Consider the following 57,671-nt stretch of genomic DNA (forward strand, 5'->3'; position numbering starts at 1 on the left):
GGCCGGCAACCACGGAACGCAGAACAGCCGGCCAGCGGCCGGCGCTACCCGTTCAACCGTTGGTCGCCCACTGGATGAACGCCCAGCGTCGTGTCGGCGCCATGCCGAAACGATGCTGCGGCGAGCGTGCATGCCACGCGCGCACGCGGGCTTCCTCATCCGCATCCAGCGCACCGAACAGCTCCACGGCCTGGCGCACCAGGCCGTCGGCGTCCTGTGCGACGTCGCGCACCGATTCGGGCAGGTAATCCACCTGCGGCTCCCGGCCCATGTCCAGCAGCATGTTGATCGGGTAGCGGTGGTCGGGCATGGGCACCCACTCGCGGCCGAGCAGCTCGGCCAGCTCGGGCACGCCGGCACGCGGGCCGGTGGCGAAGGTGATGCAGGCGCGCTGGCGGGCGTGCGCGTCCAGCCTGCGCAGCGCTGCCTCGAGGTCCGGCACCATCAGTGAACGCGAGGCAATGGCAAGGTCGCAACGCAGCACGGCGTGCCAGTCATCGGTCCACGACAGCTGCCACGGCGTAATGTTGCTGGCATCTTCGCGTGCGATCGCGGCGCGCAGACCGTCGAGCATGCCGCTGCTGTAGTCCAGGGCATGCACGTGCTGCACCTGTGCAGCGATGGGCAGGCTCAACAGGCCGGGCCCGCAGCCGACATCCAGCACCGTGGCCACACGCCCCAGATCAAGGCGGGACAGGAAGGCATCGCTGTAGTCGTCGTGGCGGCGCTTCCAGCTGGCCTGCGCGGCGCGCGTATCCCAGGCACTGGCCGGCTTGGCCTGGAAACCACAGGCCAGCAGGTGCTGGCGATAGCGCGCGGCATGGTCGATCGGGGTGGGGAGCGGTGTACTCATATGGAAGATCCAGAAGCGGGCAGGGCGGCAGCGACGCGTGCCGCATCGACGCCATACAGGGTGGCGAGGCGTTCGGGGGTGGCGATCTCGTGCGCAGCGCCCAGCGCCTGCACGCTGCCCGCCGCCATCAGTGCGATGCGGTCGGCAACCTGCAGCGCGTGCTGCGGTTGATGGGTGGACAGCAGCACGCCGATGCCACGGTCGGCCAGGCGACGCACGGTATCGAGGATGCGCAGCTGGTTGCCGAAGTCGAGGCTGGCGGTGGGCTCGTCCATCACCAGCAGGTGTGCCTGCTGGGCCAGCGCACGCGCGATCAGCACCAGCTGACGCTCGCCGCCACTGAGCGTGGTCACCGTGCGTTCGGCGAGCGCATGCAGCCCCAGTTCGCGTAGGCACTGCCCGGCGATGGCCTCGTCGGCGCGACCGGGAGCAGCCAGCAGGCCCAGGTGCGCGGCACGCCCCATCGCCACCACCTCGCGCACGCGCCAGGCAAAGGGCATGGGTGAGGCCTGCGGGACATAGCCGATGCGGCGAGCGATGGCGGCGCGGTCATGCGCGCGCAGCGGCGTTCCCTGCAGATCCACCTCGCCGCGCACGGCGGGCAGCAGGCCAAGCAGGGTGCGGAACAGGGTGGTCTTGCCACAGCCGTTCGGGCCAAGCAGGCACAGCACCTCACCGGGGTATACCGACAACGCGAACGGCGCACCCAATGCCACGCCGGCATGGCCGATGACCAGTTCGCGCGCTTCCAGCAACGGTGCCGTCCCGCTCATGGCCGACGCTCGCTGCGTGCCAGCACCAGCAGGAAGCAGGGCACGCCGACAAACGCGGTGAGGATGCCGAGCGGCAGCTCGATCGGCGCCAGGGTACGCGCCAGCGTATCGGCCGCGAGCAGGAAGCTGGCGCCGAGCAGCAGGCTGGCCGGCAACAGGCGGCGGAAGTCGGCGCCGACCAGCAACCGCGCGATGTGCGGAACCACCAGCCCCACCCAGCCGATGATGCCGGCCAGCGACACCGCGGCCGCCGTGCACAGCGTGGCCGCGGCGATCAGTGTCCAGCGCAGCGGCGTGACCGCTACGCCCAGCGCGCGGGCCTCCTCGTCGCCGAGGCCGAGCAGGTTCACCCGCCAGCGCAGCAGCACCAGCGGCAACAGCCCGATCAGCAGCAATGGCGCGGTGACCTTGAGGTCGTCGATGACCACCGCGTTCAATCCGCCCAGCAGCCAGAAGGTGATCGACGGCAACTGCGTGTACGGATCAGCCAGCAGTTTCAACAGCGAGATGCCGGCACCGAGCAGCGCCGACACCGCGACACCGGCCAGCACCAGCACCAATACCGGATCGTGCCGCCGCACCAGCGCCGCCACCAGGCAGACCAGGCCGACCGCGCCCAGGCCGCCGGCAAAGGCGATGCCCTGCACCAGCAGCATCGGCAGGCCGAGGAACAGGCCCAGCGACGCGCCAAGACCCGCGCCCGCGGAAACGCCGAGGATGTCCGGCGACACCAGCGGATTGCGGAACATGGCCTGGTAGGCCGCGCCAGCGGCGGACAGCACCGCGCCGATCAGGACGGCGGCCAGCACGCGCGGCAGGCGGATGTGCCAGAGTGCCGCCTGCACCGCAGGCGCGGGGGAATCACCGATGCCGAACAGTTGCCAGCCGATAGCGTGCAGCAGTGCCGCCGGTTGCACCGGAAACTGGCCGACCGAGAACGCCAGAAGCAGCATCGCCAGCAGCAGGCTCCAGCCACCGGCATGCCAGGCCCAACGTGGAAGCGTGCGCATGCTCAGGCGTTCGCCTGCAGGCTGCGCGCAAGCGCGGCGGGAAATGGCTGGCCCCACAGCAGCTGATGCAGCGCGCTGATGCGGCCGCGCAGGGCGGCAGGTGCCAGCGCGGGCGTCGCGCCGGGATGCAGCCTGGACAACAGCCATGGCAGGCCGGGCAGGCGGTTGATACCGGGCGGACCATCCAGCCAACCGAACGGCAGCACCGGTGCGCAGTGCAGGCGCCCCTCGCGCACCGCGCGCAGTGCGCGCCAGCGTGGGTCCTGTGCAGCATGTGCAGCGAAGCCGGCATCCTGGGTCAGGATCACGTCCGGGTCCCAGGCCAGCAGTTGTTCGAACGAGACGCGGGCCAGGCCACCGGCGCCGGCAGTGGCCGCCACATTGCGCCCGCCACAGAACTCGATCACCTCGGTATTGATCGAGCCGGACAGGCCGCTTTCCAGGCCATCGCTGCCGCGCCCGTAGTACACGCTGGGCCGCGCCACCTCCGTACGCGCCGCCAGCACATCGCGGACCAGCGCCAACTGCGCTTCGGCTGCCTGCGCCAAGGCTTCGCCGCGTGCGGCCACGCCAAGCAACCTGCCGACGTGGCGCAGCTGCGCTGGATGATCAGGCAAGCGCCCGGCAATCAGCTCGAAGGGAATGGCGGTCTGCTTCCACACCCGTTCGGCCGAGTCGCGATAGCTGGCGTCGAAATCTCCTGCATCCAGCACCAGGTCCGGCTGCATCGCGAGCAGGCGCTCGAGGCTGACCGTACTGCCGCGCCCGGCCACGCGGCCGACCACCGGCAATGTGCGCACGACCGCCGGCAGCTGCGCCAGCGCGTCGGGCGAGACCTTCATCGGCCACCCCAGCAGGCGCTCGGGCGCCACCGCAGCCAGCAGCACCGCGGCGGGCGGACCGGCCGCGAACACGCGCCTGGGCGTGGCCTTCGGTGCGCCCAGCCGCAGCACGCGCTGCGCCGGCATCGCGAGCACTTCGACACTGGCGGCCAGCAGGGGCGCCAGCGCGAACGCCTGCAGCAGGGCGCGCCGCCTCATGCGGCCGCGTCCGGTGCGGTGCGGCAGGCATCCCACCAGGCTTGCAGTGCCGCGTCATCGGCGGGCAGTTCAGTGGCCATGCCGCCGGTGAACTGCCGCCATGCGTCGAGGTAGGGCAGCTTCACTGCGGTCAGCAGGGGGATGCCCGCCAGCATCAGCGCCAGCAGCTCATCGGCCATGCCGCCTCCTTCAGATTCCAGCGTGCCGAAGCGGTTGGCGATGGCCAGCTCGGCGTGGTCCTGCAGCGCCCGGCGCAGCACCACGCTGGCATCGGCGATGCCGCCCGGGTCGAGGTTGCAGCCACACGAGGCCGGGCCCAGCGCCTGGCTGATCGGGTAGCGTGACGCGGGATCGGTCACATCCATCAGCGCCATGCGCTTGCCGCCGTTGGCCGCAGGCTCGTGCGGCAGGTGCACCAGCCCGCGCACGCGATGTCCGGCGGCCAGCTGGCGCGCGGCGAAGGCGGCCAGCAGTCCATCGGGCTCGCCGCTGTGGTCATGCACGATCGCTGCGATGCGCGGTGTCGAGGACGCGGTCATGCTCAGAACCTCCAGTTGGCATTGGCGAACCAGGTACGCCCCGGCATCGGGTAGCCGTCGGCCAGTTCGTACCATCTGTCACCGATATTGCGCACGCCGAGATCGAAATCCCAAGCCTCGCGCGGGCTCCAGCTGGCCTTCAGGCCGGTGATGCCGTAGCCGGGCAGCGCACGTACCGGTCGCGCCGCGTCGGCGTAGCTGACCTTGCGGCCCTGTTCGGCTTCCAGCGTGGCCTGCAGCTTCCACTGCGGCAGCAGCTGCCAGCCCACCGCCATGAACAGCCGCTGGCGCGGGCTGTCGAGCAGGGCCACGTTGCGGTCCTGCAGGTTGGTGCGGCGCAGCCAGGTGTAGCTGGCCTGCAGGTCCCAGTCGTCGCCGATGCGCTGGCGCAGGCCCAGTTCCACACCCTGGTGGCGGGCCTTGCCGATGTTCTGCGCCTGGTTGCAGGTGCTGCCGCCGCACTCGCGCGATGCCACGACCGCGTTCTGGATCAGGTCATCGATGCGGCTCTGGAACAGGGACGCCTGCAGCTGGCCGCCTTCCCACCAGCGGCCACGCAGGCCCACTTCGAAGTGGGTGGCGTGCTCGGGCTTCAGGTCCGGGTTGGGCAGGGCCGCGCCCATGCGCGCCGAGTAGCGGTCCTTGATGGTCGGGAAGCGCGTGCGCCGCGCCACGCTGGCGTACCACTGCTGGTCCGGCGCCAGCTGCTGCACGTACTCCAGTACCGCGTTGGTGGCATCGGTGCTGCCGGTCGGCCAGAAGTACACGCGCTTGGCGTCGCGCCGGTCATGGCCGATACCCACGCGCAGGTGCGAGGTATCGGTCAGTGCGATGCGGTCCTCGATCGCCACGGACGTAGTGACATCACGGAAGTCCTTGGTCGGCGAGTGCGGGTTGCGTTCGCTGTGCTGGTCTTCCTTGTAGTGGATCGCGAACTGCAGTTCCTGGCGCGGCAGCGCCCTCGTGGCCAGGGTCACCGAGCCGCCCACGGTGCGGTCATCGTAGATGCTGGGGAAGCTGCTGTTGTCCATCGCCACCTGGTAGGTGCCGTCGGTGTAGGCGTCCAGGCCGTTGCCATAGGTATCGCGGTAGACGCGGGTGCGCAGCGTGGTGTGCTCGCCCAGGCGGGTGTTGCCGATGAAGTACAGGCTGTCCTTGTCCCACCACGGCCAGCGCCAGTAGCGGATGCCGCTGCGCGCGGTGCCGGTGTAGACCGGGTTGTCCTTTTCGCCATCCTGGCGCGCGTAGCCGATCGCATACTCGTCGCCCTCGCGTGGGGTATAGCCCAGCTTGAACGACAGGCGGCGATCGTCGCGCGACGCGTTGCGGCGATCCTTGCCGGTGTCGGTGGGCACCCGCTTGTAATCGACGAAGCCCTTCGGCAGCGGGAAGTCATCGGCCTTCAGGATCGATGCGCCCAGCTGGAAGTACCAGTCGCCGCGGCGGCCACCAAGATTGACCGCCGCCTTGCGCTCGCCACCGTCGGCGATGCCCAGGCGCACATCACCTTCCAGCGGGCGCTCGGGACGGCGGCTGACCAGGTTGATCGCACCGCCCAGGATGTTCGGCCCGTACAGCAGCGAGGCCGCGCCGCTGGCAACCTGGATCTCGGCCAGGTCGAAGGTGGTGAAGCGGCCGAAATCCACGTAGCCGTCATAGGGCACGTAGAGCGGGATGCCGTCGAGGAACACTGGCACCTGGCGGGCATCGAAGCCGCGCAGGTAGACCATGTCCTCGTTGCGCGAGTTGCGCGCCAGGCTCACGCCCGGCAGCACGCTGACCGCATCACCGACCGTGTTGCGGTCCAGCTGCTGGATGCGCTCGGCGTCGAGGCTGCGTTCGGCCACGGTGGGCGAGGTGCCGCGTTGGGCATGCACGTCGATGGTGCCCAGGGTGAATATCGGCGGCGGCGAGGCGGTGTCGGCCGCGGTGGCGGCCAGCGGCAGCAGCAGGGCAGACAGGGGTAGAACGAAACGACAGGTACGCATCCTCGCGAGTCCTCGGGTTCGTTATATCCAAGATGATATAACGGTTGGCAGGGGTCAACTTGATGACCGACCCGGGGATTCTCGGCGCCGGCCGGCGCGGCCACCTTGATCGATATCAAGCCCGGTGCAGGGGAGCGACGCCGTACACTGGCCGCTCGCGCGCAACGCAGGAAAACGAGCACGATGAGCGAGGCCGGGCCACCGTTGGAACTGCAGGGCAACCTGTGGCTGAGCATTGCCGGGCAGAGCGTGGGGGGGCGCGGGCGCTTCGCGCTGCTGGGCCTGATCGATGCCTGTGGCTCGATCAGCCAGGCGGCCAAGCGCATGGGCATGACCTACAAGAACGCCTGGGATGCGGTGGATGCGATGAACACCGCCGCCGGCGAGCCGCTGGTCGTGCGCAGTGTAGGCGGCCGTGGCGGAGGCGGTGCGCAGCTGACCGAGCGTGGCCACCAGCTGATCACCCGCTTCGAAGAGGTCGAGCGCGCGCACCGCACCTTCCTGCAGTCGCTGCAGGCCACCCCCGGGCTGGACGAGGATCTGGCCCTGATCCGGAGAATCGGCATGATCACCAGTGCACGCAACCAGTTCCATGGCCGGGTCAGCGCGCTGGCCACCGGTGCGGTCAACGACGAAGTGCAGATCGAGGTGGCGCCGGGCCTGGCGCTGGTGGCCACGATCACCCATGGCAGCGTGGAAGCATTGGGGCTGGCGGTGGGCGTGCCGGCCTATGCGCTGGTGAAGGCCTCGTCGGTGATCGTCGCGCAGGGGGAGGGGCGCTATTCGGCACGCAACCAGTTCAGCGGCACGGTGGAACGGCTCACCGAGGGCGCGGTGAACGATGAGGTGGTGGTGGACATCGGCCATGGCTGCAGCGTGGTGGCGGTGATCACCCGTACCAGCACCGCAGCGCTGGAGCTGCGCGAAGGCAGTACGGCAACGGTGCTGTTCAAGGCCTCAAGCGTGATCGTCGGGGTGCCGATGTAGCGCGGTTTGGGTAGTGCCGGCCGCTGGCCGGCAGCTTCATGATGCGAAGCGCAGCCGGCCAACGGCCGGCGCTACCCATCCAGCGTTCGTGCAGTCCAGCGGAATGGATCAATACAGCTCGCAGTGCGTGCGGCCTTCGCCTCGCAGCGCGTCCCAGTGCCCTTCGCCACCGATGGCATCGATGGCCTCGCGCACCGCGCCTTCCAGGTGGCGCTTGTTGCCGCACAGGTACAGATGCCCGCCACGGGCCAGCACATCGCGCACTTCGCTGGCACGCTGCTGCAGCACATGCTGCACATAGACCTTGTCGGCGCCATCGCGCGAGAACGCCGTATGCAGGCCAGCCAGTGCGCCGCGCGCGTGCCAGTCCTGCAGCTGCTCGCGATAGAGGTAGTCGTGCTCACGGTGCTTCTCGCCGAACACCAGGTGCACTTCACGTTCGCAGGCGGTCGCCTGCAGTTCCTGCATCAGGCCCATCAGCGGCGCAATGCCGGTGCCGGTACCGACCAGCAGCAGCGGCGCTTCGCCGGTATCGGGCAGATGGAAGCCCGGATTGGAGCGGCAGTACACGCGCGCGTGGCCGCCACCATGCAGCAGGCTGCCGGTGGCAGTGCCGAGGCGCTCGCGGCCGCGCAGGGTGTAGCGCACTTCGCGCACGCACAGGCTGAGCTGTTCATCGCAGGGGTGCGAGGCAATCGAATAGGCACGCGGCAGGCGCGGTGACAGCAGCTCGCGCAGTCGGGCCAGCGGCACGCTGTCCGGGGTGGCGTGATCCTGCAGCACGTCCAGCAGGTCCAGGCCGTGCAGGTACGCCTCCAGTTCACGCTTCTGGCTGACCTTCAGCAGGCCCTTCAAGGTTTCGCTGCCGCCCAGCCGGGCCAGTTCGCGCAGCACGTTCTTGCCCATCAGGCGCAGCTCGCGGTCCTGCAGGGTGGCCACGGCGCCGGCGTCGCCGTACCAGTTGGCCAGCCCCTGCAACAGTGCGGGATCGTTCTCTGGTACCACGTACAGGGTATCGCCCGCGCGGTAGGCCATGCCGCTGCCGGCGATATCCAGCTGCAGATGCCAGGCGGCAGGATCGCTGCTGCTCAGGCGGCGGCGTTCAAGGATGCGCGCGGCAAAGGCGTTGTCTTCGCCGTAGGCGGTCACCTGCAGGCGCAGGTCCTGGCCGGCGGCGGGGTTTCCGTCGAGTACCTGGCCAAGTACCGGCCGCCATTGCTGGAAGAACTGCTCGTAGCCGAGATCGGCATCGACGCGGTGCAGCAGCGGTTGCGCCTGGCGTTCGCTCAGCGCGGCATCCAGGGCCTTGGTGAAGCCACAGAAGCGGGGGTAGCCGGTATCGCCAAGCCCGAACACCGCATAGCGCAGGCCGCTCAGCGTGGGGACCTGGCGCAGGGTATCGAAGAACTGCTCGCCGTTGGCCGGCGGCTCGCCGTCACCGAACGAGCTGGAAATCGCCAGCAGCACATCGCCGTGGCCGAGGCTGGCGACGTCGATGTCGTTGAAGGGAAGCACCTGCGGCGCGTGCGGCTGCAGGTCCGCGCCCAGGCGCTGGGCCAGGGCGCGGGCGTTGCCCGACTCGGACGCAAAGCCCACCAGCAGGCGGCTGATCGGCGTACTGGTCGGGACGGCGTTCACGCGGCCTCGTAGAAGTCGTCGAACTTTTCCTTGCTGAACTCGACCAGGTCGTAGTTCTGCATCAGATCGTTCACCACGCGGCGGATGCTGATGTACGAGGTGATGTTGCCTTCGGCGTCGAACAGCGGCTGCACGGTGGTGTCGACCACGTAGAGCACGCCGCCCTTGCCCAGGTTCGGCACGATGCCGGTCCAGGTCTTGCCGGCCTTGATGGTGTCCCACATGTCCTTGTAGACCGCCTTGGGCACGTCGGGGTGGCGCACGATGCTGTGCGGCTGTCCGATCAGTTCTTCGCGGGCGAAGCCGGTAAGCGTGCAGAACAGGTCGTTGGCGTAGGTGATGTTGCCCTGCAGGTCGGTGGTGGAGATCACCATGACGTTCTGCATGGCGTTGAGAAGCTGGGCGTTGTCGGGGGTGTAGCTCATCGCAGGGTCCTTTTGGATGCCGGAAACGCCGGCGTGTTCGGGTCCTGCATAGAAATACGCCCGCATGGCGGCGGGCGGTTTGACATTGATCAAGTGGATGACGTGATGGGCTGCGACCGGGTGTCGCAGGGATGATCTCTGTGGAGCCGAGCGTGGGCTCGGCTCTACAAAAAGGGCGAGCGCGTCAGCCCATCAGGTAACGCAGCACACCCGCCGAGACGACGCCGATCAGCACGGTCGGCAGCATCGACAGGCGCGTGGCGGCCAGCAGGGTGATCGCCAGTGCCGCCAGATCGGCCGGCTTGTCGGCGACGAAGTCCGGTGCGATCACCGAGATCAGCACGCAGCCAGGTGCAGCCTCCATCACCGTCACCGCGCGCTTGCTCAGCGTGCGGTTGCGCAGCGCGAGGAAGCCGATGATGCGGGTGAGGTAGGTGGCGGCGGCCATCAGCACGATGGTCAGCACCGAGGTCCAGTGGATCAGTCCGTTGAAGATCATGCCGCATCCTCCGCCAGCAGCCAGGCGGCGGCGAGGCCGGCCAGTGCGCCGCTGGCCACGTACCACGCGCCGGGCACCAGCAGATAGGTGGCGGCGGCCACCCCCAGGCTGACCAGCCACGGCCGCGCGGCCTTCATGCCCTGCCACATGCGGCGCAGCAGCACCAGGAACACGGCGGGGAAGGCCATGTCGAAGCCGTAGGCGTGGATGTCACCCAGCATCGGGCCGACGATCGCGCCCAGCGCGGTGCAGGCCACCCAGACCGTGTACAGGCCGGCCGAGACGCCCAGGTAGTAGGCCAGGCTGAAGCCGAGGGCACGGCGACGCGCATCGGCCACGCCCATCGCCCAGCTCTCGTCGCACATGAAGAACAGTGCCGGCAGCACCCGGCGGCGCGGCAAGTGCTGCAACAGCGGTGCCAGGCTGGCACCCATCAACAGGTGGCGGCTGTTGACCAGCGCGGTGATTGCCACGATCAGCGCGATATGCGGCGGCGAGGTCCACAGTTCGACCGCGGCGAATTCCGAGCCGCCAGCGAAGTTGAGGCCGGTCATCAGCGGCACTTCAAGGGCGGTCAGGCCCTTCTGCGCGGCCTGGGCACCGAGCACCAGGGCGAAGGGAATGAAGCCGATCATCACCGGCACGGCGGCGCGCAGGCCGCGCAGGAATTCGGCACGGGGTGCGGTATCGCAGGTGGCATCGGGCAGGGGGAGGGTGGTACGGGCGTCCATGGAACGACACAATTGAGTGGGGTGGCTCATCCTAGCGGTCCGATCGCGAAATCGGGTTGCGTTGATGCCACTGGATTAGCGAGGATTGGAATTTCATGCGGCTAGTGTCGCCCAGGGTGGAATTGCATGCAGTACCAGCTCGACAATCTCGATCGGCGCATTCTCGATGCCCTGCAGCGCGACGGTCGCCTGCAGAACCTGGAACTGGCCCGTCAGGTCGGTCTATCGCCGTCGGCCTGCCTGCGCCGGGTTAGGCTGCTGGAGGAAGGCGGTTACATTGATCGCTACGTGGCGTTGCTGAACGAGGCCAAGGTGGGCCGGGGGTTCACGGTATTCGTGCGGGTGTGGCTGCGCGGGCAGGACGAAGACACCACCAATCACTTCATCAACAGCATCAAGTCATTCCCGGAAGTGCTTGAATGCCATCTGATGGCGGGCGACTGCGACTTCCTGCTGCGGGTGGCGGTGGCCGACCTTGATGCCTACCGGCAGTTCCAGATGCAGCACCTGAACCGCATTGCCGGGGTGCAGAACACCAAGACCGAGATCCCGATGCAGCGGATCAAGCAGACCACCCAGCTGCCGCTTTGAGGGGGGGCTGGCCGGGTTGTGCCCGGCACCCGCGCTCGTGCCGGCCGCCACCCCGCCACCTGACAGATTCCCGCGATCTGTCGGACCGGCATGAGCTGCTCTTCGCGGGTGTCGACCTTAGCTGCTCTTGGTGGGTGTCGACCTTGGTCGACACGTTTTGGTCGGCACGGGGTCGGATCCCGTTGCTTCGCAGCGGGCTCCGCGCAGCCGCGCCCGCCGTCGGCCGTGGGCGTCGGTCATCGCAATGACATGTGGTCCCGGTACGGTTTGATCCGCTTGCAGCCGCCGTCGCTGCCGAGGGTCATGTGTTCTACGTCAGGGGGCTGAATGGACACCATGCAGTCAGTACTTGGAAGCTGGCCATCGCCGCATGGCTGCTGCTGTCCTTCGCCGTTGCCGCTGCCGCGCGCGACGAGGTTCACGCCTACGACATCCCCGCACAGCCGTTGGAGCAGGCCGTCGAGCGCTTCAGCGTCATCACCGGGTGGTCGGTGATGTACCCGGGCGAGCTGGCTGCGGGCCGCAGCAGCCATCCACTGCACGCGCGCCTGCCGCCGCTGCTGGCGTTGCAGGGGTTGCTGCAGGACACCGGCATCGAGGCCGAGCTGATTGGCGAGCAGCGCGTGGTACTGCGCAGAGGGGCGCTGCCCATCGTCGAGCAGGCCGCCGACGGGGACCTGGCCGATGCCGAGCGCCGGCGCCGCTATGGCGACCTGCAGCAACGACTGCGCGCGGCGTTCTGTGACGACCCCGACCTTGCACCCGGCCGTTATGCCGCAACCCTGCGCTTCCGCGTTGACAGCGAGGGCCAGGTGCGCGATCCCGAACTGCTGTCCGGCAGTGGCAGCGTGCGCCGTGATGCACGCCTGCTGCGTGCGCTGCAGGCGCTGGTGCTGGCGGCCGAGGCCGCCGCACTGCCGCAGCCGGTGACGCTGCAGATCCGTCCTTCCAGCACCGACCACGATTGTGGCCGGCGCTCGCCCCTTCCATGACTTCAAGGATTCGAACATGAGCAACGGTACGGCTGGGGCAATTGATCTGATGGACCATCTGTTGGGCGCCTACGACGAGCTGAAGCGCCGCCTGGTGCGCAAGCTGGGCTCGGAGGAGCTGGCCGGCGATGCGCTGCAGGACACCTGGATGCGGCTGAGCGCGCGGCGCGACCGCCTGGATGCCGTGCAGAACCCCGCGGCGTACCTGATGCGCATGGCGATGAACACCGTGATCGACCGCCAGCGTGCCGACCATCGCCTGCTGAGCCTGGAAGAGGTGGACGCGCTGATGGACATGGCCGATCCGGCGCCCGGCCCGGCGCAGGCGGCCGAGCTGGACTTCGCGCTGGAAGACATGGTCGGGCTGCTGCAGCGCATGCCGGAGCGCCGCCGCCGCATCCTGCTGGCGATCCGCGTCGATGGCCTGCAGCAACGCGACGTAGCCGATCACCTGGGCGTGTCGCTGCGGCTGGTGCAGCGCGAGCTGAAGGCCGCCCAGGATTATCTGGCCGAGCGCAGTGGGCAGGGGCGCCAGGTGCGGTTCTGAGCGGCGCCATCCGTCTACACTTTGACGCCGAGCAGAACCCCGCAGCGTGCGGGTCCGGCATGAGCCCCCATGGATCCTGACGATCACCCGCAACGCCCGCTGGATGCCGTCGAGCGTCAGGCGCACGCGTGGGTGGTGCGGCTGACCTCGGGCGAGGCGACCGCTGCCGACGCCGGTGCATTCCGCGCATGGTGCGAGGCCGATGCCCGCCATCGCGAGGCCTTCGCGCGTGCGCGCCGGCAATGGGATCAGGTGCGACTGGCGGGTGCACAGGTGCCGGCCGCCGAGCGCCAGCCGCTCGCGCCTACCCCGGTACAACGCTGGAGCCGGCGAGCGTTCCTCGGTGCGGCGGTTGCCGCACCGGCCTGCCTGGTCGTCGCCGCGGCAGTCCGGCCGCCGCTCGGGCTGTGGCCATCGGTCACGGCGATGGCGGCCGATTTCCATACCGGCACCGGTGAACGGCTGCAGATCGCGCCGCTGCCGCAGCTGAAGATCGACCTGGATACGCAGAGCAGCCTGCGCCGCCGCGCCGACGCACAGGGCGCAGGCTTCGAACTGGTACAGGGCCAGGCCGCGATTGAAACCCAGGCCGGCCTGCGCCTGGCGGTGTTCGCCGGGCCGGGCTGCGTGATCGCCGACGAGGGCGCGGTGCGGCTGGACGTACGCAATACCAACGGCCAGGTACGGGTGACCTGCCTGCACGGCAGTGCCCGCATCGAGCACCCGCAGGGGCGGTTGCAGCTGCAGGCCGGGCAGCAGACCCGTTATGACGAGCGCCTCAGTGGCGTGGTCGCCGAGGCCGTGGCGTCCGAAGTGAGTGCCTGGACCGAGGGCATGCTGGTGTTTCGTCGTGCACCGCTGCGCGAGGTGGTGGACGAGATCAACCGCTACCGCCGCGGCAAGGTACTGCTGGGCGAGTCGGCACTGGCGCGCGCGCCGGTCAGCGGCCGCTTCGGCATCGATGACCCGGACGCTGCGTTGGAGCAGCTGCGGTTGACGATGTCGCTGGACCTGCGTCGCTTTCCGGGCGGCATTGCCGTCCTTGGATAGATGAAGGCGCTGGCCGTGCGCGACGTGCGCTGCGGCTGACAGCAAGGGGAGGCCAAGGATGCGCAACGAGACCATCGGCGTGCTGGATCTGCGCCGCAATCTGTCGGCGTTGCTGGAAACCACCCAGCAACGGCCGTTGATGGTGCACCGTTATGGGTCGCCGTGGGTGTGCGTGGTATCCGACGCACAGTGGCAACGGCAGGCGGTGCTGCTGGAGTTCGATCCGCACTCGCACCCGCTGGCGATGCTGCTGCGCCTGCAGCGGCAGGCACTGCCACTACCCGAGGCGGGCGCGCTGCCCGACGCGGCGCTGGCACGGGCGCTGCTGCTGGTGGCCATGTTCGGGGTTGCCGACCTGCAGCAGCTGCACGAACAGGTGCGGGACCATCGCCTATGGCACTGGTTCGTGGCCGGCGAGCAAGGGCTGATGGAGGGCTGGCAGCTGCCTGCGTTGCGCGTTGCGATGGCGTCATGGCTGGATGACGTGGGCATGACCGATGCGCTGGTGGCCTTCGCGCAGCGCGGCGACGTAGCGGTGCTGGCACGGCGCTGCGGCGGCGAGGTCCCGCAACTGGAGCGGGAAGCCTGCAGGCATATGACGCTGCGGTGACGTTGATGATGAAGCGCTACGCAGTGCACATGGATGCATTCGCGCTGTCGTTTCACCTGCGCCGCTGACGTCTTCTCCAGAGTACGACGCACCTCGCGTCGCGGAGTGCAGGCGTTGCCGATGGCAGACAGTCGCAGGATCAGCATGCTCGAGCTCGATCGCCACCTGAGCCAGTCTCTGGAACAGGCACGGCACGCGCCGTTGAACGTGCAGCGCTACGGGCATTCCTGGGTCTGGCTGCTGTCCAGCGATGCCTGGGTCGACGCTGCGCGCTGGGCCGCACTCGACAGCAGTGCCCATCCGCTGCTGATGCTGCGCCGGGTGTTGGACCCACAGCTGCGCCCCTGGCCCGAATCCGCCGCGGCGCTGCTGCCACTGGACGCAGGCGATATGCGAATGCTGCAACGCGCAGCGCTGCTGCTGGCGATGCGCGGCATCACCAGTGCACAGCGGCTGCATGACGACCTGCGCTACCACCAGGCCTATCGGCAGTTCATCGGTCTCGATCACGGCACGGCGTGGTCGCCGCTGCAGTGCGCGCACCTGCTGCAGGCCTGCGTGCTGCCGCCGCTGCGGTCCTGCATCGAAGAAACACTGTGCAGGCTGCCGCTGAACCTGCTTGAGGCTGCAGGAATGCCCTCTGCATCTACGCTGCGGCTGCCATTGCAGGCGCAGCGAATTGCAGGCGGATGTTTATCGTACTGACACATGCACCGCTGACCATGGCGCAGCGGTCTCTTCCAGGATGACGAGGGCGGAACAATGGCAAGGCAGGTTGGCGGTCGCAGGGCTCGGCAGCAGGGTTTCAGCTTGATCGAGATCATGGTGGTGGTGGTGATCATCGGCATCCTTGCCGCGTTGATCGTGCCGCGGCTGATGGATCGCCCGGACCAGGCGCGCGTGGTGGCAGCACGCCAGGACATTGCCGCGTTGATGCAGGCATTGAAGCTGTACAAGCTGGATACCGGCCGTTATCCCAGTGCCGACCAGGGCCTGCAGGTACTGGTGAAGCCTCCGCAAGGGTCAGGAGCGATGCCCGCCGTGCCGTACCTCGACCGCCTGCCCAATGATCCCTGGGGCCATCCGTACCAGTACCAGATTCCCGGCACCCACGGTGATATCGACGTGTTCTCGCTGGGTGCGGACAGCAAGCCCGGCGGCGACGCCGGGAACGCAGACATCGGCTCTTGGCAGCTGTGAGGCACGCCGATGGCCGCCCGGATGCGTTCGGTTTCGTACGCCCGCCAACGCGGCATGGCGGTGATCGTGGCCATGCTGGTGGTGGCGTTGGTGGCGGTGATCGCTACCGCGCTGCTGACCCGCCAGTCGGCGCAGCTGCGTGCGCTGCGGGGTGAGCAGTTGCGCGCGCAGGTGCGCATGGCCGTGGACGCCACCCTGGAACGCGCGGCGCAGCAGCTGCGCGAGGATGTACGCGAGCAGCTGACCACGGTGCGCGGTGGGCGCTGGTCGCGCCCCTTGCAGCTGCAGGCGCCACTGCCGGTGCAGCTGCAGCTGGTCGACGCGCAATCGATGTTCAACCTGCGCAACCTGCTGGCCTATGGCAAACCGGATCCGGACGCACGACGCGCGTTCATCGCGCTGTGTGCCGGGCAAGGGCTGGGACAGGGTGCCTGCGCGTCCGCTGCGGACCATATCCAGCTGCGCCTGCGTGATGGCGACCTCCAGGCACAGGCGCCGCTTCCGCGCGAATCGCTGATCGAGCAGGCCTTCGCGGGCGCTGATCCCGTGGCCGTGCAGGCGCTGGCACGGCGCACCGTGGTGCTGCCGGCGCAGACCCTGGTCAATGCCAACACCAGTGACATCAGCGTGCTGCAGGCGGTCACTCCCACTGTCGAGCCGGATCGCCTGCGGGCGGTCATCGGTGAGCGCGACGGTGGCCATTGGCTGCTCAACCGCGGCGACATCGCCAATCGCCTCCAACTGAGCAACACCCAGATGGCGGGAGTGCCGCTTGGCATCCATAGCGAATGGTTCCTCGCCGTCGGGCAGGTGCAGGCCGATGGCAGTGTGGTCGACTTCAGGGCGCTGATCTGGCGTGAGTATCGCGATGACAGTGTGCGCGTGCAGCGTGTGTGGACGAGGATCGGTGCATGAGGGTGCAGCTGAGGGTTCGCCTGCCGGTGCTGGAACGCCTGCGCGCCGACAGTGCGGTCGAGTGGGCGCACGTGCACAAGGGTAGGGTGCTGGCTCACGGCTGCGAGGCGTTGGCTGTGCTGGGCCAGCATCACCCGCAGGCCGAGGTGCTGGCCTGCCTTGACCCGCAGGACCTGATCCTGCTGGAGCTGCAGCTGCCGCCGCTGTCGGGGCGCAGGCTGCAGGCCGCATTGCAGGGCGAAGTGGAGGCGATGCTGCTGGATGACCTGCAGGAGGTCGCACTGGCGCATGGAAGCCAGGCTGCGGACGGCACGGTGCCGGCGGCATGGCTCGGCCAGCAGGCGATCGTGCAGGCCCAGCGGTTGCTCGCATCGTGTGGCCTGCGGTTGCAAGCGTTGTATCCGACCCCGCTGCTGCTGCCGTGGCAGGACGGCCACGCAACGCTGCAGGCTGACGGCGAGCACCTGCTGGTACGCAGCGGCCGCGATCGGGGTTTCGTGCAGTGGTGCGGGGGGCGCGATACGGGGGCGGTGCTGCAGTCACTGGCGGCGCGGCTGCAGCACGCCGGGGTGCACGCCGTGCAATGGATCGACAGCGTGCCGTCGGCGTGGCCGGAGACGCTGCCGGCAACCGTGGTCGCGCGTGAACTGCAGGCCTGTGGTCCCCTGCCAGCGTGGTCGTTGCCACTGCCGGGCCGAAGCAGGCAGGCGCCACGCCTGGCGATCGGCCTGGCGTTGGCGGCGGTGTTGCTGGCAGCGCTGGGCCTGCAGCTGCAGGTCTCGCGCTGGCGTAGCGAAGGTGAGGCCTTGCAGCAGGACATGGCACGGCAGTTCAGCGCGCATTTCCCGGAGATCACCGATGTGGTCGACCCGGTACTGCAGGCGCGACGCGCTTTGGCAGTACCCCTGCCGGCGCCACCCCTGCCTGCCGTACAACGGCAGGTGGCCAGCACGCTGCGGGCGATCCCGGAACTGGGCGGGCAGGTGCGCAGCCTGAGCTATGAGTCAGGGCAACTGGAACTGGAGCTGGATGCCGATACGCAGTCAATGGCCGAAGACGCACAGCGCCTGGAACAGTGGCAGCAGGCCGCACAGGGCCAGGGCCTTCAGCTGGTGCTTGCGCCCGGTGGACGCCTGCGCGTCAGCGGGGCAGGGCAGTGAGCGGCGGCCTGCGCCTCGGCGAGCGCGTGTCCGGCATGCAGCAGCGTTGGCAGCGCCTGCCGCCGCGCGACCGATCGATGCTGGCGGTGATGGTGCTTGCGCTGCTGTTGGCCGGCCTGTGGTCGTTCTGGCTGGAGCCGCTGTTGAAGCAGCGTCGCCATTGGCAGGCCGAGTTGCCGCGGTTGCAGGCGCAGGCCCGCGCGCTGGCGCCGCTGCTGCGCGCCCGCGAGCGCCAGCGCCAGGCCCAGGGACAGCAGCCGACGCTGGACGCGCTGCGCACGCAGGCCAAGGTGGCCGGCCTCGCCGACGCAATGCACATTGAACTGCGCGACGGGCGCTGGCACCTGCAGGTGCAGGCCGTGCCCGCCGACGCGCTATGGAACTGGCTGCTGCCGCTGCTGGCCGATCCGGCCATCGAGCTCCAGCAGCTGCAACTGACACGCACAGGGGATGCGAACATGCCAGCGGCACGGATTTCCGGACACATCGTGATGGCGCTCGCCGCGGGTGGCCGTCGATGAGGGCGATGCGCAGCCTCGCGTGTAGGGGTGCGCTGGCGCTGCTGGTGGGCGTGGCCCATCTGCCGGCTCCGGCGCTGGCGCAGGACGCTCGCGATGAACCGGTGCAGTTGAATCTGGTCGATACCGATATCGGCGGCGTGCTGCGCATGGCAGCGCGCTTCACCGGACGCCAGTTCCTGGTCGACCCGCGGGTGACCGGCAAGATGACCGTGGTCTCCGAGGGTCCGGTCAGTCGTACCCAGGCCTACCAGCTGCTGCTGGGCGCGCTGCGCATGCGTGGCTTCGCCGTGGTCGAGAACGGCGGCGTGAGCCGGGTGGTGCCGCAGGCCGATGCCAAGCTGCTCGGTGGCCGCGTGGGTACTGGAGGTGCCGGTGGCGAGGTGACCACGCGGACCTTCGCGCTGCGCTACGAAAACGCCGCCGCACTGGTAGCCGTGCTGCGGCCGATGATCAGCCCGGACAATCCGATCACCGCCAACCCGGGCAACAACACCCTGGTGATCACCGACTACGCTGACAACCTGGAGCGCATCGCGCGGGTGATCGCCAGCGTGGACACCCCGGCCGGAATGGATACCGACGTGGTCAAGCTGCAACAGGGCATTGCCGTGGACGTGGCAGCGATGGTCGCGCCGCTGCTGGACGCGCAGGGCGCAGAACCCGGCCAGAAGGTGGTGGTCATGGCCGACCCGCGCAGCAACAGCGTGCTGTTGCGTTCCAGCAGCCCAGGCCGCACGCGCCTGGCGCGGCAGCTGGTCGAGAAGCTGGATCGAGCGCAGGACGAGTCCGGCAACCTGCACGTGGTCTACCTGCGCAATGCCCAGGCCAATCAGCTGGCCGGCGTGCTGCGCGGCGTCGTCGCGGGGCAGAGTGATGCGCCGGCGATGGGCAGCAGCGACGGCATCACGCCACTGCCCGGTGACGCCAACCGCAGCACGCCGCCGCAGCCGTCGCAGGGGCAGACGCAACAGGCGAAGACCGGTGGCAACGCGCTGGAGTCACAGCGGCTTGACCCGAACCGCCGCGACCCGATCGACGCTGGCGGCACCGGCTTCAGCCAGAACGGCGTCTCGGTCCAGGCAGACGTGGCCACCAATACGCTGCTGATCTCGGCGCCAGAGCCGGTATACCGCAATCTGCGGCGGGTGATCGACCAGCTCGACCAGCGTCGTGCGCAGGTGCTGGTGGAGAGCCTGATCGTGGAGGTCAACCAGACCGACGCGGTCGAACTGGGCGTGCAATGGATGCTGGGCAATGGGCGGACCTTCGGCGGTACCCATTTCGGCGGTGCCACCGGCGGCAGTGGCCTGAACACCGCCGCGCGCACCACCCTGGACGTGCTGCCCAAGGATGGCCTGAACATCGGCGTCATCGATGGCACCATCAACCTGCCGGGCATTGGCCAGATCCTCAACATGAAAGCGCTGGCCAACGCGCTGCAGAGCAAGGGCGGCGCCAATATCCTGTCCACGCCCAACCTGATGACGCTGGACAACGAAGCGGCCAGCATCATGGTCGGCCAGACCGTGCCGTTCGTCAGCGGTCGTTACGTGACCGATGGCGGGGGCGGCAGCAACAACCCGTTCCAGACCATCGTGCGCGAGGACGTGGGGCTGAAGCTGCGCGTGCGCCCACAGATCTCCGAAGGTGGCACGGTGAAGCTGGACATCTACCAGGAAGTCAGCAGCATCGATGCGCAGAGCGCGAACAGCACGGCCGGCATCATCACCAACAAGCGTGCGCTGGACACCAGCGTGCTGCTCGATGATGGCCAGATCATGGTGCTCGGTGGGTTGCTGGAAGACAGCGTCAGCCATGGCCGCGATGCGGTGCCGGGGCTGGGAAAGATCCCGGTGCTGGGGGCGCTGTTCCGCAGCGATACGCGCAAGCGCGCCAAGACCAACCTGATGGTGTTCCTGCGCCCGCACGTGGTGCGCGATCCGGCGGCCGGGCAGCGTCTGACCCGTGACCGCTACGACTACATGCGCAACGCGCAGGCCGGCGCGCAGCCGGTGCAGAGCTGGGCGTTGCCGCCGCTGTCGGCGCCGCAGCTGCCACCGCAGGACCTGTCTGTACTCGGCCAGGGCAATGCGCGCGATGGCCAGGGCCAGCCGCTGCAGAACAACAGCCTGGCGGCGCTGTATCCGTCCGGCGAGGGCGATGCGCAGCTGGTGCAGTTCGCGCAGGGGCTGGACCCGGCGCGTGCCAGCCAGGGCGTGGCGCAGGTGCGGGCGTTGGGGCTGCAGGCCTACGCCGAGGCGACGCCGGGCGAGGCTGGCCAGCGCCTGCGCGTACGCCTGCCACGTGATCCGGCGAAACTGGACCCGGCGCTGCAGCAGTTGCGCGGGCTGGGCTACACGCCGGAACTGGTGATCGGGCCGTGAGCGCGACCCCGCCGTTGCCGTATGCCTGGGTGCGCAGCCATGGCGTGATGCTGGCCGAGGCGGGCGGCGAGCCGGTGTTGCTGGGCACCGCCGAAACCGCCGCGTGGGCGGTGGCCGAATTGCGCCGCCGGCATGGCCCACTGCCGTTCCAGGCACTGGATGCCGCCGCATGGCAGCAACGGCTGGGCGAACAATACCGTGACGGTGGCGATGCCGCGGCCGTGGTCGGTGCTGCCGAAAGCGAAGTGGATCTGGACCGGCTGATGCAGGACATGCCGGAAGTCACCGATCTGCTCGATGCCCAGGATGATGCGCCAGTGATCCGCATGATCAACGCGCTGCTGGCGCAGGCCGCGCGGGATGGCGCGAGCGATCTGCACATCGAGCCGTTCGAGACCCATTCGGTGGTGCGCTACCGGGTGGATGGCACCCTGCGCGACATGGTGCAGCCTCGCCGCGCATTGCACGCAGCACTGGTGTCACGCATCAAGATCATGGCGCACCTGGACATCGCCGAGAAGCGCTTGCCGCAGGACGGCCGCATCGCGATCCGCGTCGGCGGGCGGCCGCTGGACATCCGTGTGTCCACAGTGCCGACCGGTCACGGTGAGCGTGCCGTGCTGCGACTGCTGGAGAAAGATGCCGGCCGCCTGCAGCTGCAGCGCCTCGGCATGGCCGATGACACGCTGGCGACCTTCACCAGCCTGATCCGGCAACCGCACGGCATCGTGCTGGTGACCGGCCCGACCGGTAGCGGCAAGACCACCTCGCTGTATGCAGCATTGGGTCAGCTCGACAGCAGCACCAGCAACATCCTCACCGTGGAAGACCCGGTGGAGTACGACTTCGCTGGCATCGGCCAGATCCAGGTCAATGCGCGTATCGGCATGAGTTTCGGCACCGCGCTGCGCGCGATCCTGCGCCAGGACCCGGACACCATCATGATCGGCGAGATCCGTGACCTGGAAACCGCGCAGATCGCCGTGCAGTCGTCGCTGACCGGGCACGGCGTGCTGGCGTCGTTGCACACCAATGACGCGATCTCGGCGGTGACCCGATTGGCCGACATGGGGGTGGAGCCGTTCCTGCTGGCTTCGTCGCTGCGCGGCGTCCTGGCGCAACGGCTGGTGCGGCGGCTGTGCACCCAGTGCCGGCGTGCGGAGGTGGACGGCGAAGGCCACACCGTCTGGCGCGCGGTCGGTTGCCCAGCGTGCGCGAACAGCGGCTATCGCGGACGCACCGGCATCCACGAGCTGTTCGTGGTGGACGACCGCGTGCGTGCACTGATCCATGAAGGGCAGGGTGAGCCTGCGTTGCGTGAAGCAGCGCGGCGAGCGGGCATGCGCAACCTGCGCGAGGATGGCCAGCGTTGGGTCGACAGCGGCGTGACCACGCTGGAAGAGATCCTGCGCGTCACCGGCGACGCGTGAGGCGACGATGGCACTGTTCGACTATCAGGCTGCCAACGCGCAGGGACGCATCGATAAGGGGCAGTTGGATGCCGAGAGCGAGCGTGGTGCGCGGCAGCTGCTGCGCGGGCGCGGGCTGACCCCCGTCCAGGTGGGTGCGGCCCGCACTGCGGGACGTGGCTGGGGTGCACGCCGGCTGTCGGCCAGCGAACTGGCCTGGGCGACGCGCCAGCTGGCCAGCCTGCTCGCTGCCAGTCTGCCGCTGGAAGGCGCCTTGAGTGCGGTGATCGAGCAGGCCGAGCGCCCGCATGTCGCGCAGGCGCTCACCGCGGTACGGGCCGACGTTCGTGCGGGCCAGCGGTTGACGGTGGCACTGGCGGCACGGCCGCGCGATTTTCCGCCGATCTACCGTGCGCTGGTCGGTGCGGGCGAAGACTCCGGTGACCTCGCCCGCGTGATGGAGCGCTTGGCCGACTACATCGAAGAACGCAATGCACTGCAGGCCAAGGTGTTGACGGCGTTCATCTACCCGGCGGCAATCAGCCTGGTATCGGTGGCGATCGTGATCTTCCTGCTCAGCTACGTGGTGCCGCAGGTGGTGACCGCGTTCGTGCAGGCGCGGCAGACGCTGCCGATGCTGACCCAGGTGATGCTGGCTGCCAGCGCGTTCGTACGCAGTTGGGGCGTTTGGGTGGCGCTGGGCGTTGGCGCGCTGGTGGTGGCGTGGCGGCTTGCACTTCGCCGGCCAGAGCTGCGCCTGCGCTGGGATGCGATGCTGCTGCGAGTGCCGATGGTCGGGCGTTTCGTGCTGGGCGTGAACAGTGCGCGCTTTGCCTCGACGCTGGCGATCCTGCTCGATGCCGGCGTGCCGCTGCTGCGTGCCCTGGAGGCGGCGCGGCAGACGTTGGGAAATGCACTGCTGGCACGCTGCGCCGACGATGTATCCGCGCGGGTACGCGAAGGCGCCGCGTTGGGTTCTGCATTGAAGGTACAGAAGGTGTATCCACCGATCCTGGTGCATCTGGTGGCAAGCGGCGAGAAGACCGGCTCGCTGGCACCGCTGCTGGATCGCGCCGCGCAGACGATCTCGCGCGAGATCGAGCGTCGTGCGATGGCGCTGACCGCGCTGCTGGAGCCGACCATGATCCTGGTGATGGGCGGTGTGGTGCTGACGATCGTGCTGGCGGTACTGATGCCGATCATGGAAATGAACCAGCTGGTGCAGTAGATCCACGCCATGCGTGGATACGTCGTAAATGCTGCATGGCGGGTGATCCATCCACGCATGGCGTGGATCTACGGATGCCTGGATTTCTCCACACAATCCTCCACACCTTTTCTTGATCTTCCACAGGTTTCTTAAGCGGCCTGTCATCGGCACGGACCGGCATAGCCACGTCGCCGCAGAGTGGGCTGGGAGGCCCTCGGCGGCAGCAGGCGTGTAGTGACCGTTCCTCCCTTGGTGTTTCCCTTCGCAGTAAACCCTTCAGGAGAAGATCATGAACAAGTACAAGACCCTGGCCGCGCTGGTTGCCACCGCGCTGCTCGCCACCGCCGGTACCGCTTCGGCCCAGCAGTCCCTCATCAACGGTGGTGGCGCCTCGCTGCCGGCCGATCTGTACAAGGGCTCGACCGACAGCATCCTGCCGGCCAACTTCAGCTACGCCGTCACCGGCTCGGGTACCGGCAAGAAGGCGTTCCTCGAGAACACCATCGGCCTGTTCATCACCAACGGCACCGGCAACGTGCATTTCGCTGGCAGCGACTCGGTCCTGAGCAGCACCGAGATCACCAACTACAACAACTCGGCGCTGGCTGGCACGCTCGGCCCGGTGCTGCAGCTGCCGTCGGTCGCCACCTCGGTCACCGTGCCGTACAACAAGGCCGGTGGTGATCTGAACCTGGACGTGGCCAAGATCTGCGGCGTGTTCTCGGGCAAGATCAACGACTGGTCGCAGCTGGACAGCGCCCGCAGCGGCGCCATCAAGGTCATCTACCGCGGTGAAAGCAGCGGCACCAGCGAGCTGCTGACCCGCTTCCTGACCGCCGCCTGCGTCAACGAAGACCTGAGCGCCACCCGCCTGGTCGGCGGCAAGTTCCAGGTCAAGTCGACCTTCGCCGATCTGTTCACCCGCGATAGCAACAACGCCCTGCCGGCCTTCCTGGAAGCAGCCCCGGCCACCGGCGGCACCTCGCTGTACAACCGTGTCTACCAGGTTGCCGGCGCCATCGGCTATGTCGGCCCGGACGTGGTCCCGAACCTGCAGGACGCGACCAAGATTGCCAAGGTGAAGGGCTTCTCGCCGGATGAAGTGAGCGTCGCCGCCACCCTGAACACCATCGCTCCGCCGACCGGTGCCGACATCTCCAACCCGGCCAAGTGGGTGCCGGTGTTCACCAACCCGACCGCCGGCTACCCGATCGCCGGTTACACCAACCTGCTGTTCGCACAGTGCTACCGCACCCTGCCGCAGCGCCAGGCCGTGCGCACCTTCCTGGAAAAGCACTACAACCTGGGCGTCGATGGCAATAACGATGGTGCCGTGCGTGCGCATGGTTTCATCCCGCTGACCCAGACCTGGCGTGAAGCCGTTGCCAACAACCTGATCTCGGCCACCCCGGCCACCGGTCTGGGCAACGCCAGCACCTGCGCCGGCATCGGCCGTTGATTCATCGCTTCTGCTGAACAGGGCGCCGGCCGCGAGGTCGGCGCCCTTTTTTTGTGTGTCCTTCGCCCGTGAAGGCACTGTCGTTTTTCCGGCGCAGGCACCGTCTATCTGGTAGCGCCCGGCCGTGCCTGCGGGCGGTCGAATCTCTCCTATGCCGCAGACCGTCCGTCGGTCGCTCGAGGTCCTGATGTCGCACCCGCACATGCCTGTCCTGCACACTGCGCCACGCAGCCATCCGATGGCCTGGGCCATCGCGCTCGCCCTGGGGGCCGCGCCCATGCTGCCCGCGCAGGCGCAGCAGGCATTTTCGCCAGGCTGGTTTGCCGAGCGTGGTGCAGCGCAGGGCGCAGCCGCGCAGAGCGGACGCATGCCCAACGGTGTGCCGATCCAGTTCCAGCTGCCTGCCCAGCAGCAGGATGCTGCGCGACAGAAACTGCAGCAGTCGATCGACAATCTTGGAACCGCCGCGCAGGCCATTGCGCTGCAGCAGCGCTTGCAGGAGCAGGCACGTACGCAGCAGCGCGCTGCCGGGTTCGTGATTGCTGATGGCCTCGGCAAGGACGGCCTGAAGGTTGATGAGAATCCGCTGACCCGTGGCTGGGTGAATGCGCGCGAAGCGATCCAGTCGCAGGGCAGCGATGGCAAGGTGCAGGTCAGCATCGAGCAGACCGCCGACCGCGCGATCCTGAACTGGGAAACCTTCAACATCGGTGGCAACACCACGCTTGATTTCAAACAGAATGCGGACTGGGCGGTGCTGAACCGGGTCAATGATCCGAGCGCGCGTCCGAGCCAGATCCTCGGCCAGCTGAAGGCCAACGGCACCGTGTTCGTGGTCAACCGCAACGGCGTGGTGTTTGGCAACAACAGCCAGGTCAACGTGGGCAATCTGGTCGCGGCAGCGACACGGATCAGCGATGGCCAGTTCCGTGACAACGGCCTGTACAGTGCCGACAACAACACCGCTGCGCTCACCGATGCCTTCGGCAAGGTACTGGTTGAGCAGGGCGCGCGCATCACCACGCAGGCACCTGCCTCGGCCACCCGCGGCGGTGGCTATGTGTTGCTGGCCGGCCACACCGTGGAGAATGCAGGGCAGATTGACACGCGCAAGGGCCAGACGCAGCTGGCTGCTGGTGACGCGTTCGTGATACGACGTGGTGTGGGTACCGCGCAGAACACCGCCTCGACCACGGCCGGCAACGAGATCGCGCCGCGCATCGCGGCCGGCAGCAGTGCCGGCAACGTGCGCAACAGCGGCCTGATCCAGGTGCGCGAGGGCGACATCACGCTGGCCGGGCGCACGGTGGAACAGGCCGGCGTGGCCGTGGCCACCACCACCCTGGACCAGCGCGGCACGGTGCACCTGCTCAACGCCATCAGCGATCGCGCCGGTACGGTCACCCTGGCCAGCGGCGCGACCACGGCCGTGCTGATCGAAGACGATGGCAAGAACACGGCTCTGGACAGCCGTCGTGATGCGCTGGTCAAGGCTTCGGCCGAGCAGGACCTGCTGCGCGGCGCCAGCAGCACTGGCACATTCGACAATCTCTCGCGCATGCAGGACCGGCGTGACCAGTCAAGCGTGGAGATCGTGTCAGGCGGCGACGTGAACTTCCAGGACGGTTCGCTGACCGTGGCTACCGGCGGTCAGGTGGTAGCGGAAGCCGCACGCCGCACCTACGCCGGCAATGCCGCGCGCATCGATGTGTCCGGTGCGGTGGGCGTGCGGGTTGCGATGGAGAGCAACAACGTCCAGGTGAAGGTGCAGGGCAACGAACTGCGTGATTCGCCCGACAACCGCGACAGCGGCACGCTGATCAGCAGCGAGGTCTGGATCGACCGCCGCCAGCTGCAGCATGTGTCCGCAGGCACCGGTGGCAACACCGCAGAGCGCTGGTATGCCGGTGGTGGCCTGCTGGAAGTCGGGGGGTATCTCGACAACCAGGGTCATTCGATAGGCGAATGGGCCGCGCAGGGCGGTACCGTGCAATTGTCCGGCAGCGAAGTGGTCACCCATGCTGGCTCGAAGATCAACCTGGCCGGCGGCAGCCTGGATGTGCAGAGCGGTGTCATCAGGCAGAGCTGGCTGCGTGGCACCGACGGTCAGCTGTACCGGCTGGATGATGCGCCGGGCGAGATGCGCTACGACGGGCTGTACCGGGGCTTTGAAGTGAAGCAGGAGCGCTGGGGAGCTACCGATGTGTTCCGCAACCCGCTCATCGGTGCCGAGCAGCGGGTGGAGAACGGCTATACCGTGGGCCGCGATGCGGGCCGGCTGCTGGTGTCCGCGCCCAGTGCGGTACTGCAGGGGCAGGTGGCGACCGATACCTTCCAGGGTGCGCAGCAGTCGAAGACCCCCGATGCGGCGCGCGACGGCTACGCGCAGGCGCAGACCGCCGTAGCGCGCAATGCCCAGCTCTGGCTGGGGCGTTACGACGGCAACGGCAGAAACGCGGTGTTTGACACCCAGGTGCGTATCGTCGATGGCGGGCTGCCCACCGCCGACGTGTCCCTGCAGGCACCGCTGCTGCCGGAACAACGCAATGCACTGTGGCTGGATGCCAACCAGCTCAGCGCGCAGCAGTGGGGGCGCATTGACCTGGCCAGCGGCGGCAGCATCGCGGTGGACGGTGCGCTGCGCCTGCAGGACGGTGGCCAGCTGGTACTCACCGCCGCCGATGTACTGCTGGGCGGTGACATCCAGATCGCGGGCGGACAGGTGCAGGCGGGCAACGAACTGACCCGCGTGGGCGCTCCTGTTGCGTGGTTGCTGCAGGGCGGCCGTTCGCGCGTGGCCCTGGCGGAGGGTGCCCGCATCGATCTCAGTGGTCGCTGGGTGAACGCACTGCTGGAACCGGCATCCAGCCCTGGCATGGCCTGGACCGACGGCGGCAAGCTGCGGCTGCAGAACAGCCATGATGTCGTGGTGCCGGGCAGCGACGTGCGCGTCGACGGCGGCGGTCGGGTCGATGCAAAGGGCAAGTTCACGATCGGCAAGGGCGGCGACGTCAGCCTGCAGGCGGCGAGCGTAGCCGACAGCAGTGGACGGGTCGGCCGCCTGCAGCTGTCCGCCGACGCACGCATGAGCGCGCTCGGTGCCGGCAGCGGCGCGCTGTCGCTGGGAGATGGTGGACGCATCGTGATCGGCGGGCAGCCGGCCGATGGCGTGCTCAACCTGCAGGAAACCCTGTTCAACAAGGGTTTCGCCAGCTACGACATCAACGGCCAGCAAGGTGTGGAGGTGGCGGACGGAGCCATCGTCGCCGTGCGCATGCCGGGCCTGCGCCTGGCCGAAGCAGCGATGCAGGCACGCGATCGGCATGACGCATTGCAGGTCTGGTCGGCTCCCCTGTCCAGCGCGGATCCGATCACCGGCAGTTTCACCCAGCGCAACGGTGCGAGCCTGACGCTGCGTTCACAGCAGGGCGAAGCCGGTGGTGATCTGCGTATCGGTCGCGGCGCCCTGGTCAGCGTGGATGCCGGTCAATCGATCACCCTGCGCGGCGCGGGCAGCATCACGGTTGATGGCAGCCTGAAAGCGGCGGGTGGCCGCATCCGCCTGGATGACACTCGCGAACCGAGCAGCCTGTTCGATTCGCAGCGCAACGAGCGCACCTACCGCATCGGTGCGCAGGGTGTACTCGACGTCAGCGGTGACACCTTCACTGCGCGCGATGCCAAGGGCCGCCTGCGCGGGCAGGTGCGCAAGGGTGGCAGCATCGAGATCGGAGGCACGCTCGACTGGGACGGCCAGGACAACGTGGCTGACCGGCCGGTGGATGCGTTCGTTGTGGTTGAACGCGGCGCGAAACTGCTGGCCAGCGGCAGTTCAGCAGCGCTGGACATCGATGGCGCCGGCCGCCAGGACGTGGCCAGCGATGGCGGCACCATCGTGCTGCGCTCGGCCAATGCACTGTACCTGCAGGGCGCTCTGCAGGCCGCTGCCGGCGGTACCGGCGCGCAGGGCGGAACCCTGGGTATCGCCTTCGGCGGCAGTATCCATGCGGGCGGTGCCAATGACGAAGTGTTGGCGCCGCGCGCCATCGTGCTCAGCCAGGACGATCGCGAACAGGCCGTGCCGGCGCAGCTGCAGTACGGCCACGCGCGTCTGTCGGCGGCGCAGGTCGCTGCCGGTGGCTTCGACAATCTTTCGCTGTTCGGCAACGTGCGCGCCGAAGGTGATGTGGAACTGCGCCTCGGCCAGAGCCTGCGCTTCCAGGGTCTGCAACAGGATGGGCTGGGCATGCTGCCGGGCGGCAGCGCTGGCGGCCTGCTTGCGCTGAGCGCGCCTTACGTGCGGCTGGCGCAGAGCAGCTGGCTGAGGCTGCCTGGCGATACCCTGGTCGGTACCGCTGCCGTGGCGGTGGATACCGGTCGCCAGCACCGCTTCCGCGTGGATGCGGACCTGATCGACCTGCGCAATACCACCTGGCTGGCGGGATTCGATGACGTGCAACTGCACAGCCGTGGCGATCTGCGCTTCCTGGGCAGTGGCGCGGCGATCGGCAGTACCGGCGCGCAGCTGATCGCGCCGCGCAGCCTGGACGTAACCGCAGCACAGCTGTACCCGGTGGCCGGTACAAGCGGCCTGCTGGCAGCCGGTGTGTCGCAGCCCGGTAGCGCGGTCAGCCGCTGGGATGATGCCGGCGGCATCGTGCGCATCCATGGCCTTGGCGGGGCGGCACCGGCCGCGCCATTGTCGGTGTCCGGCGGCCTGTCCGTGGTGGCGGCGACCATCGAACAGGGCGGTATCCTCCGTGCGCCGTTGGGCAACATCACCTTGGGCGGTACCGATGCCGACGGGCGCCGTGCCGGCTCGGTGGCGCTGCTGCCGGGAAGCGTGACCTCCACCAGCGGCGCGGGGCTCAGCGTGCCGTTCGGCGGCACCGTTGATGGCGTGGACTGGCGCAGGGACGGCAGCACCCAGGCCCCACTGCCGGTAGGTGGTGCCGCGCCCGGCGCGGACCCGAAGGGCGTCGCCATCATCAGCAGCCGTACCAACGTGGCCGAAGGGGCGCTGCTGGATCTCTCCGGCGGCGGCGAGTTGACCGGTGCTGCCTTTGTCAGCGGGCGCGGTGGCTCGGTCGACATCCTGCGCCATGCATTGGCCGATGCCAATCCGCGCTATGGCTTCAGCGAATCGGCCAGTCCGGTGTATGCGATCCTGCCCGGCTACACCGGCAGTGCAGCGCCGCTGGGCTTGAGTGACGGCTCGCTGGACCCTGGCATTGGCCAGCAGATCACGATTCCCGCAGGCGTGCCTGGATTGCCGGCCGGCACCTACACGTTGTTGCCAGCCAGCTTCGCACTGCAGCAGGGCGCGTTCCGTGTGGAGCTGGGGCGCACTGGCGCGGTCGGCGTCGGTGCGCCGCTGGCCACCGGCACAGGCTCCTGGATGGTCGGTGGGCATACGGGGTCGACGTTGGGTGGCCTGCGTTCGCCCTTGCTGACCGCGTTGCTGCTGACCCCGGCAGACACCGTGCGCCGGCATTCCAGCTACAACGAGACCAGCTACAACGCATTCGTGACCGCGTCGGCACAACGGTTGGGCACGCCGCGCGGCTGGCAGACCGTCGATGCCGGCACGCTGCGCCTTGGGTTTGGCAATGGCGCCGGCAGGGACGGCACGCCCGCCGTCAGTTTCCAGGGCCAGACCCGGTTTGCGCCGGCAGCGGGCAGCGCCGGCATCGGCGGTTCGGTGGAGGTGAACCTGGTCAACCGGCTGGGTGAACTGGAAGTGGTGGCGGCCGGTCGCACGCCCAGTTCCACCGGCAATGGCGCCACCATCGAGGCGGACGTGCTCAACGCGCTGCAGCCCTCGCGCCTGGTGCTCAACGCACAGGTCCGCGCGACCAGCAACCAGCGCCTGCAGGTGGCCGGCATCGGCCAGAACCTGGTGTTGCGGGACGGTGCGGTCCTGCGTGCGCCGGAGGTGATTCTGGGCGCGGTGGCCGGTGGCACGGGCGTGCGCGTGGAGGCAGGCGCAGGTATCGATACGCTCGGTCGCGGTACCGCTCCGTTGCCCGACAACGGCGGTTTCTACTACCAGGCCGAAGGCGGAGTGATGGTGGTGTCCAACGGGCGCACCGATCTGCTGGCCGCGCCTTTGCGCGAGGGAGCCGATCCGTCGCTGGTCAGCTTCGACATCGGTACCTGCGACCCGGGCCGTCAGTGTGCGGGCCAGGCACGATTGGTGTCGGAGGGAAGCATCAACGTCGCCACCAATGGCGGCCTGCAGCTGCGCGACACGGCCAGCTACGGTACCCGCCAGCTCGGCGTCAGCGTGGCGGCGATCAATCTGGGCAGCGACGATGCCATCGCGCGGGCCGCCGCGGCCGCCGCGTTGCCGCCGGGCATGCTGATGAACCAGCAGGTGCTGACCAGCTTGCTGCGCGGCAATACCGCCACCGGCGCTCCGGCACTGGAGACGCTGAAGCTCTCGGCGGCCGAGTCGATCAACGTGTTCGGCAGTGTCGACCTTGATACGCGCGACAGTGCGACCGGCAAGTCGAGCCTGCGCACCCTGGTGCTGGGCGCACCGGCCATCCATGGCTATGGCAACAGCAGCGACCGTGCGCGCATCTTCGCCGGCAACCTCACCTGGGCCGGTGCACTTGCGGCAAGTGGGTTGGCGGATTCGGATGCCGCGCAACCCGGCGGGGCGGCGATGGTGGACCGGCTGGGCAGCGGCCAGCTGGACATCATTGCCGACACGTTGCGGCTCGGCCCGGCGCCACAGTCGTGGCCCGCCTCGGAGGTCGTGGCCGGACGCCAGGTCCTCGGTTTCGCCGGTGTGAACCTGCGTGCCGCACAACAGGTGGTCTTCGCCGGCAATGGCGCGTTGAATGTGCACCAGTTCCAGGGCGCCTACGACCCGGCCAAGGGCTGGACCTACAGTGGCGGCAACCTCGATATCCAGGCACCGCTGGTAACGGCCGACGCAGGGGCGAAGCTTGCGGTGACCGCTGGCGGTTCGCTGCGCGTGCATGGCGCGGGCGCCTCGACGGCGGCCGATGCGCTGGGCGCCGAACTGACACTGGACGCCAACGACATCCTCCTCGATACCCGCATCGCGCTGGCCTCGGGCCGCCTGGCGGCCACGGCGGCCCGTTCGGTGCAGCTTGGCAGCAGCGCCAGCCTTGATCTGGCCGGGCGCAAGGTCAGCCTGTTCGATGTGGATACCTACAGCGTTGGCGGTGACGTCGCGCTGACCGCCGGGGAGGGCGACGTTCGCAGCGACGCCGCATCGCAGATCAACCTGTCGGCGCAGAACAACCGCGCGGGTCGCCTTACCGTAACCGCGCTCGGTGCTGCCGGCGGGCATGTCGACCTGGCGGGGCGAGTGCTTGGCCAGGCCAGCGGTACGCTGGACGCAGGTGGCAGCCGGGTGCCGTATGAGAACGGTGAGCTGGTGGTGCGCGCACGCGAACTGACCGACTTCAGTGGCCTCAACCAGCGCCTTACCCGCGACGGTGTCACTGGAGCGCGCAGCTTCCAGATCAAGCAGGGCGACCTGTTGATTGTTGACGAAGTGAAAGCGCGCAAGGTGGATATCAGCGTCGACGGTGGTGCGCTGCGGGTGGTCGGGCGCATCGACGCCAGTGGTGACCAAGTGGGCAGCATCCGCCTGGCCGCGCGCGATGGCCTGCAGCTGGACGGCAGCCTGGATGTGCACGGCACGGCGCTGCGTGTGGACAGCTATGGCAAGATCATCGACAGCCCGAACCGCGCCATCGTCGAGCTGGAAAGCCGCGATGGACGCGTGCAGCTGGGTTCGGCGGCGCGGATCGATCTGCGCAGCGGCACCGGCGTGGCCGTCGGTACCGGGGCAGGGCAGAACGATGGCCGCGCCCGCGGCACGTTCGTGCTGAACGTGCCGCGAGTGGGCAGCGACGATGTGGGTGTCGATACCGGCAGTGGCGTGCAGGTACTCGGCGCGCGCGATATCTTCGTGACCGGCGTGCGCCGCTATGACGACGCACCCCTGGCTGACACGGCGGATGTGAACGGCCGACGCGGCCAGCTGGTTACCCAGTCGTGGCTGGATACGGTGGTGGACCCGGCCAACAGTGCATGGATGAATGCCGCGCTGGGCAATGCCGGGCTGTCGGCACGGCTGGCCACACTGGGGACCGTGCGCCTGCGTCCCGGCGTGGATGTCGTCGGCGCGATCTCGCCCAGCAACCCGCATGGTGATCTGACCGTCAGCGGCGATATCGATCTTTCCGGCTATCGCTACGGCCCGCAGGCCAATCGACTGGACCCCGCGCGACGCGGCTTCGGTGAGGCGGGCGCGTTGCGCCTGCGCGCCGCCGGCGACCTGTTCATTCATGGCAGCATCAACGACGGCTTTGCGCCGCCACCTGCCAGCCCGGATGATCGCGGCTGGCAGCTGGTGCCCGGACAGAGTTTCGGCGTCGGAAACACGCCGTTCGGCAGTGACATCCTGGTGCCCAATGACAACGTCGTGTTGGAGCCTGGCACGCGCTTCCCGGCGGGTGCCGTGCTGAACTATGCGATTGCGGTGCGCGATGCGGTGCTGCCTGCCGGCAGCACATTGCCGGTGGAGATGACGCTGGGCCAGACACTCGTGTTGCCGGCAGGCTATGTGCTGCCGGCCGCCGTTACGCTGACCGATGGCCAGGTGCATGCCGCGGGCAGCGTGCTGGCGCAGGCACTGCAGCTGCCTGCGGGTTCGCGCCTGGGCGCCGGTTTCCAGCTGCGCAGCGAGGCCACCGTAAGGGCCACGACCTGGCCGGCCGGTGCGCGTTTGCCGACGGAGCTGCGACTGGCGACGCGCACCCCGTTGGCGCGAGGTTCACTGATTCCGGCAATGACCACGCTGGAGCTGGCCGGCGGGCAACCTATCGACCTGCGCCCGGTGGGCAGCGATGGTCGACAGGGACGCAACTGGGCGTTGGCGCAGATGTTGCCCGAGGGCACCACCTCGTGGGATCTGACCGCCGTTGCGGGCGCCGATACCGAGGCGGCCGACCCGCGCGCACGGAGGATCGGCAGCGGCGATCTGGTAATGGCCGATACCCATTACGGCGTTGTGCGCGCGGCGACCATGGTGTCCACGTTCGTGCGCGAACAGCGCGTGACCGCCCAAGGGGCGCAGCGCGAAGGCGTCGACGCAAGCTGGGTCGGCAAGCCGGTGAAGGCGCTGGCCGAGCACCTGGGCAAGACCGAGTCGTCGATCTGCGCGGTGGGCAGCAGCTGCGAGGTGGCGCCCTACCTGTTCACGGCGCAAGGTGCCGATGAAATGGGAGATCCGTCGCTGGTCGGCATGCCCGTGAAGGAAATTGCCGAGATGTTCGGGATGACCGAAGTGGAGCTCTGCGGTTCGGTCAGCTCGGGCATCTGCGTGATGCCCGGTGAAATGCGCGACGTGGCGACCGTGGGTCAGCCGAAACATGGCACGCCGCTGTGGAGCGTGCTGCGCACCGGTACTGGCGATCTGCAGTTGATGGCCGGCCGCGATCTGTCGATGCGCTCGGTGTACGGCGTCTATACCGCGGGAACGCCGACCGCGCTGGGCAATGGCCTCGATGCCCGTTTCCAGTCCGAGCGCGCGCCGATGTCTGGACGCGAGGCACTGCTCGGGCTGCAGCAGTCCAGCGGTGACTATGACGCCGCACTTGCCGCCTACCGCGCGTGGTATCCGGATCACGGCGGCAACCTGAGCATCGCCGCTGGCCGTGACGTGACCGGGGCGACGTGGGGCGCCACCTCATCATCTGGCTCAGCAGCCGGAGACCAGGCCGGTCAGGCCAGCAGTGCGGTCGCCAACTGGCTGTGGCGGCAGGGTACAGGCGCGGTTGCGGGTATCGAGCAACAGCCTGTGGCCTGGTGGATCAACTTTGGTACCTATGCCAACGTCTCCACATTGTCCAACGCCAGCCCACGCATGGTGGGTTTCACCGGCTTCGGCACGTTGGGCGGCGGCAATCTGGACATCGAAGCGGGTAGGCATGCGGGCGTGACCGAAGCCAAGGGTGACGCCCTGAAGAGCCTGGGCGGCACCCGCTTTTCCACCGCCATCAACGCAGCCGTAGGCTCGACCGGGCGCGTTGATGCAGGCCAACTGGTGCTGACAGGCGGCGGCGACCTTAGCCTGCGCGCCAGCGGCGCACTCAACCCGAACCTGATGGCGACCACGATTGATCGCATCAGCGGCGTGCAGGACCTGGAGATCAATGGCACCTTGAGCAACCTGCGTGGCAGCCTGAACCTGGAGGCCTCCCGTATTGGTGGCAGCGCCGTCGGCATTTCCCAGTACGCCGATCCCAGTGGCGGTCTGCGCCCCAGCGATCCATTCCGCGCATTCGGTGGCAACGCGATGGGCGGCCCGGTGCTGGTGCTGGGCGATGCCGTGGCAAGCCTGCAGGCCCGGGGCGATGTCGTCCTGGGGGGCGTCGCCGATGCCGGTCGCGTGGAGCAGTTCAATGCCCCGCGGGTGGCATTGGAGGGCGGTGGCTACTCGGCGGGCTCCACCGGGTTCTCGCTGTGGACGGCAGCCACCGCAGTGAATCTGGTGTCGTTTGGCGGCGATGCGACCCCGCTGACAGCGCATGCTGGCGGCGCCGGGCAGAATCTGCGGCCGGAAACGATCGGCAACAATTTCGTGTACTGGATCTATCCCTCCAGGTTGCAGGTGCAGGCCACAAGCGGTGACATCAAACTGGGCGAGGGCGGCGAGAAGACCGTGCTGCTGACCGCCCCCTCTGCGACGGGCAGCCTGCAGTTGCTGGCAGGCGATTCGATCATCGCCGGTGATCGGTCGCCGTTCATCAGCAGCTCCGGTGCGGACACGCGCCTGCCATCCCCGTTCGATCCGGCGTTCACCGCACGGGATGCGAAGGGCACCGTACTGCGCAGCAATGCCTCGCCGGATGGCACCAATTCCCTGGTAAGCATGTGGGGCGATGCCATGCCGCTGTTCGCCTTTGGGCCGAACCGGCCCATGCTGGCGGTGGCACGCACCGCCGGGGGCACGCCGAACCGCTTCTACGCAGGCTCGGGCGACATCATCGGTCTGCGCACGGGCGGGCAATGGATGCTCGATGCAGCGTCGAGCGGTGGCCGTACCGTGCGCGAGTGGTTTGATGTGGCTGCGCCGGTGCAGCTGCGTGCGGGCCAGGACATCCTGTCCAGCACCGTCCTTGCACTGAACAACAGCGCCAGCGATATCACGGTGCTGCAGGCCGGGCGTGACATCGTGCATGCCAACGTCACCGTATACGGCAGCGGCAACGTCGATGTCAGCGCCGGCCGCCAGCTGCGCCAGGAAGACAAGGGAAGCATCGTCAGCCGAGGCGGACTGGTGCAAGGTGACACGCGCCCCGGCGCCAGCATCGCGATGACCGCCGGCAACCAGCAGATCGATTTCGGGGCTGTGCGTGCACGTTACCTGGATGCGACCCGGCTGGCCGATCCCGAACAGACCCTGGCGTCGCAGCCGGGCAAGGTGGTCAAGGTCTATAACAAGGAACTGAAGCAGTGGCTGCAGGAACGCTTCAACATCAGCGCTGATGGCGCCCAGGCGCTGGCCCTGTTCGACGCACTGCCGCAGGAGCAGCAGCGCATCTTCCTGCGCCAGGTCTATTACGCGGAACTGCGCGAGGGCGGCCGTGAGTACACCGATGCGGAGGGCCCGCGCGTGGGGTCCTACCTGCGTGGTCGCGAGGCGATCGCCACGCTGATGCCGGACAAGGACGCAACCGGAGCCACGATCCAGCGCACCGGCGATATCGTGATGTATGGCGGCACGGGCGTACGCACCGAGGCCGGTGGCAACATCGAGCTGATGGCACCTGGCGGGCAGATCGTGGTGGGCGTGGTCGGCGAGGCGCCGCCGGCGAGCGCGGGCCTGGTGACCCAGGGCCAAGGTGACATCCGCCTGTTCAGCCAGGACAGCGTGCTGCTGGGCCTGTCGCGTGTCATGACCACCTTCGGCGGCGACATCCTGGCCTGGTCCGAGCAGGGCGATATCAATGCGGGCCGTGGCTCCCGAACGACGCTGGTGTATACGCCGCCGCGCCGCCTGTACGACCGCTGGGGCAACGTCAGCCTGTCACCGCTCGCGCCGGTCAGCGGTGCCGGTTTCGCTACGCTGGATCCGATTCCGGAAGTGCCGCCAGGCGACGTCGACCTGATCGCACCGCTGGGCACCATCGATGCAGGCGAAGCGGGTATCCGCGTCTCGGGCAACATCAACCTGGCCGCGTTGCAGGTGCTCAACGCGGCCAACATCCAGGTGCAGGGTGAGAGCAAGGGCCTGCCGGTGCTGGCCACGGTGAACGTCAATGCGCTGGCTTCGGCCAGTGCGGCGGCGAACAGCGCCAGCCAGGCGGCACAGGATGTGATGCGCAAGAGCCAGGACGACGCGCGGCGCAACCAGCCCTCGGTGATCAGCGTGCAGATCCTCGGTTTCGGCAGTGGCACCAGCAGCATCGCTCCGCCGGCGCGCGGCAACACCGCCAACAGCGGCTACGACGCCAACAGCGCCTTCCAGTTCCCGCAGGCCAGCCGCGACGAGGGCACGCAGCGCCGATAGGGCTCCTGCAATCGTGCCGCCAACGGTCGGCACCCACCTTGGTCGGTGTAGATCCACGCCATGCGTGGATGGCACTGACCAGGAAGAACGGACAGCATCGGGCCAGCTGCCACGGAACGGTAGCAGCCCCAGCCAGGACGGCACGGAGGGCAGGGAGCGGCCATCAGCGGTGAGGACCACCGACACGGTGCCGCCGGGTGCGGGAATGCGCCCGGCGGCAGGAGCGGTAGATCCACGCAATGCGTGGATGACGTGGCCGGCAACAATGCCGACCAACGGTCGGCCCCCACCATGGCATGGCCGGCACCTACGGTAGATCCACGCCATGCGTGGATGCTGGCACCCACCCGTGCGGCTGTAGATCCACGCCATGCGTGGATGACTTTCCTCCCAAGGCGCCCTAAAGCGCCAGCACCCGCCGGTAACTCAACGCTCCACGCCCATCGCGCAGTCCCAAGCGCAGCTCCAACCCGGTGGCCGGCAGCACTTCGCCGTCGCTCGGCAACGTCGCCCAGCCCGCACCGGGCTGCCAGGCGCGTACCTCGAAGCGCTGCACATCACGCACCACCGCGATGCCCTTCGACAGCTCCGGTGCCGGCAGGGGATAGCGGTCGGTCGCTGCGCCACTGGCGCGCCACAGCGTGTTGCCCTGCCGCCACCAGCGCACCCGCTGCCAGCGCAGCCCATCGCTGCCGACACTGCGGGTGATTTCCAGCGCGAAGCTGCCATCGGGGTGCCGTTCACTCACCAGCGAGGGTGGCAGCAATCGCTGCGGACGATCCGCAGGCCGCACTGCGCCATTCATCAGCGCGTCGTCGGCACGCATTTCGATATCGCGCTGGAACTGCTGCAGCACGCGCAGTGCGGCGGTGGTCTCGGCATCGGCCTGGCGCAGGCGCTGGTCGCTGCTGGCCACGCTTTCGATCGCTCGCCAGCAGATCAGTGCCAGTACGCCCATGATGGTGATTGCGATCATCACCTCGATAAGGGTGAAGCCGCGCGCCACCCGTGTCACGGAGCGGCCGTCCACGGCAGCTGCATACGTGCCAGCGCCTGGCGTGGCGCATCCTCGGCCACCACGCTCATCTCCAGCAGCGGCTGGCCATCGTTGCCGGTGCCCAGGTGCTGGATCACCAGGAAACTGCCGCGCCCCTGCACGCAGCGCTGCCGCGCATCCTGTGGCGCCTGTCCTGCCAGGCGCAGCTCCTGCCAGCGGTCCTGTGCGCACATCAGTGCCAGCCGGCGATCACGCAGGCGTGATTGATCGTCGGTGGCCACCGCCACCGAGCGCATCACCGCGGCCAGGGCGATCGATACGATCGCCAACGCGATCAGTACTTCGATCAAGGTGAACCCGCGCGCGCTCTGCTTCACTGCACGACCTGCAATTGTCCGCTGCCATCATCACGAAGACGCACGCGGCGGCCCTCCAGCGACAGCGCCAGCTCCCACGGGACGCCGATCCACTCGGGACTCAGCTCGATGGCGGTGGCCGGCTGTACCACGATGCCGGGCACCTGCCAGCGCTGCGGCCGCAGCAGGTCGTCGCGCTGCACCTCCAGCCATCGGTTGTCATCGCGGCGGCTGAAGCGATAGCCGCTGGCGTCGGCCTGCCAGCGCAGCGTTCGGCCATCGATGCGGGCTTCGTCGCGTGCCACCTGCAGGCGCTGCGCCAGCCGCTCGGCTTCCTGCCGCAGTTGCCGGCCCGGGTCGAGCAGGCTGCCCAGGCCCAGGCCAATACCGGCCGTGCAGATGCCGATGATGACCAGCACCACCATCAGTTCCAGCAGGGTGAAGCCACGCGGAATGCGCTGCATCGACATCGCCTCCTGTCCTTGCCGATGCCTGCCAGCCTAGGCCGCCATGATGAAACAAAAGCGTCAGCGGCGGCTGCTAGCGTGGGTGGACACGAACGTGGCGATGGTGCGGAACATGGATGGCAGGCGCTGGGATCGCAATCGGATGTTGACGCTGCTGGCGGCGACGCTGTTGCTGGCCGTGGTGGCGTACTGGGGCGTGGGCCTGGCGGCGTCGGCGCCGCCACGGGTCACGCCCAAGGCCAGTGTGGAACAACCGCTGCGGCCAACGTTCGACGCGGCGGCCAGCGCGCCGTTGGTGCGGCTGATGTCGCCTGGCGCGGTGCAGACCGAGGTGGTCGTGCTGGGGGTGTTGGCCGGGGAGCGCGCGCCGCTCGCGTTGCTCTCGGTGGATGGGCGGCCGCCCGAGGCCTATGCCCCTGGGCAACGGCTGGGCCCGTCCACGGTGCTGGCCACCATCAGTGCCCGTGCGGTGGAACTGCAGCAGGCGGGCCAGTCCCGGCAGCTGCCGGTACCGGAACTGCCGCCGATGCCGACCGACGGCATCGCGCCCGCTGTCGGGCAGGGCGGCGCGCAGTAACGCCGAACCCGTGCTCGGCGCTACAGAGGCGCGGGCTCAGCGCGCTGGCCGTTGCGGTACCACCGAGCGACCAAAGGCATCGCCCATTCGCTGCCGCGTGCCTTCCAGGTTGTATTGCATCCGCTGGTTGCCCGGTTGCCGCATCAGCCGTTCGGCTTCGGGCAGCGCGGCGGACTTCGCCGCTTTCGACGTCGGCGCCAGTTTGCGCTGCAGGCAATCCCAGGCCGGTATGCGCTCGCCGTTGACCTGCACCTCGATGCACGGCGCGGCATCTGCCTGCTTCTTCGCTTCCTCGGCGCGAACCGATGGCAGAGCCAGCAGCAATGCAAAGGCAAGGGCAGGGTGGACGGCCGCCTTCAATGACGCACGCATGGTGAATCTCCTGCGGCAAATGCCGTTCTGCAATGAAGACGGGTGGCGAGGTCAGCTTCCGCCCGCGCCTGTTCGGTCGCTGTCAAAAGATGACAGTGCTGTCACAAAACTGTTGGCGGCTTTGACGCGACGTACACGTCCTGTTGGTAGACCCACGCGCCGCTCCATGGCCATTCCCTTCGATACGACGCGATGCCTTCGATGACTCCCGTTCCAGACCGAGCCGTCCGCCTTCCGCTGCGCCTGCATCCGCTGGTGCTGGCGCTGGTTGCACTGCCGCTGCCGCTGTTCGCGCAGGACGCGGCGAACGCGCCCAGCGTGAACATCAACGAGTACATCGTGCGCGGCAATACCGTGCTCGATCCACGACAGATCGAACGCGCGGTCGAGCCGTTCCTTGGCCCGGGAAAAACCCTGGCCGATGTCGAGAAAGCGCGCGATGCGGTGCACGCGCTGTACCAGCAGGCGGGCTATCAATCGGTCTATGTCGAGCTGCCCGAGCAGCAGGTCAGCGGCGGCGTGGTGCTGCTGAAAGTGCAGCAGACCCCGATCGGCCAGCTGCGCGTTGTCGGCACGAAACACGAATCGCCCGAACGCATCCGCGAACGCGTACCGTCGCTGGCCGAGGGCCGGGTGCCGGACTTCGACCAGGCGCAGAAGGAACTGACCGCGCTGAATGAAGGCGGGCGCCGCCAGGTGATGCCACTGGTGCGCGAAGGCCAGGTGCCGGGCACGATGGATGTGGACCTGCAGGTTGAAGAGAAGTCGCCATGGCGTGCCAGCGCGGCGCTCAACAACGACCACAGCGCCGACACCGAGAAGCTGCGCCTGAGTGCGTCGCTGGCCTACGACAACCTGTGGAAGCGCGGGCACAGCGCCAACATCGGCGTGTACCTGGCGCCGGAGGACACCCAGCAGGCCAAGGTGTTCTCGGCCTCGTACATGGCGCCGTTCGAGGGCACGCCCTGGAGCCTGGAAGCCTCCGGCTACAAGTCCGACAGTCGCGTGCTCAATGCCGGCGGCCAGGTGGGTGCCGGCTCCGGCACCAACGTGATCGGCAACGGGCATTCGATCGGCATCAAGCTCAACTACCGGCTGCCGGGCAGCAGCCAGTGGTGGCGCCAGCTCAGCCTCGGCGTGGACTTCAAGGACACCGAGGAAGACACCCAGATGGTCACGGGGAGCCTGAAGACGCCGCTGAAATATGCGCCGATCACGCTGGCCTTCGTCGGGGTGCGCCAGGGCGAGCAGGACCAGTTGAGCATCAACACCCAGCTGGTGGCCGGCACCCGCCGCCTGTTCGGCTACGGCAGTGACGCCATCGCGTTCGGCCAGAAGCGCTACTGGGCCGATCCGAGTTTCGTCGCGTTCAAGGCCGACGTGGCCAACACCCACACCTTCGGCAGCGACTGGCAGTGGTATGCGCGCGGCTCGTTGCAGGTGACCGATGCGCCGCTGGTGTCGGCCGAGCAGTTCGCGGCCGGTGGCATGTACACCGTGCGCGGCTATCTCTCGGCCGAGGCCATCGGCGATTACGGCGGCCTGGCCAGCCTGGAATGGCGCACCCCAGCGTGGTCGCTGTGGAGCGGCACCGACCTGCGCGTCTACAGCTTTGCCGACGCGGCTTACCTGCGCCTGCGCCAGCCGCTGCCCGATCAGCGTGACAAGTACAACCTGGCCTCGGTCGGCCTCGGCGCGCAGCTGCGCCTGGGCGAACACCTGCAACTGCGCCTGGACTACGCCTGGCCCTACGCCGATGGCCCGGTCACGCGCAAGGACGACCCGCGCCTGCATTTCAACATCAGCACCAGTTACTGACCCTTTCCTTGAACATGCGTTCTCCGGAGACCCTTCGCATGGACCGTTTGCTTTCCCGAGTGTTGTTGCTGCTGGCCGCGCTGGTTGCGTTGCCCGCCGCTGCGGCCGATGCCAATTGGTGGCAGGCCGAATGGAAGTACCGCAAGCCGATCACCGTCGACGCCGGCCCGCAGGGCGCTGGCCTGGCCGGTGACCCGGGCCGTACGCCGCTGCTGCTGCGCCTGCACACCGGCAATTTCGGTTTCGATGGCACCCAGGATGCGGGCAACGACCTGCGCTTCGTCTCGGGCGACGGCCGCGCCGTGCTCGCCCATCAGATCGAACAGTTCGACCCCAAGCTGGGCCTGGCGCTGGTCTGGGTGGACGTGCCGGCGGTCAGCGCCGCCGCGCCGCAGACGATCTGGATGTACTACGGGAACGAAAAGGCCCCGGCCAGCGGCAACGGCCAACAGGTGTTCGATCCGGACTACACGCTGGTCTACCACTTCGCCGAGGCCAATGCCCCGGCCCGCGATACCACCGCCTATGGCAACAATGCCGGTGCCGTGGTGCCGCCCGCCGAAGGCTCGGTGATCGGCCGTGGCGTGCAGCTCGGCGCCAGCCCGCTGCCGCTGCCGGCCAGCGCGTCGCTGGCGCAGGAAGCGGGCGCACCACTGACCGTCTCGGCCTGGATCAAGCCGGGCAGCAACACCGCCGCGCAGGCCATCTACGCCCGTCGCGACGGCGCCGCCGAACTAGTGCTGGGCATCGAGAACCGCGTGCCGTTCGTGCAGCTCAATGGCCAGCGCAGCGCGCCGGCGCAGCCGATCCCGGAAGGGCAGTGGGCGCACGTTGCACTGACCGCCGAGAAGGACGCACTGCAGCTGTACCTCAACGGCCGCGTAGTCGCCCAGCTGAGCGGCGAGCTGCCGGCATTGAGCACCGCACCGGTGGTGGGTGCCGACGCTCCGGGTGCGGCACAGCCCTTGGCCAACTTCGAAGGTGCGCTGGATGAGCTGCGCATCTCGCGGGTCGCACGCCCGGCCGCCCTGCTGCTGGCCGACGCCACCGCACAGGGCGCTGATTCGCGCTTGATCAGCTACGGTGCCGACGAACAGTCGGCCGGCCAGAGCCACTTCGCCTTCATCCTCAAGGCGATGCCGTTCGACGCCTGGGTGGTGGTGGCCATCCTTGGCCTGATGATGCTGCTGTCGTGGGCGATCATGATCGCCAAGAGCCGCCACTTCGGCCGCACCAGCAAGGCCAATGCGGTGTTCACCGAGAGCTTCGGCAAGCTGTCCGGCGTGCCGCTGCGCACCCTGTCCGACATGGACCGCCAGGGCAAGGCACCGACCGCCATGCACGACGGTTCGCTGTGGCGCATCTACCAGGTGGCCATCGACGAAATGCAGCAGCGCCACCAGCGTGATGGCAACAGCGGCTACCTCAGTGGTGCCACCATCGCCGCCATCCGCGCCTCGATGGATGCGGTGATGGTGCGCGAGCAGGAAGGCATGGCGCGGCGCATGAACTGGCTGTCGACCACCATTGAGGGCGCACCGTATGTGGGCCTGTTCGGCACCGTGATCGGCATCATGCTGGTGTTCGTGGTGGCGGCGATGGCCGGTGCCGTGGACATCAACTCGGTGGCGCCGGGCATGGCCGCGGCCTTGCTGTGTACCGCAGCCGGCCTCGGCGTCGCGATCCCGGCCCTGTTTGGCTACAACTACCTGGGTGCGCGTGCCGAAGCGATCGGTGCGGACATGGCGGTGTTCATCGACGAGTTCGCCGCGCGCCTGGCTGAAGAGCAGGACGGGCGCGGCCCGGCCGCGGTCCAGGGCTGAGGGGCGCGCCATGGGCCAGAAGGCGAAGTTCGGCGTCAAGAAGCGTGAGAAGGGCATCAACGTGACGCCCTTCGTCGATGTGCTGCTGGTGGTGCTGGTGATCTTCATCCTGACCAGCAACGCCTCCATTCCCGGCATCGAGGTCAACCTGCCGAAGGCAAGCAACAGCGTGGCGCTGGAGAAGCCGAAGACCAAGGCAATCACCATCGACCCCAGCGGCCAGGTGTTCCTGGATGCGTACCCGGTAACGATGGCGGAGCTGGAAGACCGCCTGCGCACCGAGCGCGCGACTACGCCGGACTTCCCGGTGATCGTGCGCGGCGATGCGCAGGTGCAGTACGCGCGCGTGGTCGAGGTGCTGGACCTGCTGCGGCGGCTGGAGCTGGCCCAGGTCGGGCTGGTCACCGGCAAGGCACAGGGCTGAGGCATGACGGCCCATCAACCCCCTCGGCCAGAGCCCGGCATGCGTGGTCGCCAGTTGCTGGTGACCGTGGCGCTGGTGCTGGCCGCGCTGTTGGTGCTCGGCATCGCGGTGTGGTGGCTGCTGTTCAAGGACACCGCCAGCACCCGCCGGCCGGTGGTGCAGCCGCCGATGCTGGCGTTGCCGCCACCACCACCGCCGCCGCCACCACCGCCGGAAAAGCCACCGGAACCGGAGACGCCGCCGGAAGAGACGATGCCCGAGCCGGAGCCGCTGGATCAGCCGACGCCGGCCGAAGAGCCGACGCCGACCCCGGACAACGCCGACCCGGTAACCATGAATGCCGACGCGCAGGCCGGCGGTGACAACTTCGGTATCCAGTCCGGTAGTGGCGGTGGCGCCTCGGGTGTCGGCCGTGGCGGTGCCGGCAACGCGACCTACGGCCGCTACCTCGGCTACCTGATGCAGCAGGCGATCGCGCGCGACGACAAGGTCAAGCGCCTGGCGTTCCAGCTGCAGGTGAATGTGTGGCTGGCCGCCGATGGCCGCCTGGAAAAGGTCGAGCTGGTGCGTGGCAGTGGCAACGAGGAGGCCGATGCGGCCGTGCTCGATGCGTTGCGCCGGATCGGCAAGGTCGAGCAGGCGCCACCGCCGTCGCTCGATTTCCCCGCACGCGTGCTGATCCAGGGCCGCCGTCCCGGCGCCTGATTCCCGACTTCCTTGATTTCCCTTCTTTGGATGAGAACCGCGATGAACGACCACGACCGCGCACGAACCGACTCCCGCCGCCCGCGGCCGGCCCGACGGGCGCTGCTGTGCTGCGCCGTGCTGCTCAGCCTGGCTGCCCCGGCCGGTGCGATGGCCGCCGAAACCACCATGGTCAAGCTGATCAAGGGCCTGATCGCCAGCGGCGCGCTGAAACCTGAAGACGGCCAGGCGCTGCTGGTGCAGGCCGAGGCCGAAGCGGCCGCCGCACAACGCATCGCAGCCAGCGGCAGCGCGGCCGCCAGCGGTGGCGTGGCCCTGGAGGCCGGCGACGTGCGGGTGCCCTACGTGCCACAGAGCGTGCGCGATGGCATCCGCGATGAAGTGCGCCAGGACGTGATGGCGCAGGCGAAGTCGGAAGGCTGGGCGGCCCCCAACGAAGTGGCCGAATGGACCAAGCGCATCAAGGTCAGCGGTGACATGCGCGTGCGCAGTGAGTCGCGCTTCTACTCCGAACGCAACAGTGACATCGTCAGCAACTGGGCGTCGATCAATTCCGGCAACGGCTTCGACACCAATACCAATACCAATCTGCAGCTGCCGCCGCTGCTCAACACCCGCCAGGACCGCCGCAACCTGTGGCGCATCCGTGCCCGCTTGGGCATCGAAGCGACCATCGGCCAGCACACCACCGCCGGCGTGCGCCTGGCCAGCGGCAGCAGCAATGGCCCGGTGTCGACCACCGAGCAGCTGGGCGGTGGCCTGAGCAAGAAGGATGTGTGGCTGGACCAGGCTTGGCTTGCCTACAGCCCGGCCGACTGGGTGACGGTGCGCGGCGGCCGCTTCGGCAATCCGTTCTGGACCAGCGATACGCTGTTCTCCAATGACCTGAATTTCGACGGCCTGGCCGCCAACCTGAAGTACGACTTCGACGGCGGCGACCTCGACCTGTTCGGCAACCTGGCCGTGGTGCCGTTGGAGTACACGTCCGACAATTCGCCCAGCCAGAGCTCGGTGAAAACGCCGAACGAGAACAAGTGGCTGTCCGGCGCGCAGGTGGGCGTGAACTGGCGCTTCAACGATGACAATGCGCTGCGCGCCGCACTGGGCTACTACGACTTCAAGAACATCAGCGGCCGCCTGTCCTCACCCTGCGCGCTGTATTCGGGTGCGGTCGGCTGCGACACCGACTGGTCGCGCCCGGCCTTCATGCAGAAGGGCAACACGCTGATGCTGATCCGCGACATTGCGCGCAACCCTCTGGACCCGGCCAACACGCCCACGCCGCAGTACGTTGGCCTGGCCTCGGCATTCCGCCTGGCCACGCTCAACCTGCGCTGGGATACGCAGCTGGCCCAGGGCATCGGCCTGCGCCTGGATGGCGACTACATCCGCAACCTGGCCTACGACAAGCAGGCGATGTTCCGCCGCGCCAACAACGGCATCGTCAACAACTATGGTGCCGGTGGCGCTGCCAGCATCGATACCTTCCGCAGTGGCGACACCGCGTGGATGGTGCAGGCCACCTTCGGTGCCACCGAGCTGAAGGAGAAGGGCCAGTGGCAGGCGCTGCTGGGCTACAAGCGCATCGAAGCCGATGCGCTGCCCGATGCCTACAACGATCCGAACTTCCACCTGGGTGGCACCAACGCCCGCGGCTACTACGTGGGCGGTGCTTATGCACTGGATGCACGCAGCTGGATCAGCGGCAAGTGGATGGCGGCCAAGGAGGTTTCCGGTGCGCCGTTGTCGATCGACGTGTTCCAGCTGGAGTTCAATACCGGCTTCTAGTCGAATCACGTGATGCGGATCACGCGCGGCGTGGCGGGGGCGCAGCGATGCACCCGTCTAAGGAAAGGAGACCACGCGTTGCACCAAAGGAGGAGTGGATGAGCCGTCGCAAACTGTTTGAAAGTCCCGAACCGTCCAGCCAGGTGCTGGGCATCGGGCCGGCCTACGTATCGGTGGAAGGGCTGCGCCAGCATCTGGCGGAGTTCCTGCTGTATGCCGGGCGGCCGGTGGTGATCATGCGCGGGCGTAGCGAAGTGGGCTATTTCCTGCCGGCGCGCTGCTGGCGCCAGCGCGATGATGATCCGCTGGCGGCGGCCGCCGCCGACCAGCTGCTGGATGCGGCCGGGTTCCAGGCCGAGGACATCCAGCAGGTGGAGCAGGAATTCAACGCCATGCGCCAGCGCACCGTGCTGCACTCACGGCGCTGAGCGGAATGGAGAGCCGAGCCCACGCTCGGCTCTCCCGCCACGCGAGGTCGTAGATCCACGCCACGCGTGGATGCAGGAACTTGCCGCCTGCGGCCATGCAGCCCACAATTCACCTCCGGACCGTCGCCATCACGCCCATCATTCCCCGGTCCGGCCTTGGCACCTATGTCTCCCAATGCCCTGGCGCTGGTCGAGCTGTTGATCCGCGAGCGCCGTGCGTTGTCTCGCTTCATCGCGCGCTACCTCGACCCGGCCAGTACCGAGGACACCCTGCAGAACCTGTACCTGAAGGCCAGCAGCGTGCCCGGCGATCCGCCCATCCTGGAGCCGCGTGGCTATCTGTACCGGATGGCCTACCACCACGCGCTCAACCGCAGCCAGGCCGACGCCCGCGAGCGGCGCGCGATGGCCGAGTACGCCGCCGACATGTCCGCGGCCGGCCTCGATGGCGAGGCGCAGGCGCTGGACCAGGCACAGCTGCGTGAGATCACCCAGACCATCCTTGCGCTGCCCGGGCAGGTGCGCGAGTGCTTCGTGCTCAACCGCTACCTGGGCTTGAGCGAGCGCGAGATCGCCACGCGCCTGGGAATTTCCAAGAGCCTGGTCGGCAAGCACGTCCTGCGTGCGGCGCTGCTGATCCAGCAGCATCAGCAGGGAGCACGGCGATGAACGGCGATTGCCGTGGGCAGATCGCGCCCGCCGTTGTCACAACAGGAAAGCGCACCCGTTCGCGGTGCGGCAGGCCACAACCATGACCACGTCCGAACCCTCGCCGCGTCAGGCCAGGCAGGCGTTGCGCTGGGTGATCCGGTGCAGTGCAGGCCCGCTGCCCGAACGCCAGCAACGAACCCTGCAGCGCTGGCTGCGGGCCGATCCCCGCCATGCGCTGGCCTGGCGCCAGCAGCAGGCCTTCTGGCAAGGGTTGGATGCCGCCGGGCCCGAGGTGCTGGCGGCGCTGCCCGGGCTGACTGCCGATCGCCAGGGGCTGCGGCCGCTGGTGCCGCGCCGCCACCTGCCGTGGCTGCTGGCCTCGGCCGCTGCCGTGGTGCTGATGGTCGCCGCCGTACCACAGGCAGTGCTGCTGGCACACAGCGACCTGCGCAGCAGCGATGCGCCGCGCGTGGTGCAGCTGGAAGATGGCAGCACCGCCGTGCTGGATGCCGGTACCGCGCTGGCGATCGAGTTCAATGGCCAGCAACGGCACCTGCGCCTGCTGCGCGGCCAGGCTTGGTTCCAGGTGGCACACGAGGCCCGCCCGTTCCAGGTCGAGGCGGCGGGTGGCAAGGTGCATGACATCGGCACCGCGTTCAGCGTGTCGATGCAGGACAGCACGGTCACCACCCAGGTCAGCGAAGGCGTGGTCGATGTGCGCCCGGGCGATGGCAGCGTGCAGCGCCTGCGGGCCGGCCAGGCGCGCGCGTTCCGTGACGGGCGCTGGCTGCAACCGCTGCAGCAGGTAGGGCCGGATGGCGTAGCGCCGTGGCGGCGCGGTGAAGTGGCGATCGACGATCTGCCGGCCGCACAGGCCATTGCCGATCTGGCGCGCTACCGCCGTGCACCGGTCTGGGTGCTGGGCGGCCAGAGTGCGCGCGTGCGGGTCAGCGGCCTGTTCCACCTGCAGCAGCCGGAAACGGGCATCGATGCGGTGGCTGCACAGGCCGGGTTGCGCGTGCAGCGCCTGCCCGGCGGGGCGCTGGTGGTCTGGTGAGGCCCGGTCGCTGCGGCGCGGGATCGGCCGCATGAAAAAAACATGAAAAAACCGTGGGCAGTCGCCGCATGCGGCTGTCTATAGAGGTATAGCCAGAGCGAAACACCGTTTCTCCTCAAGCCAGACATGCCACCGGCACCGGATGTGCCGGCGGTTCCGCCCCGCTTGAGGAGTTCCTGTCCATGCCGTCCACGGCATCCGCCTGTCACCGTCGCGCCACCGTCCTGGCCCTGGCCATCTCCACCGTACTGCTGCCGTTGGCCGGGGTGCCGACCGCGCAGGCGCAACCGGCGGTCGTCGCGCCGCTGCGCCAGTACGCCATTCCCGAGCAGCCGCTGGCCGATGCCGTGCGTGCGTTCGGCCGCCAGGCCGATGCCCAGGTGGTGTTCCGCAGTGACCTGGTGGAAGGCCGTCGTTCCAGTGCGGTGCAGGGCGAGTACAGCCAGATGCAGGCCCTGCAGCAGCTGCTGCGCGGCAGCGGGGTGCGCGCGCAACGCGGCATGGACGGCACTTGGAGCCTGCGTGCCGCAGCAGAGGCAGGTGAAGGGGAGGGGGTGCGGGTGACCGAGACACTGGACGTGGCCGGTCGCCTGCAGTCGGAAGGGGGTGAGGCCCGCGATCGGCGCGGCTACGATGATGTGTTCGCGCTGGACCTGACCACGGCGTATTCGGGGCGCGACCGGGTGGAACGCTATCGCGGCTCCAACCCGGCCGACGTGGTCAAGGATCTGGTCGGCGTGTTCAGTGGCGATGCGCGCAACAGTGGCGCACTGGACATCAACATCCGCGGCATCCAGGGGCCGGGGCGGGTGCCGGTCAGCATCGACGGGGGCGAACAGGCGTTGACCGTCTGGCGCGGCTACAACGGCGTCAGCAACCGCAACTACATCGATCCCAACCTGATTGGTGGCATCCAGGTCATCAAGGGGCCAGGGCTGGTGCGCGATGTGCACAGCGGGATCGGTGGCGCGCTGGTGATCAAGACCATCGACGTCGATGACATCGTCGCGGCCGGCGAGCGCTTCGGCGGGGAGCTGAAGATCGAAGGCAGCAGCAATGCGGTGGCACCGCGCCTGCCGCGATTGCATACCGGCGAGGACTACCGCACGGTGCCCGGCTTCCCGCAGGGCTCGCCGGCTTCCCCCTACGACGACCGCACCCTGGTGGTGCCGGTGAAGTCGCGCAGCGGCAACAACCCCTTCGATGGCGAAGACCAGGCCTGGCGCCTGGCGCTGGGCGCGCGTGGCGACAATGTCGACCTGATGGCCGCCTACGCCTGGCGCAAGCGTGGCAACTACTTCTCCGGCAGCAAGGGCAGCGGCTACTACGACCAGGACCCGCGCGAGAAGTACGAATACCAGGGCATCGACTACATCACCACGCTGGCGCGCTACTTCAAGCCGGGCGATGAAGTGCCCAACACCTCCAGCGAGCAGGAATCGTGGCTGGTGAAGGGAACCTGGCAGATCAACGACGAACAGCAGTTGAAGGCCACCTGGCGGCGCACGCTGTCGCACTACGGCGAGATCATGCCGTCGCGGATCCTCTCCGCGCCGGACTACGGGCGCATCCAGTGGCCGCTCAGCCGCGTCGATTCGGACGCCTGGAACCTGGAGTACCGCTTCCAGCCGGCCGGCAGTCGTTGGCTGGACCTGTACGCCAACCTGTGGCGCACGGAAACGGAAAGCGACACCTACACCGCCGGTGGCTTTCCCAATTTCGCACCGGGTAATCCGGCGTGGAATCCCGGGGTCAGCCCGATCCTGCGCAACACCGCACTGGCCAATGCGCGCAATGATCGTACCGGCCTGACCCTGAGCAACCGCTTCGCGCTGCATTCCACGCTGGACCTGACCGTGGGCGGCAACTGGCAGTACGAGAAGCTGGGTTCGCTCGACCCGTACTTCGGCACCACCGATGGCTGGCGCATGTTTCCGCGTGCCGGCCGGCGCCAGGAGGGCGAAGGCTATCTCAACCTCGAATGGCGTCCGGTCGATTTCCTGACCCTCAACGTCGGCGTGCGCTACAGCCGTTACTGGGCGTTCGACGACTTCCTGCAGGCCCACCCGGAGCTGCTGACCAAGGGCGTGGGCAGCAAGGAGGCCACCTACCGGACCAATGAGCTGCCCGAGCGGCCGGCCAGCCTGCAGGCGGAGATCGATGCACTGGAGGCCGAACGCGAGTTCTGGGAGAGCATCGGCATGGGTTCGGTGATCGACGATGCACTGCGTGGCCTGCTGGCGTACTACGAGACGCCGCAGGCGGTGGAACATCGGCTTCCGTGGTTGCCCGATGCCAACGGCAACTATGCCCGTGCGACCAACCCCTGCCTCAACGGCAAGGTGGCGGCCATACCCGGCGTGCTGCCGATCTACCCCGGCAGCGACCTGGTCTGCACTATCGGCAACACCATGCAGTCGCGGCCGGTGGACGGGCGCAATGACCGCCACCGCGATCATGCGTGGTTGCCCACTTTCTCGGCCACGGTGAACCTGTCCAAGTCCGCGCGCGTCTACCTGCGCTACAGCGAGGCAGTGCGCTTCCCCAGCATGTTCGAAAGCACCATCGCGTTCTCCAGCAGCCTCAACCCGCTGTACACGCTCAAGCCCGAGCATGCCTACAACTACGAGCTGGGCTACGTACACAACCTGTCGGGCCTGTTCGGAAACACCGCCGATGCCGACGTCAAGCTGGCCTATTACGTGCACAAGACCCGCAACGTGATCGAGCGCGACGCCTACTTCCTGTTCGACAACATCGACAAGCAGACCATCCGCGGCATCGAGCTGCAGGGACGCTTCGACAACCGGCGCTTCTTCACCGACCTGGGTATTTCGCGCACGCTGGAAAACGAGGTGTGCGACGAAAGCACGGCCGTGCTGCTGGATGCCAACCGTGGCCTGGTGCCGAACTGCGTGCAGGACGGTTTCGTCAGTGGCTACCTGCTGACCCAGGCGATTCCGAAGTTGTCGGTGAACCTGTCGCTCGGTACGCGCCTGTTCGATGAACGGTTGGAACTGGGCAGCCGCATCGTGCACTACCAGCGCCACGAAAACCCCGATCTACAGGCCTACCGCGACCGGTTGCTGGCCGGTGGCAGCAGCCTGCTCTGGCAGAACGTGCCGTTCACCTGGGGCAACATCACCACCGTCGATGCATACGCGCGCTGGCGTTTCAACGAGCACGCCACCGTCGAGCTGGTCGGCAGCAACCTCGGAAACCGCTACTACGTCGACCCGGCCACGCGCTCCACGCTGCCGGCGCCGGGCCGCACCCTCAAGCTCGGCATCACCGCGCGCTTCTGACCTCCCGCGTTCAAGTGTTTCACCCGTAGTTCCCACAACCCAAGGAGCAATACCATGAAGATGATCTCCCGTTCGGTTCTCGCCGTTGCTGCCACCTTCGCCCTGGCCGGTGCCGCGCATGCCGCTGACATCGTCGGTGCGGCCAGCCCGGTGACCGACGCCGAGCTGTACGTCGCCGTTGGCGAATCGCAGGTCAACGGTGGCCCGCACCAGGCAGGCAAGGCCGGTATCGGCGTCGGCACCGTCTCCAACGCCAAGCCGGTCGATTTCCAGGGCCTGAGCCTGTACTCGGGCACCACCACCGTCAATGGCACCGCCGTGCGCACGCTGGCCATGCCGATCACCGGCGCACCGGGCAGCCATGCCGGCATGGGCCACTTCAACTTCGTCAAGGTTGGCAGCGGCGATGTCTGGTTCGGCGAATGGTCCAAGGATGGCGCCGCCGGTGGCTTCAACAACCGCCAGGTGTACTTCGTCGGTGACCGTACCGGCACCACGCTGCCGGCCGGTGTGGCCACCTACAGCGTGGCGGGCCTGAACAAGTTCAACGGCAGCAACCTGCTGTCGGGCACCTTCCGCGCCAACTTCGGCAGCGGCACGCTGCAGGGCGGCCTGACCGGTGGTGGCCTGTCGGTCAACGTCAACGCCTCGATCAACAGCGCCAACGCGTCGTTCGCCGGTTCGGCCACCGCCAACGGTACGGTTGCCGGTACCACCCAGGGCCAGTTCTTCGGCGCCAACGCCGCCACCCTGGCCGGTATCGCCACCTTCGCCGGCAACAGCCAGTACGACACCGCCTTCGGCGGCAGCAAGAACTGATCGCCACGCCCCTGACGGGGCAGGGCAGGGACAAGCCGCGATCCGCCAGTCCCTGCTTCGGCCCGCTGCATGCACCACCACGGATCGACCATGCGCACTCCCTTCCTTCTCGCCGTCCTGTTGCTGGCCGCTGCCGATGTGCGCGCCCAGCAGGATGATCTTCGCCGCGTGCTTGAGCAGGGCAGCGAACTGCGCCACCAGCAGCAGGACCAGCAGCGCCTGCGGCAGGCCGAGTCGGAGCGGCCGACCATCACCATCGACGGCCAGACCCTGCGCGTGGAACGCACCGTGGATGACCTCGGCCAAGCCCTTTACCTGTCGCTGCAGCACCAGCAATGGCAGGCCGCAGCGACCTTCCTCGACGAGTACGTCGAACTGCCGGGGCATGATCCGTTGCTGCGCCACTATGCACAGGGCGCGCTGGCGCGGGTCACCGGCGATCATCGGCGTGCGGCGAAGGAGTACGAAGCGCTGCTGGCCGTGCAGCCGGATTTCCTGCCGGCCCGCCTCGAACTGGCGCGTGTCTACGCCGAAGACCAGCGCGATCGCGATGCCGTCGCGTTGTTCACGGCCATCGCCGCCGGCATCAATAGCGACGACCCGGCCACGGCCGGTGTCCGCGCCCGCGTGGACGGCTACCTGAGCGCGCTGCAGGCCCGCCAGCGCTGGAAGGGCGCCCTGGCCGCCGGTCCGGCGTGGAGTGACAACATCAATCGCAGCTCGGCCAGCCGCACCTGCCTGTTCGGCGTAGGCGAGACCTGCCTGATCGAACGCACACTGCCCGATGCACAGCGCGCCACCGGCCTGGACTACGACGGCAACCTCGAACGGCGCTGGGCGTTGGCCGGGCACCATGGCCTGTACGTGCGTGGGCTGGCCTTCGGCCAGGCATGGCGCGGCTACAGTACCTACAACGAACTCAATGCCAGCCTGCAGGCGGGTTACAGCTGGCGCAGTGCACGGCATACCGTGCTGCTGGCGCCCAGTTACGATTACCAGGCGTTGGGCAACCACGCGCTGCAGGGCGGCAGTGGCGTGCACGGCGAATGGCAGTACGCGCTGGATGCGCGCAGCTTGCTCAAGCTGGAAGCTGACTGGAAGCACCAGCGCTATCGTCAACCGGGCCTGGCCAGCAACTACGACGGTGAACTGGCTGCGCTGTATGCCACCTGGTTCCGCGCGCTCAATCCTCGCTGGACGGTTTTCGCCGGGCTGGACGTCACTGCCAGCCGTGCCGCCGATCAGGCCAACGGCTACCGCCAGCGCGGCCTGCGCCTGGGGGCTGCCCGCCAGTGGACGGGCACCACCGCCACTGTGTTCGTTTCAGTGCGCGAGCGTGACTACGATGCCTGGAGCCCGCTGCTGGAGGCGCGGCGCGAGGACAGCGAACAGAACCTCATCGCCATCGTGCGCAGCGAACGGCTGGCGGTCGCGGGGCTGGTACCCAGCCTGAGCCTGCGTTACGCCCGCATCGACAGCAACGTCGGCTGGCTGTACAGCCACGACCGCAGCCTGCTCAGCCTGAAGTGGGAGCGCGCGTTCTGAGGTAGAGGCCGGCACCGCACGGTCCTCATTGATCGTCACGCGCTCTTGTAGGCCGGATCGCGCATCCTGCCCTCGTTGCGACCGCAGGCGGGTCGCGTGCATCGAGGAGTGCAGGGCGTGCTGGAAGCCGGTAACAAACCAGAGGTCCTGAAAGGGCTGCGCGTGCTGGTGGCGGAAGATGAATTCGCCATCGCGATGTTCCTGGTCGACTACCTGGAACTGAAGGGCGCACAGGTGATCGGCCCGGCCGGTGACCTGCAGGCATTGGGGCGGCTGGTCGATACCCATCCGATCGACGTCGCATTGCTCGACATCAACCTCGGCGGCGAACAGGTCTATCCGTTGGCCGATCGCCTGGCGGAGGCAGGGACGCCGTTCCTGCTCACCTCCGGCTACGACGACAACCTGCCGAGCCGCTTCGCCGCTGCCCCGCGCTGCACCAAGCCCTATCACATCGACGCCCTGGTCCAGCAGCTGGCCGGGCTTGTCGCTGCTCCGCAGGCGCCTGCGGGCGTTGCCTGAACGGGCCGTATGGGGCGCCGTATCGAAGGTTTCCAGAACGCCGGCCTGCAGGGCGGCATGCCGCTGGCGCTGCGGCTGCACACCCGTCACGATGGCATGGCCGCTCGCATTGCCCGCCATGACTGGGCATCCACCCCCCTGGGCGGCATGGACCGCTGGCCGCCGCACCTGCGCGCTACCGTGGATCTGATGCTGGCCCACGGCTTCCCGATGATCGTGCTGTGGGGCGAGCAGCTGGTGCAGCTCTACAACGACGGCTATGCCGAAATCCTCGCCGACAAGCATCCGGCCGGACTCGGCCAGCCGACCCGCGAGTGCTGGCCCGAGGTCTGGCACATCAACGGGCCGCTTTACACCCGCGCCTGGCAGGGAGAGACCGTCACCTTCGAGGACAAGCTGTATCCGTTGGCCAGGCACGGCCGCCTGCAGGATGTCTGGTTCACCATCACCTACAGCCCGATCCGTGGCGAGGAAGGGCGCATCAACGGCGTGCTGGTCACGATGTTCGAGACCACCGCCGCGCATCTGGCACAGGCCGCGCGCGAGCGCGAAGAACTGCGGCGGCGCGAGAGCGAGCGTCGCCTCGAGCTGGCCTTCAGGATGCTGCCGGTAGGTCTGTGCATTGTCGATCTGGACGGTCGCATGCTGTTGTCCAACGACCAGATGCGCGCCTATCTGCCCACCGGCAAGGTGCCCTCGGCCGATGCGGACAACCAGCACCGCTGGCGGGGCTGGCACGCCGACGGCAGCGCGATCGCGCCCAATGACTTCGCCATTGCCAGGGCAATGCGCGGTGAAACCGTGGTGCCCGGGCTGGAGTTCCAGTACCTGCATGACGATGGCCGCGCACGCTGGACGCGGGTCGCTGCGGCGCCGCTGCGCGATGCCGATGGCGAGGTCAGCGGCGTGTTCGCCATTGCCGTGGACATCGACGACCTGAAGCGCGCCACCGAGCGCCAGTCGGTGCTGCTGGCCGAGCTGCAGCACCGGGTGCGCAACATCATGTCGACCATCCATGCCCTTGCCTGGCGCACCCGCGCGTCGGTCGGCAGCGTGGATGAATACGCCGAGCGGCTGTGCGGGCGCCTGATGTCGTTGGCGCGCACGCAGAGTCTGCTGACCCGCGGCGCCAATGCCGGGGTCTGCCTGCGTGGCATGCTCAACGAGGAAATCGCGGCGGAGACGCCTTCGATGGCCGCCTACCGCCTGCAGGGCGAGGATGTGCTGCTGCCGCCCAAGGCGGCCGAAGTGCTGTCGTTGGCCATCCATGAGCTGGCCACCAATGCGCTCCGTCACGGGGCACTGAGCCATGACAGCGGCCGTGTCGACGTGTCCTGGCATCTGCAGGTACAGGATGAACACCCCTGGCTGGGCCTGCACTGGTGCGAGCGCCATGCCGAGGTGGACGGCTGGGCGCTGCCCCAGCAGCGCGGCCTCGGCCGCACCCTGATCGAGCAGCGCGTACCGTATGAGCTGGCCGGCAGTGGCGAGCTGCGCTTCAGCCCGCAGGGGCTGGACGCCTGGATCCGGTTCCCGCTGCGCGAGCGCGACAGCCTGCTGCAGACCGATGCGCCGCAGGCGGGACCGCGCCGGTGAAGCCCGGTTTATCCCCAATTTGGCCAAATTGGGTATAGTGGCCATAGTCCACCTCTGCCCGGAGCTGTGCCATGACCCTGCCGCTGGATCTACCCGGCCTTGAAAAGGCCCCGGCCTCGTCGGTGAAGACCCGCGGTTGGCCAAGCCTGATGCGCACCGTGCGCGAGAAGCAGGCGCTGGTCATCACCAACCACAATCACCCCGAAGCGGTGATCGTGGACATCCGCACCTATCAGGAACTGCTGGCCAAGGCGGCCGGCGGTGATGCCGGTGAGCGCAGCGAGGAGCTGATGCGCCTGCGCAGCGAGTTTGACCAGACCCTGGCCGGCCTGCAGCGCGGCGAGGGGCTGGGCAAGGTGCTGGGCCAGCCGATCCGTCGCGGCCGCAAGGTCACCCTCGGCCGCCCGCTCTGACCGATGGGGCGGATCCTGGTGCTGGCCGGCGTCAATGGCGCCGGCAAGAGTTCGCTGCTGGGCACCTGGCTGGAAGCCGAAGGGCTGAGCTGGTTCAACCCGGATGCGTTCACCCGGCGCCTGGTGGAGGCCGGCTGGCCGCTGCCCGAGGCCAACGCCGAAGCGTGGCAGGAAGGCACCCGCCGCCTGCGCCAGGCGATGGCCGATGGCACCGATTTTGCCTTCGAGACCACGCTGGGCGGCAACACCATTCCGCGCCTGCTGCGCGAGGCCTGCGAACGGCACCACGTCGCCATCTGGTTCTGTGGCCTGGCCAACGTCGAGCTGCACATCGCCCGCGTGGCCGCGCGGGTGGCAGCCGGTGGCCACGACATTCCGGTCGAGAAGATCCACGCGCGTTTTGATTCCGCGCGCGAGAACCTGCTGGACCTGCTGCCGCACCTGGCCGAACTGCATGTCTACGACAACAGCGCCCCGGCCGATGCCGAGGGCTGTGTCGAACCACTGCCGGTGCTGGCGGTGGCGCAGGGCCAACTGCAGTACCCGGTGTCGGTGGCCGAACTGCTGCACACCCCGGATTGGGCCAAGCCCATCGTGATGCGCGCGATGGAATTGAACACCGCCCGGTAGATCCATGCCATGCGTGGATGGCGTTCTGCGCTGGGCCTCAGGCCGGCTTCACCTGCTCGGGCTCTGCAACGTCGGGCAACGGCGGCAAGCTCGGGTCCACCGTCACCGGCACGTCGCTCTTCAACAACGCGGCCGCTTCCTTGTCGCTGCCCACCGCCGGCGGTGAACCGCGCAGCGGCAGGCCGGCGGTTTCCTTCACGAACAGCATGGTCACCAGGCCGATCACCGCCGCGCCCATCAGGTAGTAGGCCGGCACCAGCGGATCGCCGGTACGCTCCACCAGCC

The 57,671-nt window shown here is 68.2% G+C and carries 47 protein-coding genes (1 of these 47 running past the window's edge); 32 read left to right on the plus strand and 15 right to left on the minus strand.

Annotated features, from left to right (window positions below; all coding sequences use genetic code 11):
* Nucleotides 1–52: 52 nt before the first annotated feature.
* From ACMZPQ_RS20340 to ACMZPQ_RS20365, 6 genes are read right to left on the minus strand one after another with little or no spacing between them, the layout of a single operon-like run.
* The gene (locus ACMZPQ_RS20340; protein ID WP_197580572.1) at nt 53–853 is read right to left on the minus strand and encodes a class I SAM-dependent methyltransferase; all 801 of its coding nucleotides are present in this window, start codon (nt 851–853) and stop codon (nt 53–55) included.
* Nucleotides 850–1,626, minus strand: a complete 777-nt coding sequence (locus ACMZPQ_RS20345; RefSeq protein ID WP_197580571.1) for an ABC transporter ATP-binding protein — start codon at nt 1,624–1,626, stop codon at nt 850–852. Before ACMZPQ_RS20345 ends, ACMZPQ_RS20340 begins: the two co-directional genes overlap by 4 nt.
* Complete coding sequence (locus ACMZPQ_RS20350) at nt 1,623–2,636, minus strand: FecCD family ABC transporter permease (RefSeq protein ID WP_197580570.1); 1,014 nt, start codon at nt 2,634–2,636, stop codon at nt 1,623–1,625. Before ACMZPQ_RS20350 ends, ACMZPQ_RS20345 begins: the two co-directional genes overlap by 4 nt.
* Nucleotides 2,637–2,638: 2 nt before the next feature.
* A complete protein-coding gene (locus tag ACMZPQ_RS20355) occupies nt 2,639–3,676 on the minus strand; it encodes an ABC transporter substrate-binding protein (RefSeq protein WP_197580569.1) in 1,038 nt (345 codons plus the stop codon).
* Entirely contained in the window at nt 3,673–4,215 is a 543-nt protein-coding gene (locus ACMZPQ_RS20360; RefSeq protein ID WP_197580568.1) for a DUF2478 domain-containing protein, read from the minus strand. The genes ACMZPQ_RS20355 and ACMZPQ_RS20360 overlap by 4 nt, the downstream gene beginning before the upstream one ends.
* A gap of 2 nt (nt 4,216–4,217) precedes the next feature.
* Nucleotides 4,218–6,203, minus strand: a complete 1,986-nt coding sequence (locus ACMZPQ_RS20365) for a TonB-dependent receptor domain-containing protein (protein ID WP_197580567.1) — start codon at nt 6,201–6,203, stop codon at nt 4,218–4,220.
* A 183-nt stretch (nt 6,204–6,386) separates the two neighbouring features.
* On the opposite strand from ACMZPQ_RS20365, the gene ACMZPQ_RS20370 reads away from it, so the two are divergent.
* Nucleotides 6,387–7,190 carry a TOBE domain-containing protein gene (locus ACMZPQ_RS20370; RefSeq protein ID WP_197580566.1) on the plus strand — a complete coding sequence of 268 codons (804 nt, stop codon included), beginning with the start codon at nt 6,387–6,389 and terminating at the stop codon, nt 7,188–7,190.
* 108 nt (nt 7,191–7,298) lie between these two features.
* Here the strand turns inward: ACMZPQ_RS20370 and ACMZPQ_RS20375 are convergent, their stop codons facing one another.
* The 4 genes from ACMZPQ_RS20375 to ACMZPQ_RS20390 all read right to left on the minus strand — a co-directional run bounded on the left by ACMZPQ_RS20375 (nt 7,299) and on the right by ACMZPQ_RS20390 (nt 10,483).
* Nucleotides 7,299–8,828 (minus strand): flavodoxin domain-containing protein, encoded by a 1,530-nt coding sequence (locus ACMZPQ_RS20375; RefSeq protein WP_197580565.1) that lies wholly within the window; start codon nt 8,826–8,828, stop codon nt 7,299–7,301.
* Complete coding sequence (locus ACMZPQ_RS20380; RefSeq protein ID WP_032128130.1) at nt 8,825–9,253, minus strand: PAS domain-containing protein; 429 nt, start codon at nt 9,251–9,253, stop codon at nt 8,825–8,827. The genes ACMZPQ_RS20375 and ACMZPQ_RS20380 overlap by 4 nt, the downstream gene beginning before the upstream one ends.
* Nucleotides 9,254–9,437: 184 nt before the next feature.
* Nucleotides 9,438–9,752, minus strand: coding sequence for an AzlD family protein (locus ACMZPQ_RS20385; RefSeq protein ID WP_032128129.1), 315 nt, complete (start codon nt 9,750–9,752; stop codon nt 9,438–9,440).
* Entirely contained in the window at nt 9,749–10,483 is a 735-nt protein-coding gene (locus tag ACMZPQ_RS20390) for an AzlC family ABC transporter permease (protein WP_414486005.1), read from the minus strand. The genes ACMZPQ_RS20385 and ACMZPQ_RS20390 overlap by 4 nt, the downstream gene beginning before the upstream one ends.
* Nucleotides 10,484–10,609: 126 nt before the next feature.
* Between ACMZPQ_RS20390 and ACMZPQ_RS20395 the strand changes: the two genes are divergently transcribed.
* From ACMZPQ_RS20395 to ACMZPQ_RS20465, 15 genes are all read left to right on the plus strand, one after another.
* A complete protein-coding gene (locus ACMZPQ_RS20395; RefSeq protein ID WP_005409896.1) occupies nt 10,610–11,074 on the plus strand; it encodes an Lrp/AsnC family transcriptional regulator in 465 nt (154 codons plus the stop codon).
* A 305-nt stretch (nt 11,075–11,379) separates the two neighbouring features.
* The gene (locus ACMZPQ_RS20400; protein WP_197580563.1) at nt 11,380–12,066 is read left to right on the plus strand and encodes an STN domain-containing protein; all 687 of its coding nucleotides are present in this window, start codon (nt 11,380–11,382) and stop codon (nt 12,064–12,066) included.
* A 16-nt stretch (nt 12,067–12,082) separates the two neighbouring features.
* Complete coding sequence (locus tag ACMZPQ_RS20405) at nt 12,083–12,613, plus strand: RNA polymerase sigma factor (protein WP_197580562.1); 531 nt, start codon at nt 12,083–12,085, stop codon at nt 12,611–12,613.
* A 69-nt stretch (nt 12,614–12,682) separates the two neighbouring features.
* Entirely contained in the window at nt 12,683–13,663 is a 981-nt protein-coding gene (locus ACMZPQ_RS20410; protein ID WP_197580561.1) for a FecR family protein, read from the plus strand.
* Between the two features lie 58 nt (nt 13,664–13,721).
* Entirely contained in the window at nt 13,722–14,273 is a 552-nt protein-coding gene (locus tag ACMZPQ_RS20415; protein ID WP_197580560.1) for a hypothetical protein, read from the plus strand.
* 144 nt (nt 14,274–14,417) lie between these two features.
* Nucleotides 14,418–14,978 carry a hypothetical protein gene (locus ACMZPQ_RS20420; RefSeq protein ID WP_312647632.1) on the plus strand — a complete coding sequence of 187 codons (561 nt, stop codon included), beginning with the start codon at nt 14,418–14,420 and terminating at the stop codon, nt 14,976–14,978.
* Nucleotides 14,979–15,035: 57 nt separating this feature from the next.
* Nucleotides 15,036–15,473, plus strand: coding sequence for a type II secretion system major pseudopilin GspG (gene gspG, locus ACMZPQ_RS20425; protein WP_197580558.1), 438 nt, complete (start codon nt 15,036–15,038; stop codon nt 15,471–15,473).
* A 9-nt stretch (nt 15,474–15,482) separates the two neighbouring features.
* Complete coding sequence (gene gspK, locus ACMZPQ_RS20430; RefSeq protein WP_197580557.1) at nt 15,483–16,388, plus strand: type II secretion system minor pseudopilin GspK; 906 nt, start codon at nt 15,483–15,485, stop codon at nt 16,386–16,388.
* The gene (gene gspL / locus ACMZPQ_RS20435; protein ID WP_197580556.1) at nt 16,385–17,548 is read left to right on the plus strand and encodes a type II secretion system protein GspL; all 1,164 of its coding nucleotides are present in this window, start codon (nt 16,385–16,387) and stop codon (nt 17,546–17,548) included. The genes gspK and gspL overlap by 4 nt, the downstream gene beginning before the upstream one ends.
* A gap of 35 nt (nt 17,549–17,583) precedes the next feature.
* Entirely contained in the window at nt 17,584–18,069 is a 486-nt protein-coding gene (gspM, locus tag ACMZPQ_RS20440; protein ID WP_197580576.1) for a type II secretion system protein GspM, read from the plus strand.
* Nucleotides 18,066–20,453, plus strand: a complete 2,388-nt coding sequence (gene gspD, locus ACMZPQ_RS20445; RefSeq protein ID WP_197580555.1) for a type II secretion system secretin GspD — start codon at nt 18,066–18,068, stop codon at nt 20,451–20,453. Before gspM ends, gspD begins: the two co-directional genes overlap by 4 nt.
* Nucleotides 20,450–21,883 carry a type II secretion system ATPase GspE gene (gene gspE / locus ACMZPQ_RS20450; protein WP_197580554.1) on the plus strand — a complete coding sequence of 478 codons (1,434 nt, stop codon included), beginning with the start codon at nt 20,450–20,452 and terminating at the stop codon, nt 21,881–21,883. Before gspD ends, gspE begins: the two co-directional genes overlap by 4 nt.
* Before the next feature lie 7 nt (nt 21,884–21,890).
* Nucleotides 21,891–23,090, plus strand: a complete 1,200-nt coding sequence (gene gspF / locus ACMZPQ_RS20455; RefSeq protein WP_197580553.1) for a type II secretion system inner membrane protein GspF — start codon at nt 21,891–21,893, stop codon at nt 23,088–23,090.
* Between the two features lie 271 nt (nt 23,091–23,361).
* Nucleotides 23,362–24,531, plus strand: a complete 1,170-nt coding sequence (locus ACMZPQ_RS20460) for a substrate-binding domain-containing protein (protein WP_197580552.1) — start codon at nt 23,362–23,364, stop codon at nt 24,529–24,531.
* Between the two features lie 187 nt (nt 24,532–24,718).
* The gene (locus ACMZPQ_RS20465; RefSeq protein ID WP_414486004.1) at nt 24,719–37,093 is read left to right on the plus strand and encodes a filamentous hemagglutinin family protein; all 12,375 of its coding nucleotides are present in this window, start codon (nt 24,719–24,721) and stop codon (nt 37,091–37,093) included.
* A gap of 400 nt (nt 37,094–37,493) precedes the next feature.
* Here the strand turns inward: ACMZPQ_RS20465 and ACMZPQ_RS20470 are convergent, their stop codons facing one another.
* The 3 genes from ACMZPQ_RS20470 to gspH are packed head-to-tail and all read right to left on the minus strand — an operon-like array spanning nt 37,494 to nt 38,910.
* The gene (locus ACMZPQ_RS20470) at nt 37,494–38,108 is read right to left on the minus strand and encodes a prepilin-type N-terminal cleavage/methylation domain-containing protein (RefSeq protein WP_197580574.1); all 615 of its coding nucleotides are present in this window, start codon (nt 38,106–38,108) and stop codon (nt 37,494–37,496) included.
* Complete coding sequence (gspI, locus tag ACMZPQ_RS20475) at nt 38,105–38,467, minus strand: type II secretion system minor pseudopilin GspI (RefSeq protein WP_197580551.1); 363 nt, start codon at nt 38,465–38,467, stop codon at nt 38,105–38,107. Before gspI ends, ACMZPQ_RS20470 begins: the two co-directional genes overlap by 4 nt.
* Nucleotides 38,464–38,910 (minus strand): type II secretion system minor pseudopilin GspH, encoded by a 447-nt coding sequence (gene gspH, locus ACMZPQ_RS20480; RefSeq protein WP_197580550.1) that lies wholly within the window; start codon nt 38,908–38,910, stop codon nt 38,464–38,466. The genes gspI and gspH overlap by 4 nt, the downstream gene beginning before the upstream one ends.
* Before the next feature lie 103 nt (nt 38,911–39,013).
* Here gspH and ACMZPQ_RS20485 point away from each other — a divergent pair, with 103 nt between their 5' ends.
* Nucleotides 39,014–39,490, plus strand: coding sequence for a general secretion pathway protein (locus tag ACMZPQ_RS20485; RefSeq protein ID WP_197580549.1), 477 nt, complete (start codon nt 39,014–39,016; stop codon nt 39,488–39,490).
* A 36-nt stretch (nt 39,491–39,526) separates the two neighbouring features.
* Here ACMZPQ_RS20485 and ACMZPQ_RS20490 read toward each other — a convergent pair whose 3' ends face one another.
* The gene (locus ACMZPQ_RS20490) at nt 39,527–39,862 is read right to left on the minus strand and encodes a hypothetical protein (RefSeq protein WP_197580548.1); all 336 of its coding nucleotides are present in this window, start codon (nt 39,860–39,862) and stop codon (nt 39,527–39,529) included.
* A 201-nt stretch (nt 39,863–40,063) separates the two neighbouring features.
* On the opposite strand from ACMZPQ_RS20490, the gene ACMZPQ_RS20495 reads away from it, so the two are divergent.
* The 15 genes from ACMZPQ_RS20495 to ACMZPQ_RS20565 all read left to right on the plus strand — a co-directional run bounded on the left by ACMZPQ_RS20495 (nt 40,064) and on the right by ACMZPQ_RS20565 (nt 57,386).
* Nucleotides 40,064–41,680 (plus strand): ShlB/FhaC/HecB family hemolysin secretion/activation protein, encoded by a 1,617-nt coding sequence (locus tag ACMZPQ_RS20495; RefSeq protein WP_197580547.1) that lies wholly within the window; start codon nt 40,064–40,066, stop codon nt 41,678–41,680.
* 38 nt (nt 41,681–41,718) lie between these two features.
* Nucleotides 41,719–43,503, plus strand: a complete 1,785-nt coding sequence (locus tag ACMZPQ_RS20500) for a DUF2341 domain-containing protein (protein ID WP_197580546.1) — start codon at nt 41,719–41,721, stop codon at nt 43,501–43,503.
* Between the two features lie 10 nt (nt 43,504–43,513).
* A complete protein-coding gene (locus ACMZPQ_RS20505) occupies nt 43,514–43,927 on the plus strand; it encodes an ExbD/TolR family protein (RefSeq protein ID WP_088429904.1) in 414 nt (137 codons plus the stop codon).
* Nucleotides 43,928–43,966: 39 nt separating this feature from the next.
* Nucleotides 43,967–44,632 (plus strand): cell envelope integrity protein TolA, encoded by a 666-nt coding sequence (gene tolA, locus ACMZPQ_RS20510; RefSeq protein WP_197580545.1) that lies wholly within the window; start codon nt 43,967–43,969, stop codon nt 44,630–44,632.
* A 42-nt stretch (nt 44,633–44,674) separates the two neighbouring features.
* A complete protein-coding gene (locus tag ACMZPQ_RS20515; RefSeq protein ID WP_197580544.1) occupies nt 44,675–46,420 on the plus strand; it encodes a putative porin in 1,746 nt (581 codons plus the stop codon).
* Nucleotides 46,421–46,518: 98 nt separating this feature from the next.
* A complete protein-coding gene (locus ACMZPQ_RS20520) occupies nt 46,519–46,848 on the plus strand; it encodes a hypothetical protein (protein ID WP_008264586.1) in 330 nt (109 codons plus the stop codon).
* Nucleotides 46,849–47,013: 165 nt separating this feature from the next.
* A complete protein-coding gene (locus tag ACMZPQ_RS20525; RefSeq protein ID WP_197580543.1) occupies nt 47,014–47,517 on the plus strand; it encodes an RNA polymerase sigma factor in 504 nt (167 codons plus the stop codon).
* Between the two features lie 82 nt (nt 47,518–47,599).
* Complete coding sequence (locus ACMZPQ_RS20530; protein WP_197580542.1) at nt 47,600–48,556, plus strand: FecR family protein; 957 nt, start codon at nt 47,600–47,602, stop codon at nt 48,554–48,556.
* Nucleotides 48,557–48,738: 182 nt separating this feature from the next.
* A complete protein-coding gene (locus ACMZPQ_RS20535; protein ID WP_197580541.1) occupies nt 48,739–51,861 on the plus strand; it encodes a TonB-dependent receptor domain-containing protein in 3,123 nt (1,040 codons plus the stop codon).
* Nucleotides 51,862–51,915: 54 nt separating this feature from the next.
* Nucleotides 51,916–52,680 carry a Slam-dependent surface lipoprotein gene (locus ACMZPQ_RS20540; protein WP_005416749.1) on the plus strand — a complete coding sequence of 255 codons (765 nt, stop codon included), beginning with the start codon at nt 51,916–51,918 and terminating at the stop codon, nt 52,678–52,680.
* Nucleotides 52,681–52,770: 90 nt separating this feature from the next.
* Nucleotides 52,771–54,225, plus strand: coding sequence for a surface lipoprotein assembly modifier (locus tag ACMZPQ_RS20545; RefSeq protein WP_197580540.1), 1,455 nt, complete (start codon nt 52,771–52,773; stop codon nt 54,223–54,225).
* A gap of 117 nt (nt 54,226–54,342) precedes the next feature.
* Nucleotides 54,343–54,747, plus strand: coding sequence for a response regulator (locus ACMZPQ_RS20550; protein WP_197580573.1), 405 nt, complete (start codon nt 54,343–54,345; stop codon nt 54,745–54,747).
* A 9-nt stretch (nt 54,748–54,756) separates the two neighbouring features.
* Entirely contained in the window at nt 54,757–56,343 is a 1,587-nt protein-coding gene (locus tag ACMZPQ_RS20555) for a PAS domain-containing protein (RefSeq protein WP_197580539.1), read from the plus strand.
* 71 nt (nt 56,344–56,414) lie between these two features.
* Nucleotides 56,415–56,756: a type II toxin-antitoxin system prevent-host-death family antitoxin gene (locus ACMZPQ_RS20560; RefSeq protein WP_049457044.1), complete on the plus strand. Its 342-nt coding sequence runs from the start codon at nt 56,415–56,417 to the stop codon at nt 56,754–56,756.
* 3 nt (nt 56,757–56,759) lie between these two features.
* Nucleotides 56,760–57,386 (plus strand): ATPase, encoded by a 627-nt coding sequence (locus ACMZPQ_RS20565; protein WP_197580538.1) that lies wholly within the window; start codon nt 56,760–56,762, stop codon nt 57,384–57,386.
* 37 nt (nt 57,387–57,423) lie between these two features.
* Here the strand turns inward: ACMZPQ_RS20565 and proP are convergent, their stop codons facing one another.
* Nucleotides 57,424–57,671 carry the 3' end of a glycine betaine/L-proline transporter ProP gene (proP, locus tag ACMZPQ_RS20570; protein ID WP_053449897.1) on the minus strand. The gene runs 1,240 nt beyond the window's last position, so the window shows 248 of its 1,488 coding nt (coding positions 1,241–1,488); its start codon lies off the right edge, out of view — the gene reads right to left on this strand; its stop codon occupies nt 57,424–57,426.

It is taken from the genome of Stenotrophomonas maltophilia, from assembly GCF_047497515.2.
In the GTDB taxonomy this organism is placed as follows: Bacteria; Pseudomonadota; Gammaproteobacteria; order Xanthomonadales; family Xanthomonadaceae; genus Stenotrophomonas.

What these genes read in the sequence shown, in the direction of transcription:
- ACMZPQ_RS20420 (WP_312647632.1), top strand. Translation starts at nt 14,418, where the DNA reads ATGCTCGAGCTCGATCGCCACCTGAGCCAGTCTCTGGAACAGGCACGG.
- ACMZPQ_RS20460 (WP_197580552.1), top strand. Translation starts at nt 23,362, where the DNA reads ATGAACAAGTACAAGACCCTGGCCGCGCTGGTTGCCACCGCGCTGCTC.
- gspF (WP_197580553.1), top strand. Translation starts at nt 21,891, where the DNA reads ATGGCACTGTTCGACTATCAGGCTGCCAACGCGCAGGGACGCATCGAT.
- ACMZPQ_RS20415 (WP_197580560.1), top strand. Translation starts at nt 13,722, where the DNA reads ATGCGCAACGAGACCATCGGCGTGCTGGATCTGCGCCGCAATCTGTCG.
- ACMZPQ_RS20355 (WP_197580569.1), bottom strand. Translation starts at nt 3,676, where the DNA reads ATGAGGCGGCGCGCCCTGCTGCAGGCGTTCGCGCTGGCGCCCCTGCTG.
- ACMZPQ_RS20390 (WP_414486005.1), bottom strand. Translation starts at nt 10,483, where the DNA reads ATGGACGCCCGTACCACCCTCCCCCTGCCCGATGCCACCTGCGATACC.
- ACMZPQ_RS20490 (WP_197580548.1), bottom strand. Translation starts at nt 39,862, where the DNA reads ATGCGTGCGTCATTGAAGGCGGCCGTCCACCCTGCCCTTGCCTTTGCA.
- ACMZPQ_RS20360 (WP_197580568.1), bottom strand. Translation starts at nt 4,215, where the DNA reads ATGACCGCGTCCTCGACACCGCGCATCGCAGCGATCGTGCATGACCAC.
- ACMZPQ_RS20545 (WP_197580540.1), top strand. Translation starts at nt 52,771, where the DNA reads ATGCGCACTCCCTTCCTTCTCGCCGTCCTGTTGCTGGCCGCTGCCGAT.
- ACMZPQ_RS20495 (WP_197580547.1), top strand. Translation starts at nt 40,064, where the DNA reads ATGACTCCCGTTCCAGACCGAGCCGTCCGCCTTCCGCTGCGCCTGCAT.
- ACMZPQ_RS20555 (WP_197580539.1), top strand. Translation starts at nt 54,757, where the DNA reads ATGGGGCGCCGTATCGAAGGTTTCCAGAACGCCGGCCTGCAGGGCGGC.
- ACMZPQ_RS20560 (WP_049457044.1), top strand. Translation starts at nt 56,415, where the DNA reads ATGACCCTGCCGCTGGATCTACCCGGCCTTGAAAAGGCCCCGGCCTCG.
- ACMZPQ_RS20350 (WP_197580570.1), bottom strand. Translation starts at nt 2,636, where the DNA reads ATGCGCACGCTTCCACGTTGGGCCTGGCATGCCGGTGGCTGGAGCCTG.
- tolA (WP_197580545.1), top strand. Translation starts at nt 43,967, where the DNA reads ATGCGTGGTCGCCAGTTGCTGGTGACCGTGGCGCTGGTGCTGGCCGCG.
- ACMZPQ_RS20380 (WP_032128130.1), bottom strand. Translation starts at nt 9,253, where the DNA reads ATGAGCTACACCCCCGACAACGCCCAGCTTCTCAACGCCATGCAGAAC.
- ACMZPQ_RS20385 (WP_032128129.1), bottom strand. Translation starts at nt 9,752, where the DNA reads ATGATCTTCAACGGACTGATCCACTGGACCTCGGTGCTGACCATCGTG.
- ACMZPQ_RS20500 (WP_197580546.1), top strand. Translation starts at nt 41,719, where the DNA reads ATGGACCGTTTGCTTTCCCGAGTGTTGTTGCTGCTGGCCGCGCTGGTT.
- ACMZPQ_RS20465 (WP_414486004.1), top strand. Translation starts at nt 24,719, where the DNA reads ATGTCGCACCCGCACATGCCTGTCCTGCACACTGCGCCACGCAGCCAT.
- ACMZPQ_RS20485 (WP_197580549.1), top strand. Translation starts at nt 39,014, where the DNA reads ATGGTGCGGAACATGGATGGCAGGCGCTGGGATCGCAATCGGATGTTG.
- ACMZPQ_RS20515 (WP_197580544.1), top strand. Translation starts at nt 44,675, where the DNA reads ATGAACGACCACGACCGCGCACGAACCGACTCCCGCCGCCCGCGGCCG.
- ACMZPQ_RS20370 (WP_197580566.1), top strand. Translation starts at nt 6,387, where the DNA reads ATGAGCGAGGCCGGGCCACCGTTGGAACTGCAGGGCAACCTGTGGCTG.
- ACMZPQ_RS20525 (WP_197580543.1), top strand. Translation starts at nt 47,014, where the DNA reads ATGTCTCCCAATGCCCTGGCGCTGGTCGAGCTGTTGATCCGCGAGCGC.
- gspH (WP_197580550.1), bottom strand. Translation starts at nt 38,910, where the DNA reads ATGCAGCGCATTCCGCGTGGCTTCACCCTGCTGGAACTGATGGTGGTG.
- ACMZPQ_RS20410 (WP_197580561.1), top strand. Translation starts at nt 12,683, where the DNA reads ATGGATCCTGACGATCACCCGCAACGCCCGCTGGATGCCGTCGAGCGT.
- ACMZPQ_RS20565 (WP_197580538.1), top strand. Translation starts at nt 56,760, where the DNA reads ATGGGGCGGATCCTGGTGCTGGCCGGCGTCAATGGCGCCGGCAAGAGT.
- ACMZPQ_RS20505 (WP_088429904.1), top strand. Translation starts at nt 43,514, where the DNA reads ATGGGCCAGAAGGCGAAGTTCGGCGTCAAGAAGCGTGAGAAGGGCATC.
- gspM (WP_197580576.1), top strand. Translation starts at nt 17,584, where the DNA reads ATGCAGCAGCGTTGGCAGCGCCTGCCGCCGCGCGACCGATCGATGCTG.
- gspD (WP_197580555.1), top strand. Translation starts at nt 18,066, where the DNA reads ATGAGGGCGATGCGCAGCCTCGCGTGTAGGGGTGCGCTGGCGCTGCTG.
- ACMZPQ_RS20530 (WP_197580542.1), top strand. Translation starts at nt 47,600, where the DNA reads ATGACCACGTCCGAACCCTCGCCGCGTCAGGCCAGGCAGGCGTTGCGC.
- ACMZPQ_RS20395 (WP_005409896.1), top strand. Translation starts at nt 10,610, where the DNA reads ATGCAGTACCAGCTCGACAATCTCGATCGGCGCATTCTCGATGCCCTG.
- gspK (WP_197580557.1), top strand. Translation starts at nt 15,483, where the DNA reads ATGGCCGCCCGGATGCGTTCGGTTTCGTACGCCCGCCAACGCGGCATG.
- ACMZPQ_RS20535 (WP_197580541.1), top strand. Translation starts at nt 48,739, where the DNA reads ATGCCGTCCACGGCATCCGCCTGTCACCGTCGCGCCACCGTCCTGGCC.
- ACMZPQ_RS20520 (WP_008264586.1), top strand. Translation starts at nt 46,519, where the DNA reads ATGAGCCGTCGCAAACTGTTTGAAAGTCCCGAACCGTCCAGCCAGGTG.
- ACMZPQ_RS20405 (WP_197580562.1), top strand. Translation starts at nt 12,083, where the DNA reads ATGAGCAACGGTACGGCTGGGGCAATTGATCTGATGGACCATCTGTTG.
- gspG (WP_197580558.1), top strand. Translation starts at nt 15,036, where the DNA reads ATGGCAAGGCAGGTTGGCGGTCGCAGGGCTCGGCAGCAGGGTTTCAGC.
- ACMZPQ_RS20540 (WP_005416749.1), top strand. Translation starts at nt 51,916, where the DNA reads ATGAAGATGATCTCCCGTTCGGTTCTCGCCGTTGCTGCCACCTTCGCC.
- gspL (WP_197580556.1), top strand. Translation starts at nt 16,385, where the DNA reads ATGAGGGTGCAGCTGAGGGTTCGCCTGCCGGTGCTGGAACGCCTGCGC.
- ACMZPQ_RS20340 (WP_197580572.1), bottom strand. Translation starts at nt 853, where the DNA reads ATGAGTACACCGCTCCCCACCCCGATCGACCATGCCGCGCGCTATCGC.
- ACMZPQ_RS20345 (WP_197580571.1), bottom strand. Translation starts at nt 1,626, where the DNA reads ATGAGCGGGACGGCACCGTTGCTGGAAGCGCGCGAACTGGTCATCGGC.
- ACMZPQ_RS20365 (WP_197580567.1), bottom strand. Translation starts at nt 6,203, where the DNA reads ATGCGTACCTGTCGTTTCGTTCTACCCCTGTCTGCCCTGCTGCTGCCG.